This is a genomic window from Bacillus sp. H1a (genome assembly GCF_000633475.1).
Lineage (GTDB): Bacteria > Bacillota > Bacilli > Bacillales > Bacillaceae_G > Bacillus_A > Bacillus_A paramycoides.
This window is the reverse complement of the sequence record NZ_AYMH01000001.1, coordinates 1-57671: the sequence shown is the minus strand read 5'-3', so window position 1 is coordinate 57671 and position 57671 is coordinate 1. Positions and strand designations below refer to the sequence as shown.

The following is a 57671-nucleotide window of genomic DNA, read 5'->3' as shown; positions in this document are numbered from 1 at the left end:
TTAGTTAGTGTTATTATCGGAAAATAACAATGGAATCGTCAAGAATAATGGGTATATTTTGAAGTCCCGTGTGATATTGGACAACAAAGAAGCATTGAACAACTCTAGTTCAATGCTTTTTCTTTATTTATGAAAGAAATTCGGTGTAAGAACATCATTCGGGTACGGTTTGTGGTAAATGTGAGTTGTAGCAGGTGATAACGGAGGGATTAACCATACCCAATTCCCCGTAACAACTCGGCCACAAGCAGCTTCCTGCTTTTCAAACTGTTGAAATTGTTGTGCGGCAGTATGGTGATCTACAATACTAACTCCTTGTTTTTTAAAAGAATGTAACACCGCAATATTCAACTCAATCAGTGCCTTATCTTTCCATAACGTACTATTTCTCGAAGTATCTAAATTCATCATCTCTGCAACTGCCGGAAGTAAATTATAACGATCATGATCCGCTAAGTTACGAGCACCAATCTCAGTTCCCATATACCATCCATTAAATGGAGCTGCTGTATAAGAAATGCCGCCAATCTCTAAACGCATATCTGAAATCATCGGTACTCCATACCATTTTACTTCGAGCGTTGAAATTGGGTATTCTGGATGTTCAATTGGTACCTCTTTCACTTCTTTTTTAGGAATTTCTTTATATACAGGACCTTTTCCATCAACAGAAAATACAAGCGGTAATACATCAAAATGTGTACCTTCGCCTTGCCAACCAAGCTCCTGACATAAATCAGTAAATGCAGCGGAGTGAGAATCACCAATTACTCCCATTTCTGTTTTATATCCTGCATATCGAATTAATTGATGATTATAAATCCGAATATTATTTTCTTCACCTTGATATTGCTTAAAAATTGTAATTGTCGGTTTAACTTTTCCATCATTCGTCGCATATTTAATATGATGAATTAATGCATTATATACACCTTCCTCATCATTTACTTCACGCGCATCTAATATGTGCATCTTATTCCAAAATAGTCTTCCGATACATCTATTACTATTACGCCATGCCATTCGCGATCCATGAACAAGTTCTTCGAATGTATGCTCATACGTTCCGGTCTTCTCTATTTCTATTAGAATTTCTCCAATACGCTCTTCTATTAATTGTTCTTTATTAAGTTCCTTATAGCAAATGGTAATAAAATTACTTGCTTCCTCTATTAATTGTTTCGTTTTACTCATAAACAATCTCCTTCTATCTCAACAAGACACTACTACTTTACAGTATAAGCAAAAAGGATAAGAGTCACAAATGAAAGTGGAAGTGTTACTTTTATTGTAATATTTTTCAGAAAATTAGAGGACTTACTATTGACTTACATGAAGAATAGGTGTATTTTTGACTCAGGTAAAGTTTTTTTACCTAGACCAACTTTATAAAGCAGCCATTAGTCGTTTTGGAAGTGGATATGGATGGCTTGTTCTTGATGGTGAAGAACTCGCTGTTATGAGTACGCCAAATCAAGACACACCTTTGCAAGAAGGAAAGATCCCATTACTCGTTATCGATGTATGGGAACATGCCTATTATTTAAAGTATCAAAATCGGCGCCCAGAATTTGTTACCAACTGGTGGCATACAGTAAACTGGGACCGAGTAAACGAGAAGTATTTACAAGCAATTCAATCACAAAAACATTAGTCGTGCGTATAAGGTAAATTTGGTAATGTAAAACTAGTATTGTCGAAATCCTCCAGAATCCCCCGGATTGCCACCGGGGGATTTATGATTACTTCAGTGTATCTATGTAATGCTGTAAAACATTTTTCATTTCTAATTTCAATTCGCGGAACGGAAACCCTAATTCGCGAGCCTTTCTATTATGTAACGTACAATTAGCCACTTCATTATAAGGTGCTATATTGTCTCCTGCTTCTTGAATAAGAGCTTTTGCCCCACTATGTTCTTCTATGAAACGAATAACTTCTCCCATAGAGATCACTCCGTTACTGCAAGCGTTAATTGGACCTTCTATGTTTTCCATTCCGCACCATGCTAAAAACTCTCCTGCTTCTTTTTCATGTATGAACGATAACTTTTCATCTAAATGCCCCATAACAATAGGCTCTTGTTTCACAACATTTTCAACGTAAAACTGTAATCTCTTCGTATAGTCATTTTCTCCAATAACAACCGGAAAACGTACTACAACGACTGGGAATGTTGCAAGTTGAAATAACACCGCTTCTGCTAATCGCTTTCCTTCACTATAAGTAAAATCTTTCCTATCTCCATACGTGATTGAATACTCATACGGGTTAAAATCCTCTTCTTGCAGGTCTAATGCAGGTTCATAGACAGCCATTGAGGATGTCATAACATATTTTTTCACCCTATCACGTAATACTTTACATATAACTTCCGCAGCATTTGAGCTATAGCATAAATTATCGTATACAACATCATAGCTTTTACTTTCTAAACGCTCTTCCAGTAACTTTTCGTCTTCTCGATCTACTACAATTCTTTTTACCGTATCCCCAAAGGAATCTTCGGTAATTCCCCGCGTGGCAATCGTTACGTCGTGTCCTTCTTGCAAAAGTGTTTCTACTAATTGCTTACCAAAAAACCTTGTTCCCCCTAGAACCAACACTTTTTTCACCTTTATCATCCCCTATTTTATAAAAAGAAAATTGTAAAATACTACCTTAATTATAAACCTGAATATAAACAAAAAGCATGGAATCATTATAAAGATTCCATGCTTTGCTACATACGATACTTTAACGTACTCGATATTTAAAAATACAATAGCAAAAATATAAAATTGAAACTACCGATACATAGACCGATATTTCATATACTACTGGCTCTCCCCATATTCCCATAAAATAAAAAAGAGAAGGAAGTGTAAGTGTTACCCATGATTGTACAAACGCTATTCTACCAAGATATTGATTAATATTTTTCCTTTGTACATTTAATACAAAGAATAAATACCAAAGTAAAGCCCACATAAACCATGTTAGCGCATTAAGAACATCTTGAAATTGAACAAACGATACGACCATATAAAATAAAGCGATAATAACTACCCATAGGCAAAACCATCCTAATCCAGTACTACTCATTCCTGTAATAAAGGTAACCCCTACGTATAAATACGTTAAACCAAATAAAAAAGTAGCTGCATATGAATATACCGTCCAATTACTTTGATCAGAGATCATAATTAAATAAAACGGAATGATAATTTGTAATGCCCCCACAAATAAATTAAAAACACCTGCACTTTTCATCTCTGCTTTGCCTAGTATGACAAGGCTATTTAAAAATAAAGCTGCACCTGAAAGTAATAATCCTACATAACCCATATATACTCGTGTGAAAATCTTATGTTTTCACACTGTAACCTCCCCACCATATAAAAAATCATATTATATATTATCTTTCTTCTTACTTAAAACTACATACATAGTTTTTCATGCAATAAGTCAGACTTCCTACCTTAAAAAGTAAAATAAAACTCCCTTTAATAACTGCTATACAGCAATATTATTTCTTGTTTAATCCCAGTCAGCTTTTCAGTATTTGAAAGTAACAGTATTCCCCTAATACCACGAATTAAAAGCGCTTTCAACAAGAAATAATCCTATCAAAAAGTTAATAGGATTACTTGATTATAAACGCACTCTAACAACAAGACAAGACCTGGGGTGATTTTTAAATTATTCTCTTTTATTTCTATGAAAGTTAATAGAATGCTTCATTGAAAATACATTTATTTATCATAAAGTTTATGATACTTCTGTTTTCTGGGCGTATTTAAGCATTATTCCGACCTATATTTTCTTCGTAGTATCCATTGAAACAAGACTTTATGAAAGATATAAAAGGTTCTTCGGTTCGGTGAACAATGGAGGGACATTAAATACAATTTTACAATTAAAAGATTCGATGAATTTTGTTCTTAAATAAGAAATAGAACGCATACTTCGTAATCAAGGTATTTTTTCTTTACTTATTATTTTTATAATATGGATATTTAGTTCACAATCAGGAAAAATGACCCTTGAATACTCTATTCTGCAACTAACTATAATAGGTGCTTATGCAAATGGAATGGTCCTTGTTATTACGTTACTACTCTTATACTTTGAGGATCGTAAAGGTGCCTTCCGAACATCAGCTTTATTCTTTTTTGCAAACCTATTATTAAGTATTCTTCTACTTCCATTTGGATTCAATGGCTACGGTATTAGTTTTGCAATTGGGTCTTCTATTACATTCTCATATGCTATTTATCGACTCTTTGCTTATATTAAAAATATTGATTACTACACATTTTGTCAGTCCAATGCTCCTATGAAACAACGAAATTTCTTTACTAAATTTGCTAATAAGCTTAATGGAAAATAAATAAAAAAATGACCTTTTGCTCCTGCAAAAAGGTCATTTTTTTATCTGTATATTAAACTTCTAGATAGCCATTTTTGTTATTTAATTGCCATCTCCAAGAATCTGCACACATCTCTTCTAATCCACGTGTTGCTTCCCATCCTAGTTCACGCTTTGCTTTCGATGCATCGGCAAAGCATACTGCTACATCACCAGGACGACGCCCCGTAATTTTATAAGGAACTTTCTTGCCTGAAACCTTTTCAAATGCTTCAACCATTTCTAACACACTATAACCAGTACCTGTACCGAGATTATATGCATCTATCCCAGTAGTGCCAAGTACTTTTTCAAGTGCCTTTACATGGCCATTTGCTAAGTCTACAACGTGAATATAATCACGGACGCCTGTACCATCCTTTGTTGGATAATCATTTCCAAATACACTTAATTCCTTTAGCTTACCTACAGCTACTTGTGTTACATATGGCATTAAATTATTAGGAATTCCATTTGGATCTTCTCCAATACGCCCACTCTCATGTGCACCAAATGGGTTGAAATAGCGAAGTAATGCGATACTCCATTCCGCATCAGCAAATGCTACATCACGCATAATTTGTTCAATCATTAATTTCGTTTGACCATATGGATTGGTTGCACTTAATGGAAACTCCTCCGTAATTGGTGATGTTTCTGGGATACCATATACCGTTGCAGATGAGCTAAAAATCAGCTTCTTCACATTATGCTTCTGCATCACTTCACATAGCACCAATGTGCTTGTAATGTTGTTATGATAGTATGTTAATGGAATTGCTACTGATTCTCCTACAGCTTTAAAACCTGCAAAGTGAATAACAGCCTCAATTGTATTTTCTTCAAAAATTGTATCAAGTGCCTCACGATTTAAAATATCTTCTTTATAAAACTTAAATTGTTTTCCTGTTATTTCTTTCACTCGATTTATAGACTCTACTGAGCTATTCGAAAGGTTGTCTACTACTATAAGTTCATAATCGTTATTTAGTAATTCCACGCATGTATGACTACCAATATATCCTGCTCCACCTGTTACAAGTATTGCCATAATTATAGTCCTCCATATTTCATTCATTATAAGCTTCCCAAAGTATATCACATATTTCTTACCATATGTTTATTATGCGAACACAGAAAACTACATTTTATCCCATAATTATTTTGCATAATAAATGATTCCACCTGTGCAATCAAAAAAGCCACATAATAGAGGTAATGTGGCTTTTTTCATTAAATTACGTAACAATATACACTTAGAAAATGGGCAAGACTACCTAGCAATACAAAAATATGAAAAATTTCATGATGCCCCATATGTTTAAATTCTAACCATTTCGGCTTTGCACCATAAATAAACCCACCAATTGTATAAAAGATACCCCCAAGCACTAAGAAAACGATGCCCCCTGTGCTTAAATTCTCAGCTAACGGTGCAAAGAATAGAACAATTAACCAGCCCATCGTAATATAAATTGCTGTCGATAACCATCTCGGACAATTAAACCAAAACATTTTAAAAACAATACCGCAAATCGCAGTTGCATAAACTAAGCAAAATAATAGCAAGCCATTTGCGGAATGTAATGTAATTAAGCAAAAGGGTGCATATGTACCTGCAATTAGTATAAAAATCATCGAATGATCGAGCTTCCTAAAGAAATAAATAACACGTTCACTCGCTACAACACTATGATATACAGCTGACGCTGTATAAAGGACCATCATCCCGATACCAAACAAAATAATAGCTGTAATTGCAGCAAAAGATGGCATCTTAACAGAAACTTTCACAAGCATAGCTAATAATGCAATAAATGATAATACAGCTCCCCCTAAGTGGGTAAATGCATTAACCGGTTCCCTTACATAAGCATTCATATAAACACCCCTCATATAATTACATGTAGTTTTGATAACTACATGTAATTATATACATAATGTTCATATAGGTCAACATTTACAATTCATTTGTTTCGTAATACCATATTTAAAGATATATCAAACATTAAGTTCCACCATGTTATAAAAGTGAGGGGTTCTACGTGGAAAATATAAATAAATTACTGGAAACATTACGTTTAGAAAAGAATATTAAACTTGAGGATATCCCAACTGTCGACTTATATGTAGACCAAGTTGTCCAACTATTTGAGAATACTTATGCAGATACAACGAGAACCGATGATGAAAAAGTATTAACAAAAACAATGATTAACAATTACGCAAAAGGAAAATTGTTCATCCCTATCAAAAATAAAAAGTATTCAAAAGAGCATATGATTTTGATCAGCTTAATTTATCAATTAAAAGGAGCCCTCTCCATTAACGACATAAAAAGTTCCTTAGAAAATATAAATGAACCTTTAATAAACGACGCTACATTCGAATTAGATACTCTATATAAAGATTATCTTGCTCTAACTGAAACCAATGTTGAAAACTTTAAACGCGACGTAACTAACCGTGTTACGGAAGTAAACGAGGTTTCTTCCTTAGAAGATCCAAGGCTAGAAAAGTTTTTATTACTAACATCTTTCGTGACTATGAGTAATATGTATAGACGTTTAGCGGAGAAGCTTGTTGACGATCTAAAAGAATCTTAAACAAATAAATGGCCCCCTAAGGGTGCCATTTATTTCATTTATGCCTCGCTAAAAAGTCTGCTATGCAACGATATACATATATTTCATTTTCTTTCTTTGAAAATCCATGTCCTTCATCTTCGAGTACAATGTATTCTACATCTACTTCTTTTTCTTGAAGTGCTCGAAAAATTTGATCCGATTCTGTCTTTACAACTCGAGGGTCATTTGCTCCCTGAATGATAAGAAGTGGCTTTTTCATTTGATTTAAATATGTGATTGGTGAATCTTTCATAAGCTTATCTTTATCTTTCTCAACATCACCGATGAAACTAACAGCAATTGGCTTCCATTCTTCTGGCATGGAATCAATAAAGCTAAATAAACTACTAGGTCCAAAAAGATCAATGGCCGCCCGAAAATATTCTGAATGGCGCCCATAAAGTAATAGGGTCATATACCCACCATAACTTCCACCCATAACAAATAATTTATCTGCAGTTGAAATACCTTGTTCAAACAACCACTCTATTCCTGCTACACAATCTAAGCGTGGAGCCTCTCCCCAATCACCCTCGATCATTTTCGTAAATGTTGAACCATATCTCGTACTTCCTCTAAAATTTGGTGCGAAAATATTATATCCTTGTCTTAATAAATATTGAAACAATGCAGTAAAGTCCTTTATCTCAGCCCATTGTGGACCACCATGGGGCCAAAATATTGTATATCCGTTTTGTACCTCTTCCTTCGCTCGAAATAATAATGCCTCTATATTTAATCCATCAAATGAAGAATATGTTATAACATCCGGTTCAACAAAAGAAGATTCATGTAGACCAATAACATAGTTTTTTGTCAACATCTCCCACTCTGTACCTTCATTTTTCTTACAATAAATGTTCGCTGTTTTCGTTGCACTTTCACCTAATAAATATAAATTTCTAGATTTGGTAATATCTATTTGTTTTATCGTATCTACTGGAGTATCTAATAGAATTAATTCCTTTGTATCCCATACAAATCTATATAGCCTATCTTCAACCCCTTTCGCCGTAACGATGTAACCAGTTTTCGTTTCTGCATGCCATTTTATAGTGGATACATCCTCATTTTCTATTTTACAGATTGGTTTGAATTCCTGTTTATCCAAATCAAAAGAAGCCACATAAGAAAACTCTTCTTCATAATTTGTAACAAAAATCACCGTATTTTCATCGATATAGCAAATGGAAGTTATAATATGTTCTTTTTCGCTGGAAGGTACCATACAAATAAGTTCCTCTCCCTTTTTCACATATCCTACATTATATGTATTTCCATACGACTTTAAGACAATAAAACTTGATTCATTTGGACTCACTGCACTCAAATATGTAGGTGTCTCTACGCCCGTGCAAAGGAGAATATCTTCTTTTGTACGCAAATTATAACAACGTGAATTAAAGAACCTTAGGTTATCTTTACTTGTAACATAATATAATCGTTCTCCATCCTCTGTTAAATGTACATAATAATCCTTTTCTTTCTCTCCTGCCGGAATCAATTCAAGCAATTTTCCACCCTCTGGTTTTAATGCATAAATATGATAATTTTCATCACCATCTTTATCAAATCCAGCTAAAATAAATCGATTTAAAGGATCCACTTTAATAAAATTGCTTGATTGATTACAATATGTTAACGGATAAGGGGATAAATTTGGTAAATCCATCGCCCATAAATTAGAATGACCATTTAAGTTTGTACTAAAAATTAATCTTCCTTCATCTTCACTGACTGTGAACTTACCAATACGATACGATCTAAAAAATTGTTCGGCATCTGCTTTTGGAAATTGAATCATCTTTCTTCCCCCGCTCTATTTTCATCTAAAAATTCAGACTTACATATAAACGTTCTTCATTTTCCTATTTATCCCTTTTTCTTTTATTTAGATTTACCTCTACCCTCTGTTTTAAAATTTCACGTGCAAGTTCTATGATTCATCATTGGAGTGAATGAATATAGATATCCAATTCCCCTCAAATACTCCGCTATCCTATGCCCCTTTCTTTCAGGCGAAACAAAAAACTATCCACCTGTTAGAGTGGATAGTTTTTTGTTTACTTAATTGCTTCATGAACCTTTAATTGTTTACCTTTAATCGTTGTATTTTTCATGACCTTTAATACAAGCGGTCCTTTTCCATTTAATATTTCAACGTAAGAAAAATTGTCTTGTATTGTAATGATGCCTATATCTTCAGCTGTAACACCTTTAATTTTAGCAATTGTACCGACGAAATCTACCGCCCTAATTTTCTTTTTCTTCCCGCCATTAAAGTACAGTTTCATAATCCCTTTATTTAGGTCTGCATTTTTTTCTTTCTTTATAATTGGTTTAGCATGTATTTTCTCCTCAAATACACCTTTCCCTTTCATAACTTCTTCTTTTGAAGGTGCATGTGCCCTTTGAATTTCAAAGCCGATGTACGCCTCAATCTCTTCTAAAAACCTATTTTCATACGGTGTTATGAATGTAATAGCTTTTCCATTATTACCAGCTCGTCCCGTTCTTCCAGTACGATGTACATAACTTTCTTTTTCTAATGGAATATCATAATTAATAACATGTGTAATATTATCAATATCAATCCCTCTCGCAGCTACATCTGTTGCCACTAAATAACGGAACTTCCCTTTTCTAAAATCGTCCATAACTTCAAAACGATCTTCTTGTACCATACCACCATGTATTTTGTCGCAAGGATAATTAACACGTTTTAATTGTCTAAATACGTGATCCACGTTTTCTTGTGTACGGCAAAAAATAATACAACTATCTGGATTCTCAATCGTTGTTACATCTTTAAGAAGTGAAAGCTTCTCCTCTTCTCTTACCTCAAAAAGGGTATGCTCAATTTTGTCTGTTGTAATCCCAGCAGCCTTAATTTCAATATGAGTTGGTGAATCCATATATGTACGAGATAACTTTTCAACATCTTCTGGGAGCGTTGCTGAAAATAGCATTGTCATTCGCTTTGTAGGTAATTCGTCAATAATTGCCTCTACTTGATCGATAAAACCCATATTTAGCATTTCATCTGCTTCATCAATAACCAAGTACTTTAGGCGCTCTAAAGAAAGAGTACCTTTTTCAATATGATCTAACACACGTCCAGGGGTCCCAACTACAATATGTGTCTTTTGCTTTAACTCTAATTTTTGACGTGCAAATGGAGATTTACCATAAACCGCAGCAGCCTTAATTCTTTTGAAGCGGCCTATATTCGTAATATCTTCTTTTACTTGCACTGCAAGTTCTCTCGTTGGTGTTAAAACTAACGCTTGTGGCTTATTCTCTTCCCACTCCACCATTTCACAAAGTGGTATACCGAATGAAGCTGTTTTTCCACTTCCAGTCTGCGACTTCACAACAAGGTCCTTCTTTTGCAAGGCAACTGGAATAACCTCTACTTGCACTTCCGTTGGATTCTCATACCCTAAACCAGTAAGTGCTCTTACAATTTCTTTACTTAATGTATAATCCGCAAAACTTTTTTTACTCATGTAATAACCTCATTTTTATTATGTATTTAATAATTATATTTTTTATATCCTACGTTCAATTATACTAAAATAATATATTAACCCAATTTTTATAGTTCATTAAAGTACCAACTTATTCTAAGTATAATTCTTTATATTTTTTTTTGAAACAACATAATAAAGGGCAGCCTTAATAATAAGTCTGCCCACCTAAACAATATATTTTTGTAGAAGAAATATCTTTACGGAACTAGTCTCTTTACAACCGGTATTCTTTGCAATACTAAAGTTATTACCATACTAAGGACAAGTGTAATAATTACATTGATAGGTATTGCCAATATTGCATGTACATGTGCATTCACCTTTGGAATGACTATGTATAGATAATTATTTAATAAGAAAAAGTGAAGAATATAAATTCCAAGACTTGCTTGGTTTATGCCACGTAATAAAAATGGTAATTGTCTGTCGGAATTTTGGAACGTATACCTGAAAAATACAAATAGTCCAATTGCCATAAGTACAACACCTGGAGCAAAATATTCATACCAATATTGATCCAGCTGTCCATTAGCTTTGACTGTATAATGGTATGTAATAAAGAACGTACCAATAAATCCTACAAGCCCCCCAATATAAGAAATGTTCCTCCATTTTTTCGCAATATCATAATTCGATAAGTAATAACCAAGTAGAAAATATCCTACATAATTTGTAACGTAAAATAGTTCGATATTAAAGTTGATAGGATAATAATAATTTACTAGTTTGACTATAACAGATGCGTATAACCACAAAATTAAAAAATATTCTATCTCTCGCTTCTTAGCATTTTTCACAAATACTTTCAGTAAAGGTGTGATTAAATATATTCCTACAATCATGTATAGGAACCATAGATGTAACCCGATACTATTTGTTAAAAAGTACTTTATCCCTTGCTTTAAAGAAGCGGGAAAATATCCTACGCACGCTCCATATATGTAAAATATAGCACTCCAACCTATAAAAGGTATGATCACTTTACTTGCACGTTTCTTTAAAAATTCCCCAATAGAAATATCTTTTGTTCCCTTTAATAATAAGGCTCCACTAATCATTACAAAAATTGGAACACTAGCACGCGAAAGTGAATCGTAAAAATTACCAGCCAACCAACGCGACACGTTATTTGAATCTAACATAGAAACATAACCAGCAGCAACGTGAATTGTAACGACCGCAATTGTCGCTACTACACGTAGCCAATCCATATATACTAAACGCCCCATAAAATCTCCCCTAAATCAATATATTTATCTATTATTTCCCATATATAATTCTACATTAAATCCTTACATATTAAAATACATTATAACCATATAAATCCAATAACTATTAAATAAACTTTAATTTTTCAAATTAAACATTAAAACCTTTGACTTATTACTAAAAATACTGTAAATTATCATTTGGACGAACATTTTTAAACAAACTTAGTAAAATATTCGTGTTTTAGGGGTGTGGATGATGGAAAACGTATTTGACTATGAAGATATTCAATTAATTCCTGCAAAATGCATTGTAAATAGCCGATCTGAATGTGATACAACTGTCACTTTAGGAAAACATAAATTTAAATTACCTGTCGTACCTGCAAATATGCAAACGATTATTGATGAAAGAATCGCAACTTATTTAGCCGAAAATAATTACTTCTACATCATGCATCGTTTCCAACCAGAGAAACGAATCTCATTCATTAGAGATATGCAATCACGTGGATTAATTGCTTCAATCAGCGTTGGTGTTAAAGAAGACGAGTATGAATTCGTACAACAATTAGCCGCTGAGCAACTTTCACCTGAATACATTACAATCGATATCGCGCACGGCCATTCTAATGCTGTGATCAACATGATTCAACATATTAAAAAACATTTACCAGAAAGCTTCGTTATCGCTGGAAACGTTGGAACTCCAGAAGCGGTAAGAGAATTAGAAAACGCTGGTGCTGACGCAACAAAAGTTGGTATTGGACCTGGTAAAGTTTGTATTACCAAAATTAAAACAGGATTTGGAACTGGTGGTTGGCAGCTAGCTGCACTTCGTTGGTGTGCAAAAGCTGCAAGTAAGCCAATCATTGCTGACGGCGGTATTCGTACGCATGGCGACGTAGCTAAATCTATTCGATTTGGGGCGACTATGGTTATGATCGGTTCTCTATTCGCTGGTCATGAAGAGTCTCCAGGGGAAACAGTTGAAAAGGATGGAGAACTTTATAAAGAGTACTTCGGCTCAGCTTCTGAATTCCAAAAAGGTGAGAAGAAAAACGTTGAAGGTAAGAAAATGTTCGTTGAGCATAAAGGTTCTTTAGAAGACACTTTAATCGAAATGGAACAAGATCTTCAATCTTCTATCTCTTATGCTGGTGGAACAAAATTAGACTCAATTCGTACTGTAGATTATGTTGTCGTGAAAAACTCTATTTTCAACGGTGACAAAGTATATTAATTCTTAAATTTAACTCGAAGGACAAGCATTTTTATGCCTGTCCTTTTTTTATGTATAAAACCTTTAAATATTTTTATTTAACTGAATTTTCTAGTATCATGTTTTTAAATACTTAAAATAAGGGGGATACATTAAATGAAAGATGTAATTGAGAAACGCCCTATTCGCGAAGAAGTTCCTACTGAACTAATATGGGATCTTTCTGATTTGTATAAGTCTGATAATGAGTGGCACACTGCATTAAATGGATTAGAAAATGATATAAAAGGACTCGATGCATTTAAAGGACAATTACATACTAATCCCACCACTTTATTAAATTGCCTACTTTTAGAAGAAGAGCTTTTAATGAAGTTAACAAAACTCAGCACATATGCAAATTTAAAAGAATCTACTGATCGTACAGATCCAGTTATTCAAGCGAACTCTTCCAAAATTTCAGCTCTAGGAGCGAAATTGCATACCGCACGATCCTTTATTCATAACGAAATTCTTTCATTTGGAGAAGGAGCGATTGAAAAATATTTAACTGAGGAAACAAAACTCGAACCTTTCCGTAAATCATTATTAGAAGTACTCAAAAAGAGACAGCATACTCTCTCACCTGAAACAGAGGAGGCCCTTGCTGCACTCGGCGAAGTTCATAGTTCCCCCTACAAAATTTACGGCATGACTAAATTGGCGGATATGGATTTCACTCCTATACAGGACGAACAAGGAAATGATTTGCCTGTATCATTTGCATTATTTGAAAGCAAATATGAATTTTCTCCAAGCGCATATATACGTAGAGAAGCATATTCATCATTTGTTTCCACATTGAAACGCTATAAAAATACAGTTGCAACAACATATGCTACTGAAGTAAAAAAACAAGTGACACTTTCTCGCTTACGCAAATATGAATCCGTTACTCATATGCTTTTAGAGTCTCAAAAAGTTCCACTTGAAATGTATAACAACCAACTAGATATTATTTATAACGAATTAGCGCCTCATATGCGCCGTTTTGCAGATTTAAAAAAGAAAGTATTAGGGCTTGATCAAATGCTTTTCTGTGACTTACACGCACCTTTAGATCCTGAATTTAATCCGACAATCACATACGAAGAAGCTGGTAAACTAATTCAAGAGTCTTTAAAAGTATTAGGAGAGGAATATAATGCTATTATCGAAAAGGGGTTTAAAGAAAGATGGGTAGACCTTGCAGATAACGTTGGAAAATCAACAGGTGCCTTCTGCTCTAGCCCATACGGTTCTCACCCTTATATTTTAATTACATGGCAAAATACGATGCGCGGATGTTTTACATTAGCTCACGAATTTGGACATGCTGGTCATTTTTATTTAGCAAATAAAAATCAGCGTATTATGAACGTACGTCCATCTATGTACTTTGTGGAAGCACCTTCAACAATGAATGAATTGCTATTAGCACAGCATCTACTCGCGACAAATGAAGATAAGAGAATGCGTAGATGGATCATTTTGCAACTACTCGGCACATATTATCATAACTTTGTTACTCATTTACTTGAGGGTGAATATCAACGCAGAGTATATTCCTTGGCAGAAGAAGGGCAAGCGCTTACTGCTACAACTTTAACTGAGATAAAAACGAATGTCCTTTCTACATTCTGGGGAGATTCAGTAGAAATTGATGAAGGCGCCGGTTTAACATGGATGCGTCAACCTCACTATTATATGGGCTTATATTCTTACACATATTCAGCAGGCCTAACTGCATCTACCGCTGTAGCCCAAATGATTAAGGAAGAGGGACAGCCTGCTGTTGATCGCTGGCTCAATGTGCTTCGTGCAGGTGGTACAATGAAACCACTCGAATTAATGAAACGCGCTGGAGTAGACATGTCAAAACCAGATGCAATCCGTAAAGCTGTTTCTTATGTCGGTTCATTAATTGATGAATTAGAACGTTCTTATCAGGAATAAAGTGAAACTTTAATCAGTAGGGTTTTGTCCATCCCCCGCTGATTATTAGCCCACACCAATCGGGATTTTGCGGGATAAAAATAAGCCCTCACTTTATGAGGGCTTATTCTATATCTACTTTCCAAATCTTTTGCGGTATCCGCACTTTCTACATAATTCTTCTACCGCAACCCTTTTTGAAAATCCATCTACAATATTTTTTGCTCTATCGCCCTCAATAATATTAGAGAATGAATCATTATTAATATTACCAAGATTAATAATCCCCTCACCATCTAAACAACAAGGAATAACAGTTCCGTTCGCTAAAATTCCAGCCTGATTACGTAAGCCATGACAGAAACCTTTTCCATCATCCTCTTCTTCATGTAATGCTGGCCACTGGAATTCATAATCTTGATTAATAAATACACGTTCCGCAATTTTTATACCTTTTCCTGGTGTAAGCTTCTCTTCAATTTTATAAGAAAGATCAAATTCTTTTTCGATAATAGATAATAACTCTCTATTCCGCTGAATTTCAAGATTCGTTTTGTTGTCCTGAGTTAAATTCCATAATCTTAGCGAAACAATTAAATCCGATTGACTTGTCGCCTCTCTAATGAAAGAAAGTATGCTCCTTACATAGCCCTCTTTATCTTGCGATCCCGGGTGTCCATCAAAACTGTGCAGCGAAAAATTCATTTGTCTTAATGCAGGTTTATTTAACAATCTATGTCTTCTCTTATTAATTAACGTTCCATTCGTTGTAATATTAACTTTAAACCCCTTTTCATGGCTTAAATCTAATAATTGATCTATTTTCGGATGGAGTAATGGCTCCCCCTTCACGTGCAAATAAATGTAGTCTGTGTGAGGTTTAATTTGATCTAATCTTTTAGCAAAATCCTCCACAGAAATGAATTGCTTCTGCCTTTCCGTCGGCGGACAAAAGCTGCATGCAAGATTACATACACTTGTAATCTCCAAGTAAAACTTCTTAAACTTCTTCACCTTCAATTCCTCACTTCTCTGACTACTTATAATTTTTTCCTCTTCATATTACAGCATACTTTTTTAGAAATAGAAACATACTTATTTTAGGAAATCTACATAGGACTCCTTTATTTACTACAACCTCTTAACATTTAAAAGACCATCGGTAATTTTTATCCAATGGTCTTTCCCACTATTAATTACCTTTAACTTCTTTTACATACTCCCATGTTTCACCTTGATTCTTGGATTGATAAAGTATACTACTATTACCATTATAGTCTCCATCTGCTCCTTGCCCAACTAGCATGTTAAAAACCCCATCCTTCTCATAAGGCATATTAGGAAAATCAAAAGGGGTTATTAATTGTCCACTCTCTAGCTTCACTTCATGATTTATATAGCTCACCTTTTTAAAAGTTATCCCCCCATCATCTGTACGGTATAGTCCTCCTTCAGTGCCAGAGGGTCTAGCTGCCCTTAAAAATCCGAGCTTCTCATTAAAAAAGATGATTCCTGATGCACCACCAACTGCTTCATTGAATGGGTCTTCATTTATAACTGCCCATGTTTCCCCACCATCTATTGTCTTGCTTAGTGAATAAAAGGTACTCCCTAATGCTTTATCTGTAACATCTAGTTTATAACCCACTTCTTTTGAAAAGTAAAATTGCTCATTATTATTAGTTAAATCCTTCTTTTTCTTTTTAGAACTACTTTCCTTACTCCAATTTGGGTCACCTAGTAAATTATATCTAGCAGGTACTATCTCTTTCTCTTTTCCAGGGATAAATATAGATACCGTATATCCAATTATTTCGGATTTTGCTTCTTCAAGCTTCTCTAATTTCCCATCTTTATTAATATTGATAATTCCTTCTGTATTGTAACCCCAGTTCCTTTTCCCATAATAAACCAGCCCATACTTATCTTCATTCCACTTACTGACAGTTTGTTTAACTGGAATAGCTTGAACTGTTTTAATTAAAGGTTTTACTAATTTATCTTCATTATAATCAGCGTTAACATACCCATTTAATCCTACAAAAATATTTTTTGATTTACTTTTATTATAAGATATTAAGTAGCTTTCCTCTTTTCCAGCAGCATTTTTTCCATAAAGAAAAGTATCAAATGATATAATTGTTCCATCTGATTTAAATTCCAAAGTAAAATCATCCGACATATATAACTTCTTTGGCAAAGTATATTTCTTATTTATATCTTCAAAAATACCCTCTACACCATACTTATATATATTATCACGCTCAAGTTTAACTGATCTTTCGTTTTTTACGCTTTCTATAAACCATGCTAGTTTACCACCATAATTCGTTGCACTTTTATAAATTTTCATCCCATAAAAAGACGTTATAAAGATAAGGATGATAACGGAAATGTATTTCCATCCCTTTACATTTAATAACTTGGACGATTCACGTTCCCTATTTTTTATAACTTTAATTGTAGTAAATATAATGATAAGTATTAAAAATGCTATAGATAATAACCAAATATAAATATTATTATTGATTCTTCCATACATACATAATAAAGCTAACTCATAACAAAAAATCCAGTATACGATTATTACTAATGGATTTTTTAGTAATGATATCAATATTTTTTTCATATCTCTCTTAAATATGTTAAGCCCCCCTAAGTATATCTAATACTTCTTTTCTCCTATATTGAGTATACTTGATTTCACCAGGCACTTGCATATCCCCATATTTATTGTACATCTTCATTACATATCGGTTAAATCTAAAATAATAAAATGCATATAAAAAAGCACTCTATCTTGTAAAGATAAGTGCTTTTTTCTTGATTATATTTTTTATTCAATATACAGCCAATAATACTTTATGTTAATACACAAGGCATGATTAATTTCCGATTACTACTCACTATTTATGATACGGTTCACCGTAACTAATCTAAATAGAGTTATTTTTTATTATTTTCATAATTAAATTTAACAAAAAAGGTAGTGCCTTCCGATCCTGTTTGAATTTCTATTTTTGCATTATGACGGGCAGCAATGGCATAACATATGCCTAATCCCAATCCAGTTCCATTATCTTTGGTCGTGTAAAATGGAGTACCCAGTTTCTCTAATACTTCAGGCTTGATACCTTTTCCTTGATCCTGTACTGCAAGCACCGCACAATTTTGACCTTCCTTGTAGGTGCTAATGGTTAGAACTTTCTCTGTGCTCATCGCTTCTAAGCCATTACGGTATAGGTTTAGTAATAATTGTCGTATCTCATTACGGTTTAAAAGTAATTCCGGAATGTCATTTGTATCGACTTGAATATATTTATTTTGATTATACATATCAATCTTTATTAAAGGAATAATATCGTGGATAATTGAATTTAAATCTAACATCTGCAAATCCGATTTCCTTGTATTACCTATTGAGAGAAATTCAGTAATAATAGAATTAGAACGGTCAAGTTCTTCAATCATTAAATTAAAGTACTTATTATGTTTCTCATAGGTGTTCTCTTCTTTTAATAACTGCAAAAATCCTCGTACTGTTGTCATTGGATTTCTAATCTCATGGCTGATACCTGCTGCCATTTGCCCTATTAAATCTATGTTGGATAACCTTTTCAATTCCTGCTCATATTGCTTTTTTTCCGTTATGTTTTTAAAAATACAACAAATACCATCATCATACGGGTATGCAATAACTTCGTGCCAATATTCATCAGAGGTAGAAAAAAATTCGAAATGAACTGTTGTTCGCTCTGACATTGCACGATGAAATTCCTTATACATAACTGTGTCGACGCTACTCAGGAAAACCTCCCATACATTCTTGCCTAATACATCTTTTGCTGTTTTTCTTTGTGGAAAATATTGATGCTTATTTACGTACGTAAATTCCCATTTATTATTCAAAGTAAAGAATCCATCCGTAATACTTTCAATCACACTTGTAACTTTTTCATTAGCAGCAGCTAGTTCTCTCGTTCGCTCTTCCACCATGCTTTCAAGTTGATCCATATATAACAAGTTTGAAAACGTAGGAGCTGTGGCATCAACGATAGATTTTGCCAGTTGAATCTGGGAATTATCGTAATTGTGAGCTTTTCCCTCTTTGCCAACGACGATTATCCCTAATACTTCTCCCATTGAAACCAATGGAATCATCAGTAGACCCTTACTATCTATATTTTTTGTTTGAATAACCTCTTGGATCTTGGCTTCATAGCTTTTCTCCATCCAATCCGCTTCTGTCCAATCACAGTCCTTGCTTAACTTCGTTGTTTTAATCGTTGTTTTGTCTAGCGGGTCTAAAAGGTGGGCAGCCATGTTTTTACTCTCTAAAATCTGTCCTAAGTAAAAAAAACATTTATCAAAACTCTCCTGTATCGAGGAACACATTGATAAATCACGGGTAACATTTAGTAACAGCTGCTTCTCGGCAATAAGGTTTTCCTTTTGTGTTAAATTATTTGCGTTTTGAATTGCGACCGCAGCCATATTTACATAAGCTTCAACACTTTGAATTTCTGAATCTGTTAAGTTCATTGGAGTTCCATAATCAAATAAAAAAACCAGACCAAATAACTCTTGCCCAAATGAGATAGGCAGGACTAATAAGGACTTAATTTTGAACGCATCAACTGGTCTCGGATCCGGCCGATTATCCTTTGAGGTATCAGGGATATAGATGGTTTTTTGGGTTTCAATAACTTCTTTTGTCAGTAAGTCTATTTCAGGATCAATTACCTGAGTATCGAGCGTTACGCCATTTATGGTCTCTGGTTTTCCTGCAAACCCTCTAAATGTTCCATCTTCCTGGGGTAAATAAATTCCAACAGCGTTGCATTGAACAATCTCCTCTGATATCGCCATTGTTACACGCTGCAATACTTCACGTAGTTCTAATTTTGTATTTATTATTTTTGTTATATTCGCGAGCCTAGAATATCTCGTCTGATCACTTAACATTCATATAGCCTCCAATTATAGGCATAATAAAATAAACATGATAATATCAGTGAAAATCAAGACCAACCTGCCATTTTCGATTTTCTCCTGTATTCTTTTCTTACCCTTGTTTTACATAGAATACCTCACTTACTTATGATACGGTTCACCGCGATTAATCCGAAACGCCCTATATACTTGCTCAAGCAATACTAGACGCATTAATTGATGTGGTAATGTCATCTTTGAGAAAGAAAGAGATTCGTTTGAACGCTTCATTACTTCTGAGCTAAGCCCAAGTGATCCACCAATTACAAACGCTACTTTACTCTTTCCGTATGTTGCAAGGCGATCTAGACTTGCTGCAAACTCTTCTGATGATTTTTGTTTTCCTTCTATAGCTAGCGCAATGACATGCGTATCATCAGAAATTTTATCCAGTATACGTATACCTTCTTTTTCTTTTACAATTAACATTTCTGCTTCACTTAAATTTTCTGGTGCCTTTTCATCTGGTAATTCAATTACTTCTACTTTTGCATAAGAAGATAATCGTTTTAAGTATTCTGCTATACCTTGTTTTAAGTATTTTTCTTTTAATTTTCCGATTGAAATAATCGAGATATTCACATTTATTCCCCACCTTACAAACACGTTATCCACATAACTTATCCACATATCCACAAATGTTACCCACATATTGTGTGAGAATCTGTGTTCGATACAACATATGTCGCCTCATTTTGACAAAATTCACATGTTTTCTTCTCTTTTTCAGAGTTATCCACATTGTTAATAACTGGCGCAACTTCACACTCATCCACAATGATATCTAGCGCTAATTCAACATGTTCTAAACAACAAGGTAAATTCATATTCCTCACCTCACTTTTCTACAATAGAAAACAGGAGGTAGGGCCTCCTGTTTTTAATACTTTTGAATGCCTAATTTCACCGTTGTTGTCGCTCGTTTTGTACCACGATAAAACGTAAGAGTCATTTTATCGTTAATTTTTTTATTATATAAGGCCGTGCGGAACCCAATAATATCTTGCACCGGTTTTCCATCTACCGCCACAATAACGTCATGTTCTCGCAAGCCAGCATCCGTACCTGGCGAAGGACTTTTCACATCTAAAATGCAAACCCCTTCCGTTACGTTGTCTGGTAAATGTAACGTTTTTGACCAATAATAATTCGGAATCTCGTTTAATGATCTTAGTTCAATTCCAACATAAGGTCTTTTTACTTTACCGTATTTCTCAAGTTCATTCATAACAGGGACGGCTCTCGTAATTGGAATAGCTAGTCCAATTCCTTCTACTTCTTTTGCTGCAATTTTCATTGAGTTAATGCCAATTAATTGTCCTGCTGCATTTACAAGTGCACCACCACTATTACCTGGATTAATTGCCGCATCTGTTTGCAATACTTCTACTTGCCAATCGTAATGTCCATCTTGATTTAAATCTACAGGAACAATACGCTCGTTAGCCGAAATAATACCTTGTGTGACGGTCCCAGAAAATTGTAATCCTAGTGGATTTCCAATCGCAATAACCGGCTCTCCTCTACGAACAGTATTAGAGTCGCCAATTTCAATCACTTTTTTCACATACTTCGCATCTATTTCTAGTACTGCTAAATCTGTGACTACATCGGTTCCTAATACTTTACCCTGAACCTTCTTACCGTCACTCAGGCTCACTTCAATACGATTCGCTCCAGCAACAACGTGGTTATTTGTTACGATGTAAGCATGTCCATCTGTCCTCTTATAAATCACACCAGAGCCTGTACCCGCTTCTGAATCCGCCTCTGAAAAATCATCTCGCTGAATATTAATAACACCAACAACTGCTTCAGACGCACGATCAACAGCATCTACAAAGCTAATCTGTTTAGCTGGAACATTTCCAGCTTGAGCTTGAGCCATATTTTTTCCACTTGCTTCAGCTTGTGGAAGCGTACCTGCATGATTCGAAAATAAAGGGGCTCCAAATGCGAATAATGAAGCCCCTACAATTGTTCCCGCTATGCTAGAAACTACAATACCTTTATGCTTCTTTTTACCCGCACGTTTTATACGATATTTTTCTTCATCAATAAAGGACATATTTGTTCACCTATCTTCCTAAAAACAACTATATTCACCTTTATTGTTTACTAAAATGAAGAATTATACGTATTGAATTTTCGTAGGCATTTTCGGGTCTGTATCATGTATTTCAAAAGATTCTCCAACGCCAAAACCTTTTTCTTCTAACACTTGTGATACAGACATACGCGCTAATTCTTTCATGTTATTATCTAAGCTTAAATGTGCTAAATAAATATGTTTTGTCTCGTCTGTAATAACATCCGCCATCGCTAATGCGGCGTCCTCATTACAAACGTGACCTACATCACTTAATATACGTCGTTTAATGCTCCATGGATATCGTCCCATACGAAGCATTTCAACATCATGATTACTTTCAAATACGAAAGCATTCGCTCCCTTAATAACACCCTTCATACGATCACTTACGTAGCCAGTATCTGTAATAAGAGCTAACTTTCTATTATTATTATGAAAAGCGTAAAACATCGGCTCTGCTGCATCATGAGAAACACCAAATGATTCAACTTCAATATCGCCAAATGATTTCACATCCCCAACTGAGAAAATAAATTTTTGATCAGTTGGGATATTGCCTATTAAGTGTTCCATCGCATTCCATGTTTTCTCGTTTGCATAAACAGGTAAATCATATTTACGTGCCAATACACCTAACCCTTTAATATGATCACTATGCTCATGTGTTACAAGAATACCTGATATGTCATTTATATTCAGTTCAGCTTGTTTAAACAAAGCCTCTGTAGCTTTACCACTTAAACCCGCATCGACGAGCAATTTTTTTTCATCCGTTCCTACATATAACATATTCCCTGTACTTCCACTCGCAAGTACACTAAACTGCATGCTCATTCTTTCTCACTCCATTATATTCTTCAGGCACTTGATTTTCGCCTAATTCCATGACTTGTCCTTCGATTGCATTCACAAAAAAGTCCTTTTTTTGCTCTGTCTTTAAGTTCCATGTTGGGGCAAGCACTTGTATATTAGAAGAAGACTCTGCAAGAGTCGCATATCCGACCTGCGCCTCTTTCACATGCGTATTGTCTGCAATTTTATTTTTTAAATATAAATTTACTAACGCCGTTTGAGCAGTAATGATTTCTTGCTCTTTTGTTTTTTCACTTTCGCCCATTTCCTTTAAATCCGTTAACATCGTTTGTGTATACGAAACAAGCTCATTCTTTTCATTTAAATCCACAACGATCATCGCACGATCATTGTAGAAAATTGGTTTATCTTTATACTTTTGAAAGAAGTAAATTTTTGAGTCCTTTATTGCTCCAAACTCATATTTTTGCCCATCTAGCACATAATTTTTCAAAAAGTCATTATACTTATCTTTTGACAATGATTTCGTATTTAAAAAAGGCTCTTTTAATTTACTCTCTATTTGATATTCGTCTTGCAAGTGTGCCGTTTGATTTTTTAAAGATTGCACATCCTCTTCTTTGAAAACCTTATTTTTCGCCATTATAAGTGACTCTTTTTTCGGTTCTTTAGGAAAATTCCCCATAGTAATTTTTTCAGCTTTTAATTGTTGATCGATCTTTGTTTCCGCCACAAGCTCCAATTGATTACTACCTTGCTTTTGAATGAATTGAAAAATAAGAAAGAGGTCTAAAACAAAAAAGGTCACAATAAATATCGTTTTAATTCGATCCCAATCCATTTAGTCCCCCCTCACTCCACTCAAATATTTGTTGCTTACCTTCTTCATCATATTTTACATACCATATCGGCTGTAAAATACCCATTTTCCCTGCGTTGATGGAAGGTTCCAATGATAATTTATAACCAATCCCAACATCCTGAATTGAATTTTTGTCAATTTCCGGATTATTTTCTAATGATGTCATCACCGTATGACCTGATACAAGAGAAGTTGTTGGTTGTTTATTCGGTAAACTGAAACTTAAATCATAAAGAGGTCTTTCATACTGCATGACTTCACCTGAACCCCACGCTTGTTTTAATTCAGCGATTCCATCTGCATTAAATACAGGCAAGCCGCCTTCATATAAACGGAATGAAGTTTTCCCCTTACTAATGTAATCAAAACGATAAAACTTTAAAGTGCCACTATGCCCACTTACAAAGTCAAAACTTTTTTGTAAAACTATTGCATTATCTGTAGTTTTATCGCTATGTACAGCGGAGTTTTTATATTTCAACATTGCATTCGACTTATCAATTTCCATAGAACGGATACCATCCGTAAATGTTTCCTTTGTTTTCTCAGAAATAGGACTTAAATAACGTGGATCACTAAATAAAGCATTTTTAAACGTATCCACTTCTAGTTTAGATGTAATATACTCTACCTTACTTAATTCCGTAATCCCATCTGGTAAAAAAAGTTTTTTCGTATCATTTATTTGATATTCAAAATATGGTCTTGCCACTGTTATAAGTTGATTTTGAGCATTTAAAATATCCTTTACGTAAGCACCAGTCAATGTCGCTTGATATATTTTACGAGAAGTATCATAGGAAACAAAATTAACTTTAATTTCTTGATCCTTACTTCGAGAAGGGTCAATTATAATACGATTAAAACTTCTGTTACTTTCTATGTTTTTATCTTTAATATTAAACATACTTTTAATCGTATCCAGTGGGATATTTGTAGGAAAAACAAATTCAATTTTTTCTTCTCCGTGTACATAAGAAAGAAAATCACCTTTAGGAACTGACCCTGTTATCTCCCTAAAATCATGTAATTCTCCATTTTCAAGAATTTTATAAATTGAATCCACATTTTCCTTATTTTCGCTCACATAATGATTTTTCTCTTTATGAATAATGACAGAAGATGGGCGAACAATCTCCGAAATCTTTATTGGATTTATATCTTCGTTACCTTGAACGAATTTTGTGTTTTGCATGGAAGTAGAATCAGGAACATATGTCCATAAGTTAAAAGTAAGAAATAGGCTAATGACAACTAAATTAATTAGAACTATCGTTTTAAAGTTTTCCATGCTCATTCCCAATCGTCCTCTTCATCTGCCGCCATTGGCAATGTGAAATAAATAGTTGTCCCTTTTCCTTCTTCACTCTTCGCCCAAATCGAGCCACCATGTGCCTCAATCATCTCTTTCGCAATAGCTAACCCAAGGCCTGTACCACCCATCTGTCTCGAACGCGCTTTATCCACACGATAAAAACGTTCAAAGATTTTCTCTACATTTTCTTTCGGAATTCCCATTCCTTGATCACTCACACTAATTTCTAATAACTCTCCGCGATCACGTAGGCGATATGTTACTGTACCACCTTCTGGTGAATACTTTAATGCATTGGAAATAATGTTATATAAAACTTGTGTAATTTTGTCCGAATCCATATCAATAAATCGAGATTTCTTAGAGAAAGATCGTTTGAAACTTACATTTTGCTCTTTAGACATTTCAAAGCGATCGATAACATTGTTAAAGAAGTCAGTAAAGTCGACAAATTCCTTCATTAAACGATGTTCTGTACTATCTAGTTTAGATAGTTGTAACAATGCATTTACAAGCCTGATCATTCTTTCTGTTTCCTCTTGTGTAACCGTTAAAAATTGTGGTGCAATATTCGGATCTTGCCATGCTCCATCAGTAAGCGCTTCTAAGTAACTACGCATCGTCGTTAACGGCGTTCTTAACTCATGAGATACGTTTGCAACAAACTCACGGCGCTCTCGTTCTATGCGCTCCTGCTCTGTTACATCATATAATACAGCAATTAAACCATTTGCCTTCCCTGTTTCTTTTTGAATAACAGAGAAACTAGCACGTAAAATATACGGTTCATTTCTCGTACTAAAGTCTAATAAAACTGAATCGGGTTCTTCATATAAATGATCCAGTGTAAATTCTTCTTGTATCCCTAGCACTTCTAATACCGATTGATCTAGCGCTGTTTCACGCGAAACATTTAACATCTTTTCCGCAGGATCATTTAATAAAATAATATCCCCTTTTCGATCAGTAGCGATTACCCCATCTGTCATATGTGATAAAACAGATGATAATTTTCGTCTTTCACTTTCCGTTGAGGAACGAGCTTGTTGTAATTTTTTAGATAAATTATTAAAAGATAATGCTAGTTGTCCAATTTCATCATGACTATGCACCTTTACTTTTCGCGAATAATTTCCTTTCGCCATTTCAATTGCTTGTCTTCGCATATCTGAAATTGGTCTCGTAATTGTTTGAGCCAATAAAATTCCAAGTACAGCTGTTACTAATAAGGCAATTACTGTCCCCGTTGCAAAAATTTGGTTTATATCCTTCATTTGTTTGTACACATCTTCCATAGATGCAACAATATGAATGACGCCAAGTACCTCTCCGCCCGGTTCTTTTAAAATAGGCGTAATCATAACTTGAACTCGATGGCCTGTCTGTCCATCTTTCTCAATCTTTGTCTCTGGTTTCTTTTGTACCATTACCCGCTGTACAGCTCTATCCGTTGACATTCTTCCTACCTTATTTTGCTTAGACGCGTCTGAAATTGCCATCAATTTTCTATTGGCGTCAATTACACTTACTTCTTGAATGTCTTTCTTACGGTCTGATGCAAATTTTTGAATCGATTCCTTAATAGCCTTATCTACTGATTCTGTTTTAGGGCGCTCTTTTACAAACTCTTGCTTCAAGTTATAAGAAAGTAAGTTTGTTTGCTGCGTCAAGGAGTCTTGAAAACCTTTTACAAGACTTTTTTCTAATTCCCTAACGAAATATACGCCAATAACTTGCATCGCTATTAATATCAATAGCATATATATAAGCACAAATTTTAAATGAATAGATTGAAAAAAACCAACTTTCTTCATATACTATTCCTGCTCTGGGTCACGCAAGTAATACCCTACTCCACGTCTAGTTACAATTAAAGTAGGATGACTTGGATTATCTTCAATTTTTTCACGTAAACGACGTACTGTTACGTCCACTGTACGTACATCTCCAAAATAATCATAACCCCAAACTGTTTGCAATAAATGTTCACGTGTCATAACTTGTCCTAGATGCTTCGCTAAATAATGTAGTAATTCAAATTCACGATGTGTAAGCTCAATGCTTTCTTCACGCTTCGTCACACTATAAGCATTCGGATTAATAACGATTGGTCCAATAACCATTTCAGTATTTTCTTCTTTTTCTGCAGCACCGCCCTGCTGATGGCGACGTAAATTCGCTTTCACACGAGCAAGCAACTCCCTCGTGCTAAATGGCTTCGTTACATAATCATCCGCTCCAAGCTCAAGCCCTAATACTTTATCAATTTCAGAGTCTTTTGCTGTAAGCATAATAATTGGCATTTCTGAGCTTTTACGTATTTCACGGCATACCTCTAAGCCATCTTTTCCCGGTAACATAATATCTAATAAAACCATATCTGGCTGTTCTTCATTTGCTTTCTCAATTGCCTCATCACCATCATGCGCCATTACAATTTCAAAACCTTCTTTTTCTAGGTTAAACTTTAAAATATCTGCAATCGGCTTTTCATCATCAACTACTAAAATTTTCTTTCCCATCATCGTCTATTTCCTCCTTATAAAAATATGGTCAATAATCCTTAAACACACTGACGTTTATATAGTATGTCCCTATATGACCGCACCCTTTGTTTAAGTATTTTCTCCTCTATTCTCATAGACTCATGTATGATCCACTTTTACACGGAATCCTATACGATCTATAGAAAAACCTCTAGCTTCAACTGCTAGAGGCTCCTCATTCTATTTTAAAATAACTACTCAATTTTGTAAAATTACATAAATAAAAAGGATATTAAGTGGGCCCACTTAATATCCTGAGAGTGGCTCGGGACGGAATCGAACCGCCGACACGAGGATTTTCAGTCCTCTGCTCTACCGACTGAGCTACCGAGCCAAAACTATATATAAAACCACTAATGGTGGTATAAACAAAAGTGGCGGTCCCGACCGGGGTCGAACCGGCGATCTCCTGCGTGACAGGCAGGCATGTTAACCACTACACCACGGGACCAAAAATGAACATAAAAAAAACATGACCCGTACGGGATTCGAACCCGTGTTACCGCCGTGAAAGGGCGGTGTCTTAACCACTTGACCAACGGGCCACGAAAAATAAAATGGTGAGCCATGAAGGATTCGAACCTTCGACCCTCTGATTAAAAGTCAGATGCTCTACCAACTGAGCTAATGGCTCATACTCACCAACGTCATATTTTCGTGACGACAAAATGTATCATAACATATTATCTTTTGTTTTTGCAATACCTTTTTTTATTTTTTTATAAAAGATAAGAAAAAACTCATGCAGGCATGAGTTTTTTCTAAAAAATATCAATTAAGCTTCGTATACGTTACGAACGATATTTGTTTGGTTACGATCCGGTCCAACTGAGAACATAGATAATTGAATTCCTGTTAACTCAGAAACACGCTCTACGTATTTTCGTGCATTTTCAGGAAGCTCGTCTAATGATCTTACACCAGTAATATCTTCTGTCCAACCTGGAAGCTCTTCGTATACAGGCTCACATTTCGCTAAAATGTTTAAGTTTGCTGGAACTTCATCGATAACTTCGCCATTGTATTTGTAAGCAACACAAATTTTAAGAGTTGGAATACCTGTTAGAACGTCGATAGAATTTAATGATAGATCTGTTAAACCACTAACACGACGTGCATGTCTTACAACAACGCTATCGAACCAGCCTACGCGGCGCGGACGACCAGTTGTTGTTCCATACTCACGACCAACTTCACGAATTTGATGACCAATTTCATCATGAAGCTCAGTAGGGAACGGGCCATCACCTACACGGCTTGTATATGCTTTACATACACCTACAACGCGCGTAACTTTCGCAGGACCAACTCCAGTTCCAACTGTTACACCACCAGCAATTGGGTTAGAAGATGTAACGAATGGGTACGTACCGTGGTCAATATCAAGCATAACACCTTGTGCACCTTCAAATAATACACGGTGATTGTTATCTAGTGCATCATTTAATACAACAGATGTATCGCATACATATTGTGCGATTTGTTGTCCGTATTCGAAGTACTCTTCAAAGATTTCTTCTACACTGAAACCTTCTGTATCGTACATTTTTTCAAATAAACGATTTTTCTCTACTAAATTGCGCTCAAGCTTTTCTTTAAATGCTTCACGGTCTAAAAGATCAGCCATACGGATACCAATACGAGCAGCTTTATCCATATATGCAGGACCGATACCTTTTTTCGTTGTACCGATCTTATTATCACCTTTACTTGCTTCTTCTAACTCATCTTGTTTTAAGTGGTAAGGTAAAATAACGTGCGCACGGTTACTAACACGTAAATTATCAGTACTTACACCACGATCGTGTAAGTATTTTAATTCTTCAAGTAATGCTTTTGGATCTACTACTAAGCCGTTTCCGATTACACAAATTTTCTCTTTATAGAAAATACCAGATGGAATTAAGTGTAATTTATATTTAACTCCGCCGAAAACAATTGTGTGTCCTGCGTTATTTCCACCTTGATATCTTGCAACTACTTCCGCATGCTCAGAAAGAAAGTCAGTAATTTTACCTTTTCCTTCATCGCCCCATTGTGTTCCTACAACTACTACTGAAGACATTATTAAAGCACCTCCGCAATTTTCAAACGAACTTTTCAAACAATATAATTGTACCAAAACAGAAAGAGAAGTCAACCAAAAAGCGAACATTTTTTTATCGAAAAACGTTTTCGTTCGTAAGAATTACATATTCATCTTATGAAAGCCCTATCTTTCATATAAAAAAAAAGAAACACATCTTATTATAAGAAATGTGTTTCTTTTTTATACTGCCTTTATGCGGGCGGCGCATGTCCATCATCAAAGCGACGTTCTAAGTTAACGAACTTATTAAACTCTTTAACGAATGCAAGCTCTACTGAGCCTACTGGACCGTTACGTTGCTTTGCAATAATGATTTCAATGGTATTTTTATTTTCTGTTTCTCGATCATAGTAATCTTCACGATATAGGAAGGCTACAATATCAGCATCCTGCTCGATACTTCCTGATTCACGAATATCAGACATCATCGGGCGCTTATCTTGACGAGATTCAACACCACGAGATAGCTGTGAAAGAGCAATAACAGGTACTTGTAATTCACGCGCAATTCCTTTTAACGTACGCGAAATCTCAGATACTTCCTGCTGACGGTTCTCGCCCGATTTCCCGCTTCCTTGAATAAGCTGTAAGTAGTCAATTAAAACCATACCAAGACCTTGTTCTTGTTTTAATCTACGACATTTTGCTCGAATTTCATTCACCTTAATCCCTGGTGTATCATCAATATATATACCGGCATTTGAAAGGCTACCCATCGCCATTGTTAATTTCGCCCAATCATCAGAAGTTAATGAACCGGTACGAAGTCTTTGTGCATCAATATTTCCTTCCGCACAAAGCATACGCATAACAAGCTGATCCGCACCCATCTCCAAACTAAAAATCGCTACATTTTCATCAGTTTTCGTCGCTACATTTTGTGCGATATTTAATGAAAATGCCGTTTTCCCTACTGATGGACGTGCTGCCACGATGATTAAATCATTTCGTTGGAAACCAGCTGTCATCTTATCTAATTCGGTAAACCCAGTTGGTATCCCGGTAACTTCACCTTTTTGATTATGCAAAAGTTCAATTTTATCATAAGCATCTACAAGAACATCTTTAATATTTTGGAATGCTTTTGCGTTCGTTTGATGAGATACTTCTAATATTTTTTTCTCAGCCTCATTTAAAAGGCCGTCCACGTCATCTTCTCTCTCGTATCCATCCGATACAATATGAGTCGCTGTTCGAATTAAACGACGTAAAAGCGCCTTTTCAGCAATGATGCGTGCGTAATATTCTACGTTAGCGGCAGTTGGAACAACTTCTGCCAACTCTGCTAAGTAAGAAACTCCACCAACCTCTTCTAGTAATCCTTGATCAGCCATTGCTGATGTCATCATTACTAAGTCAATCGGTTCTCCCTTATCAGACAATCCAAGCATAACTTCAAAAATCTTTTGATGTTTCGTTCGATAGAATGAATCAGGTACCAATAGCTCTGATGCTGACGTTAACGCATCTTGATCAATTAATATGGCCCCTAAAACCGCCTGCTCAGCCTCTATATTATGCGGAGGGGTACGATCAGCAAGTACATCACTCATACGCAATCCTCCTTGCTTAATTTATTTTTATTGTTCAATAACATGAACTTTTACTGTTGCTGTTACTTGCGGATGCAATTTCACTGTTACATTTGTATAGCCTAATGCACGGATTGCATCGTCCATTTCAAATTTACGTTTATCAAGTTTAATTTTATGCGATTTTTGCATTGCATCTACGATTTGTTTGCTTGTAATAGAACCAAATAAACGGCCACCTTCTCCAGATTTCGCCTTTAATTCTACAGTTAATTTCTCTAAAGTTTCTTTCAACTCTTTTGCATTCTCAACCTCTGCTGCTGCGTCTTTTTCCTCTTTACGCTTTTGAGCTTCTAAAGTTTTCATACTGCTGTTTGTCGCTTCGGCAGCTAACCCTTGTTTTAGTAAGAAGTTATTTGCATAACCATCTGGTACGTTTTTTACTTCTCCTTTTTTCCCTTTACCTTTTACGTCTTTTAGAAAAATTACTTTCATGATTGTGTGCCTCCCTGTAAATAGTCATCAATAACAAATCGAAGCTTCTCCTCAGCTTCATCTACCGTAACATTTTTCATCTGTGTGGCCGCATTCGTTAAATGCCCGCCACCGCCTAAATTCTCCATAATTAGCTGTACATTCACTTCACCTAAAGATCTACCGCTAATTCCAATGAAATTTTCTCCACGCTTCGCAATAACAAACGATGCAATAATACCCGTCATTGTCAATAACGTGTCTGCTGATTGTGCAATAAGTACTTGGTGATAATATTCATCACCGTCAACTTTAGCAATCGCAATTCCATTTTTATAAATGTACGCATTTTTTATAGCTTTTGCAACTCGTAAATACTGACCCATATCTTCTTTTAACAGTTCTTGTACAAGTACCGTGTCTGCACCGTGCGAACGTAAATAAGAAGCCGCATCAAATGTACGAGCACCGGTACGGAATGTAAAACTTTTCGTATCAACAATAATACCCGCTAACAATGCCGTTGCTTCTAACATTGTCATTTTTAAATTTTTCGGCTGATACTCAAGTAATTCAGTAACAAGTTCGGCCGTTGAAGAAGCGTATGGTTCCATGTAAACAAGCAATGGATCTTCAATAAACTCTTCTCCCCGGCGATGGTGATCAATAACAACTACATTTTCAATTTTATGTAGCAGTTTTTCTTCCATCATCATTGAAGGCTTATGCGTATCAACAACAACAAGCAATGAATCATCATTCGCAAATTCCATCGCTTGCCCTGGTGAAATAAAATGAGACCATAACTCTTCATTTTGTTTCACCTTATCCATTAATCGCTTGATTCCCTTATCGGAATCATTTTCGTCCAATACAATATATCCTTTGCGCTCATTTAATTGAGCTACCTTTAAAATACCAATTGCAGCACCAATTGCATCCATATCAGGAGCCCTATGCCCCATTATAATGACATTGCTACTTTCTAATACTAAATCCTTTAATGCGTGCGAAATGACTCTAGCACGTACACGAGTACGCTTTTCGACCGGATTCGTCTTACCACCGTAAAATTTAACTTTACCCGTTGCTTGTTTAATAGCTACTTGATCTCCACCCCGGCCCAGCGCAAGGTCTAAGCCAGATTGGGCCATCGCTCCAAGCTCCGATAAAGGTAAATCACCCGATCCAACACCAACGCTTAATGTAAGTGGTATATTCCTTTTTGACGTTTCTTCACGCACCTGATCCAAAATACTAAATTTCCCTTTCTCCATTTGCGCCAAAATACTTTCATTTAGTACAACGAAGAATCTTTCTGAAGATGCACGTTTTAAATACGCACCATACTTAACAGCCCATTCATTTAGGCGTGATGTCACAAGACTTGTTATATTCGTGCGTAATTGATCATCTAACCCTTGTGTAACCTCATCATAGTTATCTAAATAAATAACAGCTAAAACAGTACGCTGATCCTCATACATCTTTTCAATTTCTGTTTGCTCAGTTACATCAAAGAAATAAATTAGTTTTTCTTCTTTCCTTACAAACACACGAAACTTTCGATTATTTAAAGATACTATATCATCGGAAGTCTCTCCCTTAATAAAAAGGAGTAATGTTTCTGATACATCGTACAGATGCCACCCAGCTAGTGCATGTTGCCCTAAACATGAAGATAAATAAGGATTTGCCCAATCAATCCCATAGTCCTTATTGTATAACAAAATACCAATAGGCATTTGGTTGAATGCTTCATTGCTTACTTTTTTTACCCTTGTAATCATATCTGTCGTATGTTTTTCAAAGTTCCTTTGACAGGTAAGTTCAAACCGTATAACTAAAAAAAGAACGATACAAAAAATAAAAAAGGCGGCCATTCCCACAATTAAATGAAAATAACAGAGAATCGAAATTAGCACAAACACAAAAAATGCCAATACGTAAACAGGATATAAAAACCACTGTTTCTTATAAAATTCAGGCATGTATACAACTCCTATAAAGTAAAACTAACTCAACTTCTAGTTAGTTAAACAGATTAAACACCTTAAAACAGTATAAATAATACTATTTTATCCTCCATTTTTCATTCCATTTTAGAACGCAATGAAATCCCTAAATCAATTATACCTAAGATTGTCACGAGAGGAAACAGCATTGGAATAAACATACATACAATAAAACTAATAATAGGAACCCCTTTCGTAAAACCTTTTCTATGCGCTACAAAGGCGATAAATGTTAATCCTTGGAATACGAGTAGCATAGCAAAGATTACATATAGATTAGAAAATACCATATGTAAATATGATGTTGGTTCAACTTTCATGAAAGTTGATAGCAAAATAAATATGACGTAATACCAAACAATACTCTTTGGTAATTGTATATCTTTAAACTTAGGCCAAGCTGTAATATCATACTTTAATTTTCTCAAAACACTACCTGATATCATAACTGTAATCCACGAGAAACATAATGAAACCATTACAAGTAAACTTGGAAATAGCGTTTGTAACATATCATTAAATTGTCCTAATAACTCTTTTTGTTCTTTACTAATCGGCATACCAGCAGCACTTACTATCTTTTCACTTTGCGCCATACTTTCACTAAACATATTTTGCATTTGCTTCATTAAATCTATGTTGAAAAATTTTATACTTCCAACATAAATGAGCATAATACCAATTAAATATGCAAGTGTTCCAGCTATCAATATCTCCACTGGTTTTTTTCCTTTTTTATACATGTATCCTAATACAACACCTATTAACCCAAACATGACCGTCTTGATAAGACTAATCGGTTGACTTACAACAACTGTAATAAAAAGTGCCGCTACAAAAATCACGAGTACATTAGATAGTTTATACCTTACTGTTAATAATATAAATGGTAACGGCAGCGCAAACGTTACAACTGCACCTAAAATTGGAACATACATAGATATAAGCAATAAAATCGCATATATAGCTAATAATGCTGCACCCTCAGTAATAAATCTCGTACTTTTCATCATCTAACCTCTCTTTCAAAAAAGAAAAGCATAGCAAAATGCACAGTAGAGTTCGACTCTACTGTGCATTTCATACGCTATTATTCACCAACATATGGTAAAAGTGCCATTTGACGAGCACGTTTAATTGCAACTGTAAGTTTGCGTTGGTATTTTGCGCTTGTTCCTGTTACACGACGAGGTAAAATTTTACCACGCTCAGAAACGAAACGTTTTAATAAATCAACATCTTTATAATCGATGCGAGTGATGCCGTTAGATGTGAAGAAACACACCTTACGACGTTTCGCACGTCCACCTTTGCGTCCTGCCATGTCTATTCCCCTCCATTCTTTGTTAAAACTAACAGATTTATACCATTTAGAATGGTAAATCGTCGTCGGAAATGTCGATCGGTTGACCTACATTTGAAAATGGATCGTCATTCTTTGTAAATCCAGAGTTACCAGTGTTACCTGAGTTGCCCGGATTACTAGATTGACCAAATGGGTTAGAGCCTTGGTTACCGAAACCAGCTCCTGATGGTTGCTGATTAAATGAACCACGTTGCTCCCCACCGCCATTACGCGGCTCTAAAAATTGTACGCTCTCCGCAAGAACTTCTGTTACGTATACACGTTTGCCGTCTTGTCCATCGTAATTACGAGTTTGAAGACGTCCATCTACGCCTGCTAAGCTACCTTTTTTCAAATAATTTGCCACGTTTTCTGCTTGTTTACGCCATATTACACAATTAATAAAGTCAGCTTCACGCTCACCTTGTTGATTCGCAAATGCGCGATTCACAGCTAACGTAAAAGTAGCTACTGCAACACCATTGGGCGTGTAACGTAAGTCAGGGTCCTTAGTTAAACGACCAACGAGGATAACACGATTCATCAATCGAACCACTCTCCCTTATATATCAATTATTTTTCTTCTTCTTTAACAACGATATGACGAAGGATGTCTTCGTTGATCTTAGCTAAACGGTCGAATTCGTTAATCGCTTCTGCGTTAGAGTTCACGTTTAAGATCATGTAGAAACCTTCACGTAAGTCGTTGATTTCGTAAGCTAAACGACGCTTACCCCACTCTTTTGTGTTAATGATTTCTGCACCATTGTTTGTTAAAACACCTGCAAAACGTTCAACTAAAGCTTTTTGAGCTTCTTCTTCAACGCCAGGACGAATGATGTACATAATTTCGTACTTTCTCATTACACTTTCACCTCCTTTTGGTCTAAACGGCCCATAATGGGCAAGGAGCAATTAATTATATAGTAATTACTCACGAGTTTAGATTATATCATAGTAAGTTAGATGAATCAACTAACCGCTAAATAAAAACTTGGCAAACATATAATATATTTGCCAAGTTCATATCTTTATTTTTCCTAGGAAATATCTTTATTACACGTTAAAGCGGAAGTGCATAACATCTCCGTCTTTTACGATATACTCTTTTCCTTCTAGACGTACTTTACCGGCTTCTTTTGCAGCTGTCATAGAACCGTTTGTCATTAAATCATCATAAGAAACTGTTTCTGCACGAATAAATCCACGCTCAAAGTCCGTATGAATAACACCTGCACATTGTGGTGCTTTCATACCTTGTTTAAACGTCCATGCACGCACTTCTTGCACACCAGCTGTGAAGTAAGTAGCAAGTCCTAATAAGTCATATGCAGCACGAATTAATTGATCTAAACCAGATTCTTCAATGCCTAGTTCTTCAAGGAATACTTTTTTCTCTTCCTCATCTAACTCAGCAATTTCTGATTCAATTTTTGCACATACAACAATTACTTGTGAATTTTCATTTGCTGCAAATTCTTTTACCATTTGTACATATTTATTTTCAGAAGGATCCATAATATCATCTTCACTTACGTTTGCTACGTATAGCATTTCTTTCGTTGTAAGCAAATGAAGGCCTTTAACAATCTTCATTTGCTCTTCTGTAAATTCAACAGTACGAGCTGGTTTTCCCTCTTCAAAAGCTTCTTTTAAACGAACTAAAATTTCATGCTCATATACAGCTTCTTTATCTTTTTGTCTTGCTAACTTCGCAACTCGTTCGATACGTTTATCAACAGATTCTAAATCCGCTAAGATTAACTCTAAGTTGATTGTTTCAATATCGTCAATTGGATCTACTTTTCCTGAAACGTGCGTAATATTTTCATCTTCAAAACAACGAACAACTTGGCAAATTGCATCTACTTGACGAATGTGAGATAAGAATTTATTTCCTAATCCTTCACCTTTACTCGCACCTTTTACGATACCTGCAATATCAGTAAATTCGAATACAGTCGGAACAGTTTTTTTCGGTTCTACTAATTCCGTTAATTTATTTAAACGCTCATCTGGTACTTCTACAATCCCTACGTTTGGATCAATTGTACAGAATGGATAGTTCGCAGATTCTGCTCCTGCTTGTGTAATTGCATTAAATAAAGTGGACTTTCCTACGTTAGGTAATCCAACAATCCCAGCCGTTAATCCCATATTTTTCACTCCTATGTCTCAATCTTTCATCATTATAGATAGTAACGAAAAAAATGACAAGTTTCCACCAAATGAAAAAAAGCAACGGCTGTCTACTGCAGCTGTTGCTTTTTCACTATTCTTCATGCTTCACAAGTATTTTTTTCACCTTACGGTCAAACTCTCTTCGAGGAATCATTACCGAATGGTCACATCCCTCGCACTTAATGCGGATATCCATTCCCATACGAATAATCTTCCAGCGATTTTCACCACATGGATGGGCTTTCTTCATTTCCACAACATCGTACAAGTTATATTGCTTTTGCTCCATTCTCCAAACCCCTCCTACTACTAATTTGCTTTTTCACTAACTAATTCTTCACGACTATATAAAACCATACGTGGGTATGGAATTTCAATCCCATGTAAATCAAGGCGATTTTTAATCTCTTTGCGAAGGGCCCTCGCAATACTTGCATGCTGCATCGGCTCTACTTCAGCAATAACACGTAACACAACTTCAGATGCTGCCAATGTTTGAACACCTAACAATTGAGGTGTTGTTACCATCTTCTCATATTTTTCTGGTAATTCCACTAATAAATCTTCAATAACTTGCTCTGCTCGTACTATATCACCTTCATAAGAAATAGATACATCAACAAACGCTACACTATTACTAACGGAAAAGTTCGTTACTTGTACAATACTGCCATTTGGCAAAATATGAATTTCACCTGTCCAGCTTTTCATCTTCGTTGTACGTAGTCCTATTTCCAAAACTGTTCCTTCAAATTGGCCTATTCTTACATAATCACCTACTGAAAATTGATCTTCTAACAAAATAAATAATCCTGTAATAACATCTTTAACTAAACTCTGTGCACCAAAACCGACCGCTAAACCAATTACCCCAGCACCGGCTAATAGACCTGACGCATTAATATTAAACACACCTAAAATTGCAATTAACATAATGAACATAACAACATATGCCACAATATTTTCAAGCAACTTCGCTACCGTAACTGTACGACGTTCTGAAATTTGAATCGGCGAACGACTTCCCATACGAAATGCATTTCGTACAATTGCCCTTGCAATACGAACAACGATTGCACCAAGTATTAAAATAACGATTATTTTAAGTGATTTCACTCCTATATTCGTCCAATCTACGGACTCGAACCATTTTATTGCTAAATCCATACTCCTCTACCTCTCCAGCAAAAATTTCTTTTTAGTTATCCTTATTATTGTATCAGAAGTCTTACTTATTTCTGAAAAAAATTTATGATTTTAATTACATCTGTTCGCTTACATCTAGGTATAAAATGGAACAAAAATATATATACTAGTACTATTATTTCCATTTTCATTCACAGTTTGTAAAAAGCATGCACTTATAATTTTCCATTTCACTTACTATATAACATATTGTGAAAATTTATTAAAAGGATGGGTGCTTCATGAATATTAGAAGTTTTCGCTTACCTTTTTTTGAAAAAGAAACTCAAAATGTTATGCATCAGGACTTAGAAGCCTCTGAGGTAATCAGTAATTTCTTACTTTCTCATATTCCCATTAAGACTAATATGCCACTCATTCTCGTTTGTATCGGAACAGACCGTTCCACTGGTGATGCACTTGGTCCATTAGTTGGTACTAAACTGGAACAAGTAGAAATCAAAAACTTCCAAGTGTTCGGCACACTAGATGAACCAATGCATGCGCTAAATTTAGAAGAGAGAATTCAGAATATACAGAAAGATAATCCGACTTCTTTTATTATCGCTGTTGATGCATGTTTAGGAAAATCTCAAAGTATCGGTTCGATCACTACCGGAAAGGGTCCTAGTAAACCTGGAGCAGCGATGAATAAGAAATTACCTGCCATTGGTGATTTGCATATACATGGCATCGTAAATTTAAATGGTTTCATGGAATTTTTCGTACTTCAAAATACAAGACTAAGTTTAGTTATGAAAATGGCTGATGTAATTGCACAAAGCATAAAAGAAACTGACCAAAAATTATCTGCATTAAAAAAAGCAAACCATCTATAAGTAATAAGATGGTTTGCTTTTTAATTTTCCTTTGATAGTAGCTCTAAAATGCGATTTAAATCTTCTTTATTGAAAAATTCAATTTCGATTTTACCTTTTTCTTTTTTCGTTTCTTTAATCTTCACATCTGTACCAAACTTTTCTCTTAAAAATGTTTCGCGTTCTACAAAAAATATATTTCTTTCTTTTTTCACTTGTATTGTTTCACGTGAAACGCGTTGATTAATCTCCTGGACAATTTGTTCTAATTGGCGAACGTTCAATCCTTCTTTTTCGATTCGTTTTAATAGAGCTTTCAACTGTTCCTCATCTTTTATCGTAAGTAAAGTTCTTCCATGAGCCATTGAAAGCTGACCGTTTGCAATCATATCTTGAACGAATGAAGGGAGGCTTAATAACCGGGTATAATTGGCGATGTAAGGCCTGCTTTTACCAAGACGTTTGGCTAATTGTTCTTGCGTTACATTTAGCTCATTCATTAACATCTGATATGCCATTGCCTCTTCCATAGGATTTAAATCTTCTCTTTGTAAGTTTTCAAGCAAAGCAAATTCCATCATTTGCTGCTCATTTAATTGCCTTACAACAGCAGGTACTTTTTCAAGTCCAGCCTCTTTAGCAGCACGATATCTTCTTTCACCTGCAACAATTTCATATCCTTTAATACTCTTTCGAGCAATTAAAGGTTGCAATATGCCGTGTTCTTTAATAGAAGCCGCTAATTCCTGAATCGCTTCTTTATTGAAATGTTTACGTGGTTGATATGGATTCGGCCTTAATTCAGTTACTACAATCTCCTGAATTGTTTCTTCTTCTTTCACATCTAAATCAGGAAAAAACACATTGATTCCTCTTCCTAACCCCTTAGCCACCTGCAATCACTTCCTCTGCTAAATCTATATATACTTCTGCCCCTCTTGATTTAGCGTCATACTGCATAATTGGTTTTCCATGACTTGGTGCCTCACTTAAGCGAACATTGCGAGGAATAATTGAACGATACACTTTATCCCTAAAGTATTTTTTCACTTCATCTATAACTTGAATTCCTAAATTTGTACGAGCATCCAACATCGTTAGCAATACACCTTGAATTGCTAAATTTTTGTTTAAATGCTTCTGTACAAGTCGAACTGTATTTAATAGCTGACTTAACCCTTCCAGCGCGTAATATTCACACTGTACAGGAATAATAACAGAATCTGCTGCTGTTAACGCATTAATCGTTAGTAATCCTAATGATGGGGGACAGTCAATAATAATATAATCATATTCGTCACGAATTGGCTGTAATGCTCTCTGCAAGCGTACTTCCCGGGAAATGGTTGGTACCAATTCAATTTCGGCACCAGCCAATTGAATTGTAGCGGGTAGAACATCTAAGTTTTCAGTTGCGGTTTTCCGTATAACACCTTGAACATCTGCATCTTCCACAAGAACATTATAGATACATTGATCTAATTCAGATTTTTCAATTCCTACACCAGTCGTTGCGTTTCCTTGAGCATCAATATCTACAAGAAGGACTTTTTTTCCTACTTGTGCCAATCCGGCTCCTAAATTAACGGATGTTGTTGTTTTTCCAACACCGCCTTTTTGATTAGCAATAGCAATGATTTTTCCCATGATGTCACCTACTTTCAACCTTTCTTTCTTATTCTAGAAACAATTACGTTTATTGTAACATGAAATAAAAGTTTTTCTTTTACGTCCTTATTAAACTTCAAAATTTATTTCTAAACTCCTTCTTCATTTAACAAGAAAATATAGTAAAAGAGACCTTTCCAATAGGATAAGGTCTCTAGCACATAATTATTTTTTCTTCGGAATTTTAATTGTAATTTGATAGTACTCATCAAATTCTTCTTCCGCAGAATTAACATTCAAACCACTGTTAGCAACCATTTGTAATGATTGTCTAATTGTATTCATAGCAATTCTCGTATCTCGACTAACCGCTTTTTGTTTCGCTTTGCGCTTTGGCTTTACTTCTTCTAGTAACTTCGCAATTCGTTCTTCTGTTTGCTTTACATTCAATTGCTTCTCCACAATTTCTTGTAAAACCTTCAGTTGTAATTCCTCATTTTTCAAAGGAATAAGAGCGCGAGCATGACGTTCTGTAATACTCTTTTCTAATAATGCATTTTTTATTTCTTCGGGCAACTTTAATAATCGTAATTTATTTGCGATTGTGGATTGCCCTTTTCCAAGTCGTTGTGCCAATGCTTCTTGTGTTAAATTATGTAACTCAATCAGCTTTTGATATGCCACAGCCTCCTCGATTGCTGTTAATTCCTCACGCTGCAAATTTTCAATTAACGCCACAGAAGCTGTCTCAGTATCATTTAAATTTTTTATTATTGCAGGAACCTTTTCCCACCCTAATTTTGTTGCTGCACGAAAACGTCTTTCCCCGGCAATAATCTCGTACTTATCATCCTCATATTGTCTCACAACAATCGGCTGGATAAGCCCATGTGTACGAATCGTTAAAGCTAGCTCCTCAATACGTGCATCATCAAAAACTGTTCGCGGTTGATAGCGGTTAGGGGTAATATTTACTATCGGTATTTCTTGTATTTCTTCAAATACCTTTTTATCTATTTCTTCATGGCTTTCGTCTTGTAATTCGAATTCGCTCTCTTTATCTCCAAAGCCAAATAAACGAGAAAACGTATTTTTCATACATATTCCACCACCTTTTAGGCCTATTGACTGTTTTACATAAAATGTTTCCCATGAAACATTTACGTTTTCATTTATATAATTTAATCTTACGTCTAATAAGATTTATTTTTCAATAGGTAATTTATTGGGTGTTCCCGGTTTGCGTGGATATTTCTTTGGTGTCTTGCGCTTTTTCTCGATTAATAAAATATTACGCTCACTTTCTTCAAACGGCAATTGGAACGTAGACATTTCTTTTAATTCCCCGCCAAGTACCTCTAAAGCATACTTGCCATTTTCAATTTCTTCGTTCGCTGCTGCACCTTTCATGGCAATGAATGTTCCTCCTACTTTTACAAGTGGTAAACATAGCTCACTCAGTACAGAAAGTCGCGCAACTGCACGTGCCATTACAATATCGTATGACTCACGTACACCTTCTTTTTTCCCAAATGTTTCAGCGCGATCATGGCAAAATGCAACATCACTTAATTCTAGCTTTTGTGCTAAGTGATTTAAGAAATTAATACGTTTTTGCAATGAATCTACAATTGTTACTTTTAAGTGTGGGAAACAGATTTTCAAAGGAATGCTTGGGAATCCGGCTCCTGCACCAACATCACAAACAGAGGATGGTTTTGAAAAATCATAATAAAAAGCAGCTGTAATAGAATCAAAAAAGTGTTTTAAGTATACTTCTTCTTTCTCCGTAATAGCTGTTAAATTCATTTTCTCATTCCACTCTACTAACGTTTCAAAGTAGATTTTGAACTGCTCTAACTGTCTAGAAGAGAGGGAAATCCCCTTCTCTTCTAGCATAGATTGAAATTGTTCTATGTTCATCTAGCAATATCTCCTTACTATTTATTGGTTCGATACTCGTGCAATTTTTCCTTGTTCAATGTACACAAGCAAAATGGAAACATCAGCTGGATTTACGCCAGAAATACGTGAAGCTTGCCCCATCGAAAGCGGACGAACATCTTTTAGTTTCTGTCTAGCTTCTGATGCAATTCCAGAAATCGCATCATAATCAATATCCACAGGAATTTTTTTGTTTTCCATTTTCTTCATACGGTCTACTTGCTGTAAAGATTTTTCGATATATCCTTCGTACTTAATCTGAATCTCAACTTGTTCTGTAATCTCATCATTTAATTCTACTTCACTTGGTACTAAAAGATGGATATGCTCATATGTCATCTCTGGACGACGTAATAAATCACTTGCGCGTATCCCATCTTTCAATTCACTTCCACCAATACTACGAATTAATTCTTGAACTTCAGGACGTGGTTTAATAAAAATACTCTCTAAACGTTCCTTTTCCTGTTCAATTTGTAGTTTTTTATTTGTAAATCTCTCATAACGATCTTCTTTAATTAAACCAATTTCCCGACCAATCTCAGTTAGACGAAGATCTGCATTATCGTGGCGTAATAATAAACGATATTCTGCTCGAGATGTTAATAAACGGTATGGTTCATTTGTACCTTTTGTTACAAGATCATCAATTAAGACACCAATATATGCATCTGCACGACCTAAAATAACTTCTTTTTTACCTAAAGAACGACATGCTGCATTAATTCCAGCCATAAGTCCTTGTCCTGCCGCTTCTTCGTAACCAGAAGTTCCATTAATTTGTCCTGCTGTATATAAATTTTTAATGTTTTTCGTTTCAAGTGTTGGCCATAATTGCGTTGGCACAATTGCATCATATTCAATGGCATAACCTGTACGCATCATTTCAACATTTTCCAGACCTGGGATTGTTCTAAGCATGTCTCGCTGTACATCTTCTGGTAAGCTTGTGGATAAACCTTGTACATATACTTCTTGTGTGTTGCGTCCCTCTGGCTCTAAGAAAATTTGATGACGTGGTTTATCATTAAATCTTACTACTTTATCTTCAATAGAAGGGCAGTATCTAGGTCCCGTTCCTTTAATCATACCAGAATACATAGCTGAACGATGTAAATTTTCATCTATTAAACGATGTGTTTCCGTACTCGTATATGTCAACCAACAAGGAATTTGATCCATAATAAATTTTGTCGTTTCAAAAGAGAACGCACGTGGTTTATCATCACCTGGTTGAATTTCTGTTTTACTGTAATCAATTGTATTACTGTTTACACGAGGAGGTGTACCTGTTTTAAATCTAACAAGATCAAAACCAAGCTCCTCTAAGTGTTCAGATAATGTAATGGATGGTTGCTGATTATTTGGACCACTTGAATATTTTAAGTCTCCCATAATAATCTCACCGCGTAAAAATGTTCCCGTTGTAATTACAACTGTTTTTGCTGTATATTCGGCACCAGCTTGCGTAATTACCCCTTTACATACACCATCTTCAACAATTAAACGCTCTACCATCCCTTGGAACAACGTTAAGTTTGATGTCTCTTCAATCGTTTTCTTCAATTCATGCTGGTAAGAGAATTTATCAGCTTGTGCTCGAAGCGCACGTACAGCTGGTCCTTTACCCGTATTCAACATACGCATTTGAATATGCGTTTTATCAATATTTCGTCCCATTTCTCCGCCTAATGCATCAATTTCACGAACAACAATCCCTTTTGCTGGTCCACCAACAGAAGGGTTACATGGCATGAACGCTACCATATCTAAATTAATTGTTAGCATTAAGGTTTTTGAGCCCATTCGTGCTGCCGCAAGACCAGCTTCACATCCTGCATGACCTGCACCGATTACTATGACATCGTATGAACCGGCATTGTATCCCATTGTTTATTCCTCCTAAATAATCTCTGTATTATTTTCCTAAACAAAATTGAGAGAACAATTGGTCAATTAAGCTTTCATGGACGGTATCACCAGTAATTTCACCAAGTATTTCCCACGTTCTTGTTAAATCGATTTGTACCATATCAATTGGAACACCATTTTCTATCGCTTCAATTGCATCACCAATTGTTTTTCCTGCTTGTGTCAATAGTCCAATATGTCTTGCGTTAGAAACATATGTCATATCTGCAGAATCAATTGCTCCTTCAAAGAATAAATCAGCAATAGCCTTTTCAAGCTCATCTATTCCTTGCTCCTCAATTAAGGATGTTGTAATAACACGATTCCCCGCAGCTAACTCTGCAACACGTTCCATATCAATTTCTTGCGGTAAATCTGTCTTATTCACAATAACAATGAAATCTTTTCCTTGTACGGCATGGAATAAATCTTCATCTTCATTTGTTAAAACCTCACTATAGTTGACAACAACTAACACTAAATCAGCTTGGCTCATCATTTCTTTTGAACGCTCTACACCAATTCGTTCAACGACATCTTCCGTCTCACGAATACCGGCTGTATCTATAAGTTTAAGTGGTACACCACGCACATTAACGTACTCTTCAATAACATCGCGAGTTGTTCCTGCAATATCAGTTACAATTGCTTTTTTCTCTTGAACAAGACTATTTAATAGCGATGACTTTCCAACGTTAGGTCTACCGATAATTGCGGTTGCGATACCTTCACGTAAAATTTTCCCTTGCTTCGACGTTTCTAATATCTTTTCAATTTCAGCACGGACATGTGTGGCTTTCTCAATTAAAATATTATGCGTCATCTCTTCTACATCATCGTATTCTGGGTAATCTATATTTACCTCAACATGAGCTAATGTTTCTAATATTTCCTGACGCAGACGACCAATCAATTTAGATAATCGTCCTTCCATTTGGTTAATTGCTACATTCATTGCACGATCTGTTTTTGCACGGATTAAATCCATAACAGCTTCTGCTTGTGATAAATCAATACGTCCATTTAAAAAAGCACGTTTTGTAAATTCACCAGGCTCAGCTAATCGTACTCCTTGTGCTAAAATAAGCTGTAGTACTTTATTTACCGAAACAAGCCCACCATGACAGTTAATTTCCACTATATTTTCACGTGTAAAAGTCCTTGGTGCACGCATAATAGACACCATAACTTCTTCAATAACTTGATTTGTATCTAAATCAACAATATGACCATAATGAATAGTGTGAGAAGGAACCTCTGTTAAATCCTTCCCTTTAAAAATACGATTCACTTTCTCAACCGCATCATCCCCACTTACTCGAACAATGGCAATTGCACCTTCCCCAAGTGCTGTGGAAATCGCGGCAATTGTATCAAATTCCATGTCCTTTCACCTCACTTGCTTATTTATCTATATTTCAACATGATTTTTTTCCTTCACTAAATTATTAGGATACCATAACGAACCTATCTACAAAAGAATAATAACTCATTTTATTATGTCCTCATGTAAAAAACACTAAACTTATTCACAGTGGATAAGTTTAGTGTTTTTAGTTATCCACAATCATTTTCGCCTCAAAAAAACCGGCACTCAATTGAGTAACCGGTCATTTGGAAGATATTACAACATGCCGATGTGGTTCTTTTCCTTCAGAAGTTGTAATGATATTTTGATGATTAGATAATACTTGATGAATAATTTTTCGTTCAAAAGATGGCATTGGTTCTAACACAACTCTTTTTTTCGTACTTACCACTTGTTTTGCTAATCGATAAGAAAGCGATTCTAACGTGTTTTTTCTTTTACTACGATAGTTTTCAGCATCTAGTGTAATACCGATGTATTGATTTGTATTACGATTCGCAACAAGTTTTGTTAAATACTGTAAAGAATTCAACGTATTACCTCTTTTTCCAATTAAAACACCTACATTTTCACCAAAAATTGTAAATTCAACTTCGCGTCCTTTTACAATTTTTCTAATCTCAACTTCCACACCCATATTGTGAATAATATTTTTTAAATATTCTTCACACTCCTGGATTGGATCTTTCTTTAATACAACTTCTACTACAGCTGGACGATTCCCAAATAAACCTAGGAATCCTCTCTTGCCCTCATCGATAATGTTTATATCTACTCGATCTTTTGAAGCATTTAATTGTCTTAAAGCATCTTGTACTGCCAGCTCGACTGTTTGTCCTTTAGCAGTAATTATACTCACTTGCTTGATCCTCCTGCCTTACTAGCCTTAATTTCAGGCCCTTTGATCATATACATTTGAGCGATACCAAAGATGTTACCAACTACCCAGTACAGTGATAGTGCTGCTGGGAAGTTAATTGCAAAGACTAAAATCATGATTGGCATAAGCCAAATCATCATTGCCATTTGCGGATTTTGTCCAGCTGTTCCTGCCATTGCAAGTTTTTGCTGAATAAATGTCGTAATAGCCGCAACAACCGGAAGGATGTAGTACGGATCTGCGTGCCCTAAATCAAACCATAGGAATGTATGCTTACTAATTTCTGATGTTCTCATAATCGCGTGATAAAAAGCGAATAAAATAGGCATCTGAACAAATATTGGTAAACATCCTGCTAATGGATTTACACCATTTTTTTGATATAACTGCATCATTTCTTGTTGTAATTTTTGCTGTGTTGCTTGGTCTTTCGAGCTATATTTCTCTTTTAACCTCACCATTTCTGGTTGTAACGCCTGCATCGCTTTCGTACTCTTCGTTTGCTTAATCATTAATGGTAATAATGCAAAACGAATAATAAGAGTCGTAACAACGATCGCTAAACCGTAATTATCACCAAGCAATTTCGCGAAATACGTGATTAACTGAGAAAGCGGATATACGAAATATTCATTCCAAATCCCAGTGCTCTTCGGTGTAATCGGCTGATTCGTTTCACTACAACCGGTAGCAATTGCCATTAATGCAATAACCATGGTCAGTAAACCTATTTTCTTTTTCAAAGCCTGCTCCTCCTTGTTTCGGTATGTATATAGTGTAATTCATTTCCTTACGCTACTTTTTTATTCTTTTCATACCAGAGCGTTTAAAGACATGAATTAAGCTTTTCTTTAACTCTTCATATGTCATCTCTGCACAAGGCTTCCTTGCTATTATAACAAAATCTTTTCCAGAATCTATCTCATCTTTTAATTCTATAATCGATTGGCGAATCATACGCTTAATTCGATTACGAACTACTGCATTTCCTATTTTCTTACTAACAGAAAGGCCAATGCGAAAGTGTGGCTGTTTTTCTTTATCTAATTGGTATACAACAAACTGACGATTAGCATTCGACTGTCCTTTTTGGAAAACAGCCTGGAATTCATCATTCTTTTTTATACGATTTTTTTTCTTCATATCAATTGACACTCCTGTATTTCATCAGTGGAAATTCATTATTATTAGAAAAAAAGACCACTGAACGATCAGTGGTCTACGCAGATAATACTTTTCTTCCTTTACGACGACGAGCTGCTAGCACTTTACGTCCGTTCGCTGTGCTCATACGGCTGCGGAAACCATGTACTTTGCTGCGCTTACGTTTATTTGGTTGGTAAGTTCTTTTCATTATATGACACCTCCCTGAGGAATATCTGTTAAAGACAGTCTAATAAATTATAGTAAATCAACTAGGAAAATGTCAATGGTTCTCGAAATTTTCATCAAATATTCATTTTGAATCTATTCACACACTTTTTCACAACCCCTACATTTCCTTGTGGATAAATGCATTTCCGCTTTTTTTATATCCACAAACCCTTTTTTCACTTTTACACAGTATATCGTATTGTGGACAAGTTTATTCCACAAGGTATTGATTTTGTGGATAACTTTCTTAATTTCATTGCTATAGCCACTTTTTTTTGATATTATAGTTGTGTTTTCACTTTGAATAAGTTTTCCACATCATTATTTTATCCACAATTTGTGTATAACATGTGGATAGTTTAAATCACATGTGGGTAAATAGTTGTCCACATTTGTTTTTTTGTCGAAAACTCTATCTCGGATACAAACAACGTTTTTATATTTTAAAATACGTTTCGTATAAATATGCATTTAAAATATTTGTGGGTTGTACAATTGTTGCGCAACCTCATTCTTTTACCATCTTTGTAAAGGAGGGACACCTTTGGAAAATATCTCTGATTTATGGAATAGCGCCTTAAAAGAATTAGAAAAAAAGGTGAGTAAGCCAAGTTATGAAACGTGGTTAAAATCAACAACTGCTCATAACTTAAAAAAAGATGTATTAACTATTACAGCTCCAAATGAATTTGCTCGTGACTGGCTAGAATCGCATTATTCAGAACTAATTTCAGAAACACTTTATGATTTAACAGGGGCAAAACTAGCTATTCGCTTTATCATTCCCCAAAGTCAAGCAGAAGAGGATATAGATCTCCCTTCTGTTAAACAAAATCCAGCACATGATGAATCTAACCATTTACCACAGAGCATGTTAAATCCAAAATATACATTTGATACGTTTGTTATCGGCTCTGGTAATCGTTTTGCACATGCTGCTTCTTTAGCTGTAGCCGAAGCGCCGGCTAAAGCCTATAATCCGCTCTTTATTTACGGGGGCGTTGGACTTGGAAAAACGCATTTAATGCACGCAATTGGTCATTATGTAATTGAACACAATCCAAATGCAAAAGTTGTATATTTATCATCTGAAAAATTTACAAATGAATTCATTAACTCAATTCGTGATAATAAAGCTGTCGATTTTCGTAATAAATATCGTAATGTAGATGTCTTATTGATAGATGATATTCAATTTCTTGCTGGAAAAGAACAAACACAAGAAGAGTTTTTCCATACATTTAATGCATTACATGAAGAAAGTAAACAAATTGTAATTTCAAGTGATAGACCTCCAAAAGAGATCCCAACTTTAGAAGATCGCCTTCGTTCTCGCTTTGAATGGGGTTTAATCACAGATATTACGCCACCAGATTTAGAAACTAGAATCGCAATTTTACGTAAAAAGGCAAAAGCAGAAGGTCTTGATATACCAAATGAAGTTATGCTTTATATCGCAAATCAAATTGACTCAAACATTCGTGAACTAGAGGGTGCACTTATTCGAGTTGTAGCTTATTCATCTTTAATTAATAAAGATATGAATGCTGATTTAGCGGCCGAAGCACTTAAAGATATTATTCCAAATTCTATACCTAGGATTATTTCTATTTCTGATATTCAAAAGGCTGTTGGGGGTGTCTATCAAGTAAAATTAGAAGATTTTAAAGCGAAAAAACGCACAAAATCCGTTGCATTCCCTCGCCAAATTGCGATGTATTTATCACGTGAACTTACGGACTCATCTTTACCAAAAATAGGTGAAGAATTTGGTGGTCGCGATCATACAACAGTTATCCATGCTCACGAGAAAATTTCGAAGCTACTAAAAACGGATACTCAATTGCAAAAACACGTTGAAGAAATTAATGATATTTTAAAGTAGTAGTAGCTGAATAGTGTGAATAACTTACTTTGTTTTACGCACAGTCTATCCACATGTAGATAGACTGTTTTTACATCTCTAAACAGAGTTATCCACATATCCACAAGCCCTATTACTATTACTACTACTTTTTTATCTTTATTAAATAAATAAAATCTTATACTTACCGGAGGTTTTTCGTTATGCGTTTTACAATACAAAAAGACTATCTTGTAAGAAGTGTACAAGATGTAATGAAGGCTGTTTCTTCCCGTACAACCATTCCAATTCTTACAGGGATTAAAGTTGTAGCAACTGAAGAAGGGGTTACTTTAACAGGTAGCGATGCAGATATTTCCATTGAGTCATTTATCCCAGTTGAAGATGCTGGAAAAGAAATTGTAGAAATTGAACAATCAGGAAGCATTGTTTTACAAGCAAAATATTTTAGTGAGATCGTAAAAAAATTACCTAAAGACATTGTCGAAATTTCTGTGGAAAATCATTTTATGACAAAAATAAAATCTGGAAAATCAGAGTTTAATCTAAATGGTTTAGATTCTGCTGAATATCCGTTATTACCACAAATCGAAGAACATCATGTATTTAAGATTCCAACAGATTTATTAAAGCACATGATTCGTCAAACTGTATTTGCAGTTTCAAGTTCTGAAACAAGACCGATCTTGACAGGTGTAAACTGGAAAGTGTATAACAGCGAATTAACTTGTATTGCAACAGATAGTCACAGGCTAGCACTTCGTAAAGCGAAAATAGCAGGACATGATATTGCTGATGAATTTCAAGCAAATGTCGTTATTCCTGGTAAAAGCTTAAATGAATTAAGTAAAATTCTAGATGAGTCTGAAGAAATGGTAGATATCGTTATTACGGAGTATCAAGTATTATTCCGTACAAAACATTTATTATTCTTCTCGAGATTGTTAGAAGGAAATTATCCAGATACAACACGTTTAATTCCAGCTGAGAGTAAGACTGATATTTTTGTAAATACAAAAGAGTTTTTACAAGCAATTGATCGTGCTTCACTATTAGCAAGAGATGGTCGTAACAACGTTGTTAAATTATCGACGTTAGAACAACAGATGCTAGAGATTTCTTCGAATTCACCAGAAATCGGAAAAGTAGTAGAAGAGGTTCAATGTGAAAATGTAGATGGAGAAGAATTAAAAATATCTTTTAGTGCAAAATATATGATGGACGCATTAAAAGCTTTAGATAGTACAGAAATTAAAGTTAGTTTTACTGGGGCAATGAGACCGTTCTTAATTCGTACAGTAAATGATAATTCCATTATCCAATTAATTTTACCGGTCCGTACTTACTAAGTAAGGATTAAGGGTTGCTAGTTTAAAGGTACTAGTGACCCTTATTTGATTTGTAGGGTATTACTTTCCTAATGCTAGTTTATTTAGTACAATGAAAGAATGAACACTTTCAGAAAGTGAGCGATTTTATGAAACTTATTAAGATTTCAACAGAATACATTACACTAGGACAATTTTTAAAGTTAGCTGATGTAATTGATACAGGTGGCGCTGTAAAATGGTTCTTACAAGAATATGAAGTATACGTGAATCAAGAACTTGAAAATAGAAGAGGCCGAAAGTTATATGCAAATGATATTGTTGAAATTCCGGGAAGCGGAACTTTCCAAGTTCAATCATAAAGGGGGATCCCTTTGTTTATTACAGAAATACAATTAAAAAACTATCGCAATTATGAGCATTTAGAGCTTTCTTTTGAGGATAAAGTTAATGTAATTATTGGGGAAAATGCCCAAGGGAAAACGAATCTAATGGAAGCTATATATGTACTGGCGATGGCGAAATCCCATAGAACTTCGAACGATCGTGAACTCATTCGTTGGGATGAGGATTATGGTAATATAAAAGGTAGATTACAAAAGCGAAATAGTTCTTTATCTTTAGAATTAAATATTTCAAAAAAAGGTAAAAAGGCAAAGTTGAATCAGTTAGAACAACAAAAATTAAGCCAGTACATTGGTGAAATGAATGTTGTTATGTTTGCCCCAGAAGATTTAAATCTTGTAAAAGGAAGCCCTCAAGTACGAAGACGCTTTTTGGATATGGAACTTGGACAAATAGCTCCTGTCTATTTGTATGAATTAAGCCAATATCAAAAGGTACTCACGCAACGAAATCATTTACTTAAGAAGATGCAAGGAAATAGTAAAAATGAGGAAACGATGCTGGATGTATTTACACTTCAACTTATCGAGCATGGTGCAAAAATTTTGCGGAAACGTTTTGAGTTTTTACATTTACTACAAGAATGGGCTGCTCCAATTCACCGTGGAATTAGCAGGGGATTAGAGGAGCTAGAAATCGTGTATAAACCAAGCGTAGATGTATCAGAATCAATGGATTTGTCGAAAATAAAAGAAGTATACTATGAAAGTTTTCAAGCTGTGAAACAACGTGAAATTTTTCGTGGTACAACTTTACTCGGTCCTCATCGTGATGATTTACAATTCTTCGTTAATAGTAAAAATGTTCAAGTCTTTGGCTCACAAGGACAACAACGAACAACCGCACTATCCCTAAAATTGGCTGAAATTGAATTGATATACTCAGAGGTTAAGGAATATCCAATCCTTTTACTAGATGATGTGTTATCAGAATTAGATGATTATCGTCAATCGCATCTGCTAAATACAATTCAAGGAAAAGTGCAAACATTTGTGACAACGACGAGTGTCGACGGAATTGAACACGAAACATTGAAAGAAGCGAAAACAATTCATGTAACGAACGGCACGGTAGATTGTGAAATGGACAGAAAATAATTTCTGTTTAAATGGAAAAGTAGGTGATCTTTGTGTCAATGGAACAAAAGCAAATGCAGGAAAATGCATATGATGAAAGTCAGATTCAGGTGTTAGAAGGACTGGAAGCGGTTCGTAAGCGTCCTGGTATGTATATCGGCTCTACAAGTGGAAAAGGTCTTCATCACCTCGTATGGGAAATAGTTGATAATAGTATTGATGAAGCTTTAGCCGGATATTGTGATGAAATTAATGTCAGTATTGAAGAAGATAATAGTATTGTCGTAACAGATGATGGCCGTGGTATCCCAGTTGGTATTCAAGAGAAAATGGGACGACCTGCTGTAGAGGTTATTATGACGGTCCTTCATGCTGGAGGGAAATTTGGCGGTGGCGGTTATAAAGTCTCCGGTGGTTTGCACGGAGTAGGTGCATCTGTTGTAAATGCTTTATCAACAGAATTAGAGGTATTTGTACATCGAGATGGAAAAATTCACTATCAAAAATATGAACGTGGTATCCCGGTTGCGGATTTAAAGGTAATAGGTGAAACAGACCGCACAGGAACAATAACACGATTTAAGCCAGATCCAGAAATTTTTCAAGAGACGACAGAATATGAATTTGATACATTAGCTACCCGTATGCGTGAGCTAGCGTTTTTAAATCGTAATATTAAATTAACAATTGAAGATAAGCGTGAACATAAGCAAAAGAAAGAATTCCATTATGAAGGCGGAATTAAATCGTATGTTGAACATTTAAATCGTTCAAAACAACCAATTCATGAAGAACCAGTATATGTAGAAGGTTCAAAAGATGGTATTCAAGTTGAGGTTTCCTTACAGTATAACGAAGGATATACAAATAATATTTACTCATTTACGAATAACATTCATACGTATGAAGGTGGTACACACGAAGTAGGATTTAAAACAGCTTTAACTCGTGTGATTAACGATTATGGTCGTAAAAATAGTATTTTAAAAGATGCTGATAGTAATTTAACTGGTGAGGATGTTCGTGAAGGTTTAACTGCGATTGTATCAATCAAACATCCAAATCCACAATTTGAAGGACAAACAAAGACGAAGCTGGGAAATAGTGAAGCGAGAACGATTACAGAGTCTGTATTCTCAGAGGCTTTCGAAAAGTTTTTACTAGAGAATCCGAATGTTGCGCGGAAAATTGTAGAAAAAGGTACGATGGCTGCACGAGCACGTGTAGCTGCGAAAAAAGCTCGTGAATTGACACGCCGAAAGAGTGCGTTAGAAGTTTCAAGTTTACCGGGTAAATTAGCGGATTGCTCTTCGAAAGATCCAGCAATTAGCGAAATTTACATCGTAGAGGGTGACTCTGCCGGTGGATCAGCGAAACAAGGGCGTGACCGTCATTTCCAAGCGATTTTACCACTTAAAGGTAAAATTATTAACGTTGAAAAGGCGCGATTAGATAAAATCTTATCTAATGATGAAGTTCGTACAATCATTACTGCAATTGGTACGAACATTGGCGGGGACTTCGATATCGAAAAGGCTCGTTATCATAAAGTTATTATTATGACAGATGCTGACGTGGATGGTGCGCATATTCGTACCCTATTATTAACGTTCTTCTATCGTTATATGCGTCAAATTATTGAGCATGGTTATATCTATATTGCGCAGCCGCCACTATTTAAAGTACAACAAGGCAAGAAAATTCAATATGCTTACAATGATAAAGAACTTGAAAAAATATTAGCTGAGTTACCAGCGCAACCTAAGCCAGGAATCCAGCGTTATAAAGGTCTAGGGGAAATGAATCCAACTCAGTTATGGGAGACAACAATGGATCCAGAAGTACGTTCGTTACTTCAAGTTTCTCTTCAGGATGCAATTGAAGCGGATGAAACATTTGAAATTTTAATGGGAGATAAAGTAGAGCCGCGTCGTAACTTTATCCAAGAAAATGCAAAATACGTGAAAAACCTTGATATTTAAGTGAGTAATGACAGGAATCTAAGTATTCCTGTCTTCTACATATAAATCAATGTATGTGTAACGGAAATGTAAGAGGAGGTGCTCGTTGATGTCAGACAATCAACAACAAGCACGAATTCGAGAAATTAATATTAGCCATGAAATGCGTACCTCATTTTTAGATTACGCAATGAGTGTTATCGTATCTCGTGCATTACCAGATGTTCGTGATGGATTAAAACCTGTGCATCGTAGGGTTTTATATGCGATGAACGATTTAGGAATTACAGCTGATAAAGCGTATAAGAAATCAGCACGTATTGTCGGTGAAGTAATCGGTAAGTATCACCCTCATGGTGATTCAGCTGTTTATGAGACGATGGTACGTATGGCGCAAGATTTCAGTCAACGTTATATGCTTGTTGATGGGCATGGTAACTTTGGTTCTGTTGATGGAGATTCAGCAGCGGCAATGCGTTATACAGAAGCAAGAATGTCTAAGATTTCCATGGAATTAATACGTGATATTTCAAAAAATACAATTGATTATCAAGATAACTACGATGGTTCTGAAAGGGAGCCAATTGTATTACCGGCGCGTTTCCCTAATTTATTAGTAAATGGGACGACGGGTATTGCAGTTGGTATGGCAACAAATATTCCGCCGCATCAACTTGGTGAAGTGATTGATGGCGTATTGGCACTAAGCCATAATCCTGATATTACTATTGCGGAATTAATGGAGTGTATTCCAGGACCAGACTTCCCAACAGCAGGTTTAATCTTGGGACGAAGTGGGATTCGAAGAGCTTATGAAACGGGACGAGGCTCTATCATACTTCGTGCTAAAGTTGAAATTGAAGAAAAGTCAAATGGCAAACAATCTATTATCGTAACTGAATTACCTTATCAAGTTAATAAGGCACGATTAATTGAAAAAATTGCAGAATTAGTTCGTGATAAGAAAATTGAAGGTATTACGGATTTACGTGATGAATCAGATCGAAATGGTATGCGTATTGTTATGGAAGTACGTCGTGATGCCAATGCCAATGTACTATTAAATAATCTATATAAACATACAGCACTTCAAACAAGTTTCGGCATTAATATGTTGTCTCTTGTTAATGGAGAACCACAAGTACTAAATTTAAAACAAAATTTATATCATTATTTGGAGCACCAGAAGGTAGTAATCCGTAGACGTACTGCTTATGAATTAGAAAAAGCAGAGGCACGTGCTCATATTTTAGAAGGATTACGAATTGCTTTAGATCACCTTGATGAAGTTATTACGTTAATTCGTAGTTCAAAAACGGCAGATATTGCAAAGCAAGGCTTAATGGAGCGTTTCGGTTTAAGCGAAAAACAAGCGCAAGCGATTTTAGATATGCGTCTGCAACGTTTAACAGGATTAGAGCGTGAAAAAATCGAGCAAGAATATCAAGAATTAATGAAGTTAATTGCTGAATTAAAAGCAATCTTAGCAGATGAAGAGAAAGTTCTTGAAATTATTCGTGAAGAGTTAACAGAAGTAAAAGAGCGCTTCAATGATAAGAGACGAACAGAAATTACAATCGGTGGTATGGAAGCTATTGAAGATGAAGATTTAATTCCTGAGCAAAACATTGCGATTACGTTAACTCATAACGGTTATATTAAGAGGTTACCAGCTTCTACGTACAAAACACAGAACCGTGGTGGGCGTGGTGTGCAAGGAATGGGAACAAATGATGATGATTTCGTGGAGCATTTATTGACTACGTCTACACATGATCATATTTTATTCTTCACTAATAAGGGTAAAGTATACCGTACGAAGGGATATGAAATCCCAGAGTATAGTCGTACAGCAAAAGGGCTACCTATTATTAACCTATTAGGTGTAGATAAGGGTGAATGGATTAACGCCATTATTCCAATTCGTGAATTTGGTGACGATCAGTTCTTATTCTTCACAACGAAACAAGGTATCTCTAAGAGAACACCACTTTCATCATTTGCGAATATACGTACGAATGGTTTAATTGCAATCTCTCTTCGTGAAGAGGATGAAGTAATCTCTGTACGCTTAACATCTGGCGATAAGGATATTATCGTCGGTACAAGTAACGGTATGTTAATTCGTTTCAATGAGCAAGATGTGCGTTCTATGGGACGTAATGCAGCGGGCGTTAAAGCCATTACATTAGGTGATGAAGACCAAGTTGTAGGCATGGAAATTGTCGAAGAAGATGTAAATGTTCTAATTGTAACGAAAAACGGTTATGGAAAGCGTACGCCAATTGATGAATATCGTCTGCAAAGTCGTGGCGGTAAAGGTCTTAAGACTTGTAATATTACAGATAAAAACGGTAAATTAGTAGCAGTTAAGTCTGTAACAGGTGAAGAAGACATTATGTTAATTACAGCAGCGGGTGTTATTATTCGTATGCCGGTTGATCAAATCTCTCAAATGGGACGTAATACACAAGGTGTTCGTCTAATTCGATTAGAGGATGAGCAAGAGGTGGCGACAGTTGCAAAAGCACAAAAAGATGACGAAGAAGAAGTTACTGAAGAGGTTTCTTCTGAAGAATAAGAGTGGGGATTTCCCCACTCTTTATTTTTTTATAATAATACTTGCATAGTAATAAGAAAGTCTATATAATAGGCAGAGTCAGCAAATGAGAGATACAAAGTATTGAAAAAAACTTGTTGACGAAAATAATATACTATGATATATTATAAAAGTCGCTGAAACGCGATGTTGAACTTTG

Annotated in this window: 50 protein-coding genes, 4 tRNA genes and 2 pseudogenes; 12 read left to right on the top strand and 44 right to left on the bottom strand. The window is 35.3% G+C overall.

Going from position 1 to position 57671, the window contains the following annotated elements; translation table 11 throughout:
* Positions 1 to 123 precede the first annotated feature (123 nt).
* Entirely contained in the window at positions 124 to 1194 is a 1071-nt protein-coding gene (locus tag U860_RS0100280; RefSeq protein WP_025146964.1) for a nitric oxide synthase oxygenase, read from the bottom strand.
* 184 nt (positions 1195 to 1378) lie between these two features.
* On the opposite strand from U860_RS0100280, the pseudogene sodA reads away from it, so the two are divergent.
* A pseudogene (gene sodA, locus U860_RS0100275) lies at positions 1379 to 1654 on the top strand (superoxide dismutase [Mn]); the annotation flags it as partial.
* 88 nt (positions 1655 to 1742) lie between these two features.
* Here the strand turns inward: sodA and U860_RS0100270 are convergent.
* Positions 1743 to 2621 (bottom strand): NAD-dependent epimerase/dehydratase family protein, encoded by an 879-nt coding sequence (locus U860_RS0100270; RefSeq protein ID WP_025146962.1) that lies wholly within the window; start codon positions 2619 to 2621, stop codon positions 1743 to 1745.
* A 115-nt stretch (positions 2622 to 2736) separates the two neighbouring features.
* Complete coding sequence (locus U860_RS0100265; protein WP_025146961.1) at positions 2737 to 3327, bottom strand: AmiS/UreI family transporter; 591 nt, start codon at positions 3325 to 3327, stop codon at positions 2737 to 2739.
* 394 nt (positions 3328 to 3721) lie between these two features.
* Here U860_RS0100265 and pelG point away from each other — a divergent pair.
* Positions 3722 to 4372 (top strand): annotated as a pseudogene (gene pelG, locus U860_RS30970) (exopolysaccharide Pel transporter PelG); the annotation flags it as partial.
* 52 nt (positions 4373 to 4424) lie between these two features.
* On the opposite strand, the gene galE reads toward pelG, so the two are convergent.
* Entirely contained in the window at positions 4425 to 5441 is a 1017-nt protein-coding gene (gene galE, locus U860_RS0100255; RefSeq protein WP_025146959.1) for a UDP-glucose 4-epimerase GalE, read from the bottom strand.
* Between the two features lie 182 nt (positions 5442 to 5623).
* Positions 5624 to 6271, bottom strand: a complete 648-nt coding sequence (locus U860_RS0100250) for a hemolysin III family protein (RefSeq protein ID WP_025146958.1) — start codon at positions 6269 to 6271, stop codon at positions 5624 to 5626.
* Positions 6272 to 6435: 164 nt separating this feature from the next.
* Here U860_RS0100250 and U860_RS0100245 point away from each other — a divergent pair, with 164 nt between their 5' ends.
* The gene (locus U860_RS0100245) at positions 6436 to 6996 is read left to right on the top strand and encodes a DUF1836 domain-containing protein (protein WP_025146957.1); all 561 of its coding nucleotides are present in this window, start codon (positions 6436 to 6438) and stop codon (positions 6994 to 6996) included.
* A gap of 34 nt (positions 6997 to 7030) precedes the next feature.
* Here the strand turns inward: U860_RS0100245 and U860_RS0100240 are convergent, their stop codons facing one another.
* From U860_RS0100240 to U860_RS0100230, 3 genes are all read right to left on the bottom strand, one after another.
* On the bottom strand, positions 7031 to 8821 hold the full coding sequence (locus U860_RS0100240; protein WP_025146956.1) for an alpha/beta fold hydrolase: 1791 nt from the start codon (positions 8819 to 8821) through the stop codon (positions 7031 to 7033).
* 259 nt (positions 8822 to 9080) lie between these two features.
* The gene (locus tag U860_RS0100235; RefSeq protein ID WP_025146955.1) at positions 9081 to 10526 is read right to left on the bottom strand and encodes a DEAD/DEAH box helicase; all 1446 of its coding nucleotides are present in this window, start codon (positions 10524 to 10526) and stop codon (positions 9081 to 9083) included.
* A 221-nt stretch (positions 10527 to 10747) separates the two neighbouring features.
* Positions 10748 to 11779: an acyltransferase family protein gene (locus U860_RS0100230; RefSeq protein ID WP_002174487.1), complete on the bottom strand. Its 1032-nt coding sequence runs from the start codon at positions 11777 to 11779 to the stop codon at positions 10748 to 10750.
* Positions 11780 to 12017: 238 nt separating this feature from the next.
* Between U860_RS0100230 and guaC the strand changes: the two genes are divergently transcribed.
* Both guaC and pepF read left to right on the top strand, forming a co-directional pair.
* Positions 12018 to 13001 carry a GMP reductase gene (guaC, locus tag U860_RS0100225; protein ID WP_033795343.1) on the top strand — a complete coding sequence of 328 codons (984 nt, stop codon included), beginning with the start codon at positions 12018 to 12020 and terminating at the stop codon, positions 12999 to 13001.
* A 135-nt stretch (positions 13002 to 13136) separates the two neighbouring features.
* Entirely contained in the window at positions 13137 to 14954 is a 1818-nt protein-coding gene (gene pepF, locus U860_RS0100220) for an oligoendopeptidase F (protein WP_025146953.1), read from the top strand.
* A gap of 114 nt (positions 14955 to 15068) precedes the next feature.
* Here pepF and U860_RS0100215 read toward each other — a convergent pair whose 3' ends face one another.
* The 26 genes from U860_RS0100215 to U860_RS0100090 all read right to left on the bottom strand — a co-directional run bounded on the left by U860_RS0100215 (position 15069) and on the right by U860_RS0100090 (position 38356).
* Positions 15069 to 15947, bottom strand: a complete 879-nt coding sequence (locus tag U860_RS0100215) for a radical SAM protein (RefSeq protein WP_025146952.1) — start codon at positions 15945 to 15947, stop codon at positions 15069 to 15071.
* A gap of 178 nt (positions 15948 to 16125) precedes the next feature.
* Positions 16126 to 17562, bottom strand: a complete 1437-nt coding sequence (locus U860_RS0100210) for a hypothetical protein (RefSeq protein ID WP_033795342.1) — start codon at positions 17560 to 17562, stop codon at positions 16126 to 16128.
* Between the two features lie 317 nt (positions 17563 to 17879).
* On the bottom strand, positions 17880 to 19898 hold the full coding sequence (locus U860_RS0100205) for a GAF domain-containing sensor histidine kinase (protein ID WP_025146950.1): 2019 nt from the start codon (positions 19896 to 19898) through the stop codon (positions 17880 to 17882).
* Positions 19899 to 20027: 129 nt separating this feature from the next.
* The gene (rlmH, locus tag U860_RS0100200; RefSeq protein ID WP_002174493.1) at positions 20028 to 20507 is read right to left on the bottom strand and encodes a 23S rRNA (pseudouridine(1915)-N(3))-methyltransferase RlmH; all 480 of its coding nucleotides are present in this window, start codon (positions 20505 to 20507) and stop codon (positions 20028 to 20030) included.
* A 59-nt stretch (positions 20508 to 20566) separates the two neighbouring features.
* The gene (locus tag U860_RS0100195) at positions 20567 to 20752 is read right to left on the bottom strand and encodes a CxxH/CxxC protein (protein WP_001052827.1); all 186 of its coding nucleotides are present in this window, start codon (positions 20750 to 20752) and stop codon (positions 20567 to 20569) included.
* 53 nt (positions 20753 to 20805) lie between these two features.
* On the bottom strand, positions 20806 to 21993 hold the full coding sequence (locus U860_RS0100190; RefSeq protein WP_002174494.1) for a S1C family serine protease: 1188 nt from the start codon (positions 21991 to 21993) through the stop codon (positions 20806 to 20808).
* A 63-nt stretch (positions 21994 to 22056) separates the two neighbouring features.
* Positions 22057 to 22851, bottom strand: coding sequence for an MBL fold metallo-hydrolase (locus U860_RS0100185; RefSeq protein ID WP_025146948.1), 795 nt, complete (start codon positions 22849 to 22851; stop codon positions 22057 to 22059).
* Complete coding sequence (locus tag U860_RS0100180) at positions 22835 to 23671, bottom strand: two-component system regulatory protein YycI (RefSeq protein ID WP_025146947.1); 837 nt, start codon at positions 23669 to 23671, stop codon at positions 22835 to 22837. Before U860_RS0100180 ends, U860_RS0100185 begins: the two co-directional genes overlap by 17 nt.
* Positions 23652 to 24989: a two-component system activity regulator YycH gene (gene yycH, locus U860_RS0100175; protein WP_025146946.1), complete on the bottom strand. Its 1338-nt coding sequence runs from the start codon at positions 24987 to 24989 to the stop codon at positions 23652 to 23654. Before yycH ends, U860_RS0100180 begins: the two co-directional genes overlap by 20 nt.
* On the bottom strand, positions 24986 to 26821 hold the full coding sequence (gene walK / locus U860_RS0100170; RefSeq protein WP_025146945.1) for a cell wall metabolism sensor histidine kinase WalK: 1836 nt from the start codon (positions 26819 to 26821) through the stop codon (positions 24986 to 24988). The genes yycH and walK overlap by 4 nt, the downstream gene beginning before the upstream one ends.
* A 3-nt stretch (positions 26822 to 26824) precedes the next feature.
* Entirely contained in the window at positions 26825 to 27532 is a 708-nt protein-coding gene (gene walR / locus U860_RS0100165; protein WP_002174499.1) for a cell wall metabolism DNA-binding response regulator WalR, read from the bottom strand.
* A 282-nt stretch (positions 27533 to 27814) separates the two neighbouring features.
* Positions 27815 to 27887, bottom strand: a tRNA-Phe gene (locus U860_RS0100160).
* A 41-nt stretch (positions 27888 to 27928) separates the two neighbouring features.
* Positions 27929 to 28004: transfer RNA gene (locus U860_RS0100155), tRNA-Asp, on the bottom strand.
* Positions 28005 to 28026: 22 nt separating this feature from the next.
* Positions 28027 to 28098: transfer RNA gene (locus U860_RS0100150), tRNA-Glu, on the bottom strand.
* A 13-nt stretch (positions 28099 to 28111) separates the two neighbouring features.
* A tRNA-Lys gene (locus U860_RS0100145) sits at positions 28112 to 28187 on the bottom strand.
* A gap of 141 nt (positions 28188 to 28328) precedes the next feature.
* Positions 28329 to 29618: an adenylosuccinate synthase gene (locus U860_RS0100140; RefSeq protein WP_025146944.1), complete on the bottom strand. Its 1290-nt coding sequence runs from the start codon at positions 29616 to 29618 to the stop codon at positions 28329 to 28331.
* Between the two features lie 215 nt (positions 29619 to 29833).
* Positions 29834 to 31195: a replicative DNA helicase gene (dnaB, locus tag U860_RS0100135; RefSeq protein WP_002174501.1), complete on the bottom strand. Its 1362-nt coding sequence runs from the start codon at positions 31193 to 31195 to the stop codon at positions 29834 to 29836.
* 27 nt (positions 31196 to 31222) lie between these two features.
* Positions 31223 to 31669, bottom strand: a complete 447-nt coding sequence (gene rplI / locus U860_RS0100130) for a 50S ribosomal protein L9 (protein WP_002174502.1) — start codon at positions 31667 to 31669, stop codon at positions 31223 to 31225.
* Entirely contained in the window at positions 31666 to 33639 is a 1974-nt protein-coding gene (locus U860_RS0100125; protein ID WP_025146943.1) for a DHH family phosphoesterase, read from the bottom strand. The genes rplI and U860_RS0100125 overlap by 4 nt, the downstream gene beginning before the upstream one ends.
* Before the next feature lie 101 nt (positions 33640 to 33740).
* Entirely contained in the window at positions 33741 to 34676 is a 936-nt protein-coding gene (locus tag U860_RS0100120) for a YybS family protein (RefSeq protein WP_025146942.1), read from the bottom strand.
* Between the two features lie 77 nt (positions 34677 to 34753).
* Positions 34754 to 34987, bottom strand: coding sequence for a 30S ribosomal protein S18 (gene rpsR, locus U860_RS0100115; RefSeq protein ID WP_000918874.1), 234 nt, complete (start codon positions 34985 to 34987; stop codon positions 34754 to 34756).
* Between the two features lie 46 nt (positions 34988 to 35033).
* Positions 35034 to 35555, bottom strand: coding sequence for a single-stranded DNA-binding protein (gene ssb, locus U860_RS0100110; protein ID WP_002174505.1), 522 nt, complete (start codon positions 35553 to 35555; stop codon positions 35034 to 35036).
* A 26-nt stretch (positions 35556 to 35581) separates the two neighbouring features.
* Positions 35582 to 35872: a 30S ribosomal protein S6 gene (rpsF, locus tag U860_RS0100105; RefSeq protein ID WP_001233781.1), complete on the bottom strand. Its 291-nt coding sequence runs from the start codon at positions 35870 to 35872 to the stop codon at positions 35582 to 35584.
* 192 nt (positions 35873 to 36064) lie between these two features.
* The gene (gene ychF, locus U860_RS0100100) at positions 36065 to 37165 is read right to left on the bottom strand and encodes a redox-regulated ATPase YchF (protein WP_000524664.1); all 1101 of its coding nucleotides are present in this window, start codon (positions 37163 to 37165) and stop codon (positions 36065 to 36067) included.
* A 115-nt stretch (positions 37166 to 37280) separates the two neighbouring features.
* A complete protein-coding gene (locus U860_RS0100095; protein WP_000436051.1) occupies positions 37281 to 37478 on the bottom strand; it encodes a DUF951 domain-containing protein in 198 nt (65 codons plus the stop codon).
* A gap of 20 nt (positions 37479 to 37498) precedes the next feature.
* Positions 37499 to 38356: a mechanosensitive ion channel family protein gene (locus U860_RS0100090; RefSeq protein ID WP_025146941.1), complete on the bottom strand. Its 858-nt coding sequence runs from the start codon at positions 38354 to 38356 to the stop codon at positions 37499 to 37501.
* Between the two features lie 260 nt (positions 38357 to 38616).
* Between U860_RS0100090 and yyaC the strand changes: the two genes are divergently transcribed.
* Positions 38617 to 39213, top strand: coding sequence for a spore protease YyaC (gene yyaC / locus U860_RS0100085; protein WP_025146940.1), 597 nt, complete (start codon positions 38617 to 38619; stop codon positions 39211 to 39213).
* A 20-nt stretch (positions 39214 to 39233) separates the two neighbouring features.
* Here the strand turns inward: yyaC and spo0J are convergent, their stop codons facing one another.
* The 10 genes from spo0J to rpmH all read right to left on the bottom strand — a co-directional run bounded on the left by spo0J (position 39234) and on the right by rpmH (position 48258).
* Positions 39234 to 40085 carry a stage 0 sporulation protein Spo0J gene (spo0J, locus tag U860_RS0100080; RefSeq protein ID WP_025146939.1) on the bottom strand — a complete coding sequence of 284 codons (852 nt, stop codon included), beginning with the start codon at positions 40083 to 40085 and terminating at the stop codon, positions 39234 to 39236.
* Entirely contained in the window at positions 40078 to 40839 is a 762-nt protein-coding gene (gene soj / locus U860_RS0100075; protein ID WP_002174509.1) for a sporulation initiation inhibitor protein Soj, read from the bottom strand. The genes spo0J and soj overlap by 8 nt, the downstream gene beginning before the upstream one ends.
* A gap of 186 nt (positions 40840 to 41025) precedes the next feature.
* On the bottom strand, positions 41026 to 41898 hold the full coding sequence (noc, locus tag U860_RS0100070) for a nucleoid occlusion protein (protein ID WP_025146938.1): 873 nt from the start codon (positions 41896 to 41898) through the stop codon (positions 41026 to 41028).
* A gap of 105 nt (positions 41899 to 42003) precedes the next feature.
* A complete protein-coding gene (gene rsmG, locus U860_RS0100065; RefSeq protein ID WP_025146937.1) occupies positions 42004 to 42723 on the bottom strand; it encodes a 16S rRNA (guanine(527)-N(7))-methyltransferase RsmG in 720 nt (239 codons plus the stop codon).
* A 21-nt stretch (positions 42724 to 42744) separates the two neighbouring features.
* Entirely contained in the window at positions 42745 to 44634 is a 1890-nt protein-coding gene (gene mnmG / locus U860_RS0100060) for a tRNA uridine-5-carboxymethylaminomethyl(34) synthesis enzyme MnmG (protein WP_025146936.1), read from the bottom strand.
* 28 nt (positions 44635 to 44662) lie between these two features.
* Positions 44663 to 46039, bottom strand: a complete 1377-nt coding sequence (gene mnmE / locus U860_RS0100055; protein WP_025146935.1) for a tRNA uridine-5-carboxymethylaminomethyl(34) synthesis GTPase MnmE — start codon at positions 46037 to 46039, stop codon at positions 44663 to 44665.
* Positions 46040 to 46265: 226 nt separating this feature from the next.
* Entirely contained in the window at positions 46266 to 46883 is a 618-nt protein-coding gene (jag, locus tag U860_RS0100050; RefSeq protein WP_025146934.1) for an RNA-binding cell elongation regulator Jag/EloR, read from the bottom strand.
* Positions 46880 to 47647, bottom strand: a complete 768-nt coding sequence (gene spoIIIJ, locus U860_RS0100045; RefSeq protein WP_025146933.1) for a YidC family membrane integrase SpoIIIJ — start codon at positions 47645 to 47647, stop codon at positions 46880 to 46882. Before spoIIIJ ends, jag begins: the two co-directional genes overlap by 4 nt.
* A gap of 52 nt (positions 47648 to 47699) precedes the next feature.
* The gene (gene rnpA / locus U860_RS0100040; RefSeq protein ID WP_025146932.1) at positions 47700 to 48047 is read right to left on the bottom strand and encodes a ribonuclease P protein component; all 348 of its coding nucleotides are present in this window, start codon (positions 48045 to 48047) and stop codon (positions 47700 to 47702) included.
* A 76-nt stretch (positions 48048 to 48123) separates the two neighbouring features.
* Positions 48124 to 48258 (bottom strand): 50S ribosomal protein L34, encoded by a 135-nt coding sequence (rpmH, locus tag U860_RS0100035; RefSeq protein ID WP_000831901.1) that lies wholly within the window; start codon positions 48256 to 48258, stop codon positions 48124 to 48126.
* A 564-nt stretch (positions 48259 to 48822) separates the two neighbouring features.
* On the opposite strand from rpmH, the gene dnaA reads away from it, so the two are divergent.
* From dnaA to gyrA, 6 genes are all read left to right on the top strand, one after another.
* A complete protein-coding gene (gene dnaA / locus U860_RS0100030; RefSeq protein ID WP_002174518.1) occupies positions 48823 to 50163 on the top strand; it encodes a chromosomal replication initiator protein DnaA in 1341 nt (446 codons plus the stop codon).
* A 182-nt stretch (positions 50164 to 50345) separates the two neighbouring features.
* Entirely contained in the window at positions 50346 to 51491 is a 1146-nt protein-coding gene (gene dnaN, locus U860_RS0100025) for a DNA polymerase III subunit beta (protein WP_002174519.1), read from the top strand.
* A gap of 128 nt (positions 51492 to 51619) precedes the next feature.
* Positions 51620 to 51832 (top strand): S4 domain-containing protein YaaA, encoded by a 213-nt coding sequence (yaaA, locus tag U860_RS0100020; RefSeq protein WP_025146931.1) that lies wholly within the window; start codon positions 51620 to 51622, stop codon positions 51830 to 51832.
* A 12-nt stretch (positions 51833 to 51844) separates the two neighbouring features.
* Positions 51845 to 52972: a DNA replication/repair protein RecF gene (recF, locus tag U860_RS0100015; protein ID WP_025146930.1), complete on the top strand. Its 1128-nt coding sequence runs from the start codon at positions 51845 to 51847 to the stop codon at positions 52970 to 52972.
* A 38-nt stretch (positions 52973 to 53010) separates the two neighbouring features.
* Positions 53011 to 54933 carry a DNA topoisomerase (ATP-hydrolyzing) subunit B gene (gyrB, locus tag U860_RS0100010; RefSeq protein WP_029952786.1) on the top strand — a complete coding sequence of 641 codons (1923 nt, stop codon included), beginning with the start codon at positions 53011 to 53013 and terminating at the stop codon, positions 54931 to 54933.
* An 88-nt stretch (positions 54934 to 55021) separates the two neighbouring features.
* A complete protein-coding gene (gene gyrA, locus U860_RS0100005; RefSeq protein WP_025146928.1) occupies positions 55022 to 57493 on the top strand; it encodes a DNA gyrase subunit A in 2472 nt (823 codons plus the stop codon).
* Positions 57494 to 57671 lie beyond the last annotated feature (178 nt).

Bases quoted from the DNA above. Each gene is read 5' to 3' on its own strand.
- U860_RS0100265 (WP_025146961.1), bottom strand. From the start codon at position 3,327: ATGGGTTATGTAGGATTATTACTTTCAGGTGCAGCTTTATTTTTAAAT.
- U860_RS0100125 (WP_025146943.1), bottom strand. From the start codon at position 33,639: ATGCCTGAATTTTATAAGAAACAGTGGTTTTTATATCCTGTTTACGTA.
- pepF (WP_025146953.1), top strand. From the start codon at position 13,137: ATGAAAGATGTAATTGAGAAACGCCCTATTCGCGAAGAAGTTCCTACT.
- yyaC (WP_025146940.1), top strand. From the start codon at position 38,617: ATGAATATTAGAAGTTTTCGCTTACCTTTTTTTGAAAAAGAAACTCAA.
- rpsR (WP_000918874.1), bottom strand. From the start codon at position 34,987: ATGGCAGGACGCAAAGGTGGACGTGCGAAACGTCGTAAGGTGTGTTTC.
- U860_RS0100205 (WP_025146950.1), bottom strand. From the start codon at position 19,898: ATGTTAAGTGATCAGACGAGATATTCTAGGCTCGCGAATATAACAAAA.
- walR (WP_002174499.1), bottom strand. From the start codon at position 27,532: ATGATGGGAAAGAAAATTTTAGTAGTTGATGATGAAAAGCCGATTGCA.
- galE (WP_025146959.1), bottom strand. From the start codon at position 5,441: ATGGCAATACTTGTAACAGGTGGAGCAGGATATATTGGTAGTCATACA.
- rpsF (WP_001233781.1), bottom strand. From the start codon at position 35,872: ATGAGAAAGTACGAAATTATGTACATCATTCGTCCTGGCGTTGAAGAA.
- U860_RS0100210 (WP_033795342.1), bottom strand. From the start codon at position 17,562: ATGAAAAAAATATTGATATCATTACTAAAAAATCCATTAGTAATAATC.
- gyrB (WP_029952786.1), top strand. From the start codon at position 53,011: ATGGAACAAAAGCAAATGCAGGAAAATGCATATGATGAAAGTCAGATT.
- U860_RS0100250 (WP_025146958.1), bottom strand. From the start codon at position 6,271: ATGAATGCTTATGTAAGGGAACCGGTTAATGCATTTACCCACTTAGGG.
- ychF (WP_000524664.1), bottom strand. From the start codon at position 37,165: ATGGGATTAACGGCTGGGATTGTTGGATTACCTAACGTAGGAAAGTCC.
- mnmE (WP_025146935.1), bottom strand. From the start codon at position 46,039: ATGGAATTTGATACAATTGCCGCGATTTCCACAGCACTTGGGGAAGGT.
- guaC (WP_033795343.1), top strand. From the start codon at position 12,018: ATGGAAAACGTATTTGACTATGAAGATATTCAATTAATTCCTGCAAAA.
- gyrA (WP_025146928.1), top strand. From the start codon at position 55,022: ATGTCAGACAATCAACAACAAGCACGAATTCGAGAAATTAATATTAGC.
- rnpA (WP_025146932.1), bottom strand. From the start codon at position 48,047: ATGAAGAAAAAAAATCGTATAAAAAAGAATGATGAATTCCAGGCTGTT.
- U860_RS0100190 (WP_002174494.1), bottom strand. From the start codon at position 21,993: ATGTCCTTTATTGATGAAGAAAAATATCGTATAAAACGTGCGGGTAAA.
- yycH (WP_025146946.1), bottom strand. From the start codon at position 24,989: ATGAGCATGGAAAACTTTAAAACGATAGTTCTAATTAATTTAGTTGTC.
- U860_RS0100280 (WP_025146964.1), bottom strand. From the start codon at position 1,194: ATGAGTAAAACGAAACAATTAATAGAGGAAGCAAGTAATTTTATTACC.
- U860_RS0100140 (WP_025146944.1), bottom strand. From the start codon at position 29,618: ATGTCTTCAGTAGTAGTTGTAGGAACACAATGGGGCGATGAAGGAAAA.
- mnmG (WP_025146936.1), bottom strand. From the start codon at position 44,634: ATGGGATACAATGCCGGTTCATACGATGTCATAGTAATCGGTGCAGGT.
- U860_RS0100195 (WP_001052827.1), bottom strand. From the start codon at position 20,752: ATGAATTTACCTTGTTGTTTAGAACATGTTGAATTAGCGCTAGATATC.
- noc (WP_025146938.1), bottom strand. From the start codon at position 41,898: ATGAAAAATACGTTTTCTCGTTTATTTGGCTTTGGAGATAAAGAGAGC.
- U860_RS0100090 (WP_025146941.1), bottom strand. From the start codon at position 38,356: ATGGATTTAGCAATAAAATGGTTCGAGTCCGTAGATTGGACGAATATA.
- U860_RS0100120 (WP_025146942.1), bottom strand. From the start codon at position 34,676: ATGATGAAAAGTACGAGATTTATTACTGAGGGTGCAGCATTATTAGCT.
- dnaN (WP_002174519.1), top strand. From the start codon at position 50,346: ATGCGTTTTACAATACAAAAAGACTATCTTGTAAGAAGTGTACAAGAT.
- U860_RS0100185 (WP_025146948.1), bottom strand. From the start codon at position 22,851: ATGAGCATGCAGTTTAGTGTACTTGCGAGTGGAAGTACAGGGAATATG.
- dnaB (WP_002174501.1), bottom strand. From the start codon at position 31,195: ATGAGTGATGTACTTGCTGATCGTACCCCTCCGCATAATATAGAGGCT.
- rplI (WP_002174502.1), bottom strand. From the start codon at position 31,669: ATGAAAGTAATTTTTCTAAAAGACGTAAAAGGTAAAGGGAAAAAAGGA.
- rsmG (WP_025146937.1), bottom strand. From the start codon at position 42,723: ATGAACATAGAACAATTTCAATCTATGCTAGAAGAGAAGGGGATTTCC.
- U860_RS0100095 (WP_000436051.1), bottom strand. From the start codon at position 37,478: ATGGAGCAAAAGCAATATAACTTGTACGATGTTGTGGAAATGAAGAAA.
- U860_RS0100230 (WP_002174487.1), bottom strand. From the start codon at position 11,779: ATGGGGCGTTTAGTATATATGGATTGGCTACGTGTAGTAGCGACAATT.
- walK (WP_025146945.1), bottom strand. From the start codon at position 26,821: ATGAAGAAAGTTGGTTTTTTTCAATCTATTCATTTAAAATTTGTGCTT.
- U860_RS0100235 (WP_025146955.1), bottom strand. From the start codon at position 10,526: ATGAGTAAAAAAAGTTTTGCGGATTATACATTAAGTAAAGAAATTGTA.
- U860_RS0100240 (WP_025146956.1), bottom strand. From the start codon at position 8,821: ATGATTCAATTTCCAAAAGCAGATGCCGAACAATTTTTTAGATCGTAT.
- soj (WP_002174509.1), bottom strand. From the start codon at position 40,839: ATGGGAAAAATCATTGCTATTGCTAATCAAAAAGGCGGTGTTGGAAAA.
- yaaA (WP_025146931.1), top strand. From the start codon at position 51,620: ATGAAACTTATTAAGATTTCAACAGAATACATTACACTAGGACAATTT.
- U860_RS0100180 (WP_025146947.1), bottom strand. From the start codon at position 23,671: ATGGATTGGGATCGAATTAAAACGATATTTATTGTGACCTTTTTTGTT.
- rpmH (WP_000831901.1), bottom strand. From the start codon at position 48,258: ATGAAAAGAACTTACCAACCAAATAAACGTAAGCGCAGCAAAGTACAT.